The 51844-nt window shown below is 63.5% G+C and carries 64 protein-coding genes and 1 other RNA gene (1 of these 65 cut by a window edge); 39 read left to right on the forward strand and 26 right to left on the reverse strand.

The window, feature by feature from the left end; all coding sequences use genetic code 11:
• Positions 1 to 417 (forward strand): GNAT family N-acetyltransferase (locus MAXJ12_RS05515; protein ID WP_008834794.1); only part of this gene is annotated, 417 nt, incomplete at its 5' end.
• 104 nt (positions 418 to 521) lie between these two features.
• Positions 522 to 1055, forward strand: coding sequence for an inorganic diphosphatase (gene ppa / locus MAXJ12_RS05520; protein WP_008834795.1), 534 nt, complete (start codon positions 522 to 524; stop codon positions 1053 to 1055).
• On the opposite strand, the gene MAXJ12_RS05525 is transcribed toward ppa, so the two are convergent.
• A complete protein-coding gene (locus tag MAXJ12_RS05525; RefSeq protein WP_008834796.1) occupies positions 1056 to 1661 on the reverse strand; it encodes a hypothetical protein in 606 nt (201 codons plus the stop codon).
• Positions 1662 to 1761: 100 nt separating this feature from the next.
• Positions 1762 to 3567 carry an ABC transporter transmembrane domain-containing protein gene (locus MAXJ12_RS05530; RefSeq protein WP_008834797.1) on the reverse strand — a complete coding sequence of 602 codons (1806 nt, stop codon included), beginning with the start codon at positions 3565 to 3567 and terminating at the stop codon, positions 1762 to 1764.
• Positions 3568 to 3758: 191 nt separating this feature from the next.
• Here MAXJ12_RS05530 and rpmE point away from each other — a divergent pair, with 191 nt between their 5' ends.
• Positions 3759 to 3980, forward strand: a complete 222-nt coding sequence (rpmE, locus tag MAXJ12_RS05535) for a 50S ribosomal protein L31 (protein ID WP_008834798.1) — start codon at positions 3759 to 3761, stop codon at positions 3978 to 3980.
• Between the two features lie 80 nt (positions 3981 to 4060).
• Here rpmE and MAXJ12_RS05540 read toward each other — a convergent pair whose 3' ends face one another.
• The gene (locus MAXJ12_RS05540) at positions 4061 to 4690 is read right to left on the reverse strand and encodes a TetR family transcriptional regulator (protein WP_008834799.1); all 630 of its coding nucleotides are present in this window, start codon (positions 4688 to 4690) and stop codon (positions 4061 to 4063) included.
• Between the two features lie 106 nt (positions 4691 to 4796).
• Here MAXJ12_RS05540 and MAXJ12_RS05545 point away from each other — a divergent pair, with 106 nt between their 5' ends.
• The 3 genes from MAXJ12_RS05545 to MAXJ12_RS38155 all read left to right on the forward strand — a co-directional run bounded on the left by MAXJ12_RS05545 (position 4797) and on the right by MAXJ12_RS38155 (position 6205).
• Positions 4797 to 5630, forward strand: a complete 834-nt coding sequence (locus MAXJ12_RS05545; protein ID WP_008834800.1) for an NmrA family NAD(P)-binding protein — start codon at positions 4797 to 4799, stop codon at positions 5628 to 5630.
• Between the two features lie 75 nt (positions 5631 to 5705).
• Positions 5706 to 5975 carry an anthrone oxygenase family protein gene (locus MAXJ12_RS05550; protein ID WP_008834801.1) on the forward strand — a complete coding sequence of 90 codons (270 nt, stop codon included), beginning with the start codon at positions 5706 to 5708 and terminating at the stop codon, positions 5973 to 5975.
• Positions 5976 to 6046: 71 nt separating this feature from the next.
• Positions 6047 to 6205, forward strand: coding sequence for a glycine zipper domain-containing protein (locus MAXJ12_RS38155; RefSeq protein WP_008834802.1), 159 nt, complete (start codon positions 6047 to 6049; stop codon positions 6203 to 6205).
• 60 nt (positions 6206 to 6265) lie between these two features.
• On the opposite strand, the gene MAXJ12_RS05555 is transcribed toward MAXJ12_RS38155, so the two are convergent.
• Both MAXJ12_RS05555 and MAXJ12_RS05560 read right to left on the reverse strand, forming a co-directional pair.
• Positions 6266 to 6568, reverse strand: coding sequence for an Rdx family protein (locus MAXJ12_RS05555; RefSeq protein WP_008834803.1), 303 nt, complete (start codon positions 6566 to 6568; stop codon positions 6266 to 6268).
• Positions 6569 to 6698: 130 nt separating this feature from the next.
• On the reverse strand, positions 6699 to 7448 hold the full coding sequence (locus MAXJ12_RS05560; protein WP_008834804.1) for a YebC/PmpR family DNA-binding transcriptional regulator: 750 nt from the start codon (positions 7446 to 7448) through the stop codon (positions 6699 to 6701).
• Positions 7449 to 7624: 176 nt separating this feature from the next.
• Between MAXJ12_RS05560 and MAXJ12_RS05565 the strand changes: the two genes are divergently transcribed.
• Positions 7625 to 8434, forward strand: a complete 810-nt coding sequence (locus MAXJ12_RS05565) for an MBL fold metallo-hydrolase (protein WP_008834805.1) — start codon at positions 7625 to 7627, stop codon at positions 8432 to 8434.
• A 10-nt stretch (positions 8435 to 8444) separates the two neighbouring features.
• Here the strand turns inward: MAXJ12_RS05565 and MAXJ12_RS05570 are convergent, their stop codons facing one another.
• Positions 8445 to 8954, reverse strand: coding sequence for a metallophosphoesterase (locus tag MAXJ12_RS05570; protein ID WP_008834806.1), 510 nt, complete (start codon positions 8952 to 8954; stop codon positions 8445 to 8447).
• 111 nt (positions 8955 to 9065) lie between these two features.
• The gene (locus MAXJ12_RS05575; RefSeq protein WP_008834807.1) at positions 9066 to 9773 is read right to left on the reverse strand and encodes a glutathione S-transferase family protein; all 708 of its coding nucleotides are present in this window, start codon (positions 9771 to 9773) and stop codon (positions 9066 to 9068) included.
• A gap of 135 nt (positions 9774 to 9908) precedes the next feature.
• Here MAXJ12_RS05575 and MAXJ12_RS05580 point away from each other — a divergent pair, with 135 nt between their 5' ends.
• The gene (locus tag MAXJ12_RS05580; protein ID WP_008834808.1) at positions 9909 to 10250 is read left to right on the forward strand and encodes a winged helix-turn-helix transcriptional regulator; all 342 of its coding nucleotides are present in this window, start codon (positions 9909 to 9911) and stop codon (positions 10248 to 10250) included.
• Between the two features lie 14 nt (positions 10251 to 10264).
• Here MAXJ12_RS05580 and MAXJ12_RS05585 read toward each other — a convergent pair whose 3' ends face one another.
• Positions 10265 to 10588, reverse strand: coding sequence for an ArsR/SmtB family transcription factor (locus tag MAXJ12_RS05585; protein WP_008834809.1), 324 nt, complete (start codon positions 10586 to 10588; stop codon positions 10265 to 10267).
• A gap of 51 nt (positions 10589 to 10639) precedes the next feature.
• Between MAXJ12_RS05585 and MAXJ12_RS05590 the strand changes: the two genes are divergently transcribed.
• Both MAXJ12_RS05590 and MAXJ12_RS05595 read left to right on the forward strand, forming a co-directional pair.
• Positions 10640 to 11125, forward strand: coding sequence for an SRPBCC domain-containing protein (locus MAXJ12_RS05590; RefSeq protein WP_008834810.1), 486 nt, complete (start codon positions 10640 to 10642; stop codon positions 11123 to 11125).
• A gap of 14 nt (positions 11126 to 11139) precedes the next feature.
• Positions 11140 to 11502 carry a VOC family protein gene (locus MAXJ12_RS05595; RefSeq protein WP_008834811.1) on the forward strand — a complete coding sequence of 121 codons (363 nt, stop codon included), beginning with the start codon at positions 11140 to 11142 and terminating at the stop codon, positions 11500 to 11502.
• Positions 11503 to 11619: 117 nt separating this feature from the next.
• On the opposite strand, the gene MAXJ12_RS05600 is transcribed toward MAXJ12_RS05595, so the two are convergent.
• The 4 genes from MAXJ12_RS05600 to ssrS all read right to left on the reverse strand — a co-directional run bounded on the left by MAXJ12_RS05600 (position 11620) and on the right by ssrS (position 14179).
• A complete protein-coding gene (locus MAXJ12_RS05600; protein WP_008834812.1) occupies positions 11620 to 12381 on the reverse strand; it encodes a TerC family protein in 762 nt (253 codons plus the stop codon).
• A gap of 100 nt (positions 12382 to 12481) precedes the next feature.
• Positions 12482 to 13306 carry a TIGR00282 family metallophosphoesterase gene (locus MAXJ12_RS05605; RefSeq protein ID WP_008834813.1) on the reverse strand — a complete coding sequence of 275 codons (825 nt, stop codon included), beginning with the start codon at positions 13304 to 13306 and terminating at the stop codon, positions 12482 to 12484.
• Positions 13303 to 13896 (reverse strand): 5-formyltetrahydrofolate cyclo-ligase, encoded by a 594-nt coding sequence (locus tag MAXJ12_RS05610; protein ID WP_008834814.1) that lies wholly within the window; start codon positions 13894 to 13896, stop codon positions 13303 to 13305. Before MAXJ12_RS05610 ends, MAXJ12_RS05605 begins: the two co-directional genes overlap by 4 nt.
• A gap of 125 nt (positions 13897 to 14021) precedes the next feature.
• A non-coding RNA gene (gene ssrS / locus MAXJ12_RS34995) (6S RNA) lies at positions 14022 to 14179 on the reverse strand.
• A 1002-nt stretch (positions 14180 to 15181) separates the two neighbouring features.
• On the opposite strand from ssrS, the gene MAXJ12_RS05615 reads away from it, so the two are divergent.
• The 5 genes from MAXJ12_RS05615 to MAXJ12_RS05635 all read left to right on the forward strand — a co-directional run bounded on the left by MAXJ12_RS05615 (position 15182) and on the right by MAXJ12_RS05635 (position 19173).
• A complete protein-coding gene (locus MAXJ12_RS05615; RefSeq protein ID WP_008834816.1) occupies positions 15182 to 16021 on the forward strand; it encodes an AAA family ATPase in 840 nt (279 codons plus the stop codon).
• 4 nt (positions 16022 to 16025) lie between these two features.
• Positions 16026 to 16481: a GNAT family N-acetyltransferase gene (locus MAXJ12_RS05620; protein ID WP_008834817.1), complete on the forward strand. Its 456-nt coding sequence runs from the start codon at positions 16026 to 16028 to the stop codon at positions 16479 to 16481.
• Complete coding sequence (locus MAXJ12_RS05625; RefSeq protein ID WP_008834818.1) at positions 16481 to 17671, forward strand: vWA domain-containing protein; 1191 nt, start codon at positions 16481 to 16483, stop codon at positions 17669 to 17671. Before MAXJ12_RS05620 ends, MAXJ12_RS05625 begins: the two co-directional genes overlap by 1 nt.
• A 297-nt stretch (positions 17672 to 17968) precedes the next feature.
• Complete coding sequence (gene msrB / locus MAXJ12_RS05630) at positions 17969 to 18379, forward strand: peptide-methionine (R)-S-oxide reductase MsrB (protein WP_008834819.1); 411 nt, start codon at positions 17969 to 17971, stop codon at positions 18377 to 18379.
• Positions 18376 to 19173 carry an MBL fold metallo-hydrolase gene (locus tag MAXJ12_RS05635; protein WP_008834820.1) on the forward strand — a complete coding sequence of 266 codons (798 nt, stop codon included), beginning with the start codon at positions 18376 to 18378 and terminating at the stop codon, positions 19171 to 19173. Before msrB ends, MAXJ12_RS05635 begins: the two co-directional genes overlap by 4 nt.
• Positions 19174 to 19176: 3 nt before the next feature.
• On the opposite strand, the gene MAXJ12_RS05640 is transcribed toward MAXJ12_RS05635, so the two are convergent.
• Positions 19177 to 19470, reverse strand: a complete 294-nt coding sequence (locus MAXJ12_RS05640) for a hypothetical protein (protein WP_008834821.1) — start codon at positions 19468 to 19470, stop codon at positions 19177 to 19179.
• Between the two features lie 143 nt (positions 19471 to 19613).
• Here MAXJ12_RS05640 and MAXJ12_RS05645 point away from each other — a divergent pair, with 143 nt between their 5' ends.
• The 4 genes from MAXJ12_RS05645 to MAXJ12_RS05660 all read left to right on the forward strand — a co-directional run bounded on the left by MAXJ12_RS05645 (position 19614) and on the right by MAXJ12_RS05660 (position 23124).
• A complete protein-coding gene (locus MAXJ12_RS05645) occupies positions 19614 to 21059 on the forward strand; it encodes a sodium:proton antiporter (RefSeq protein WP_008834822.1) in 1446 nt (481 codons plus the stop codon).
• 79 nt (positions 21060 to 21138) lie between these two features.
• Positions 21139 to 22296 carry a CapA family protein gene (locus MAXJ12_RS05650; protein WP_008834823.1) on the forward strand — a complete coding sequence of 386 codons (1158 nt, stop codon included), beginning with the start codon at positions 21139 to 21141 and terminating at the stop codon, positions 22294 to 22296.
• Positions 22297 to 22450: 154 nt separating this feature from the next.
• Positions 22451 to 22945 carry a YciE/YciF ferroxidase family protein gene (locus MAXJ12_RS05655; protein WP_008834824.1) on the forward strand — a complete coding sequence of 165 codons (495 nt, stop codon included), beginning with the start codon at positions 22451 to 22453 and terminating at the stop codon, positions 22943 to 22945.
• A 23-nt stretch (positions 22946 to 22968) separates the two neighbouring features.
• The gene (locus tag MAXJ12_RS05660) at positions 22969 to 23124 is read left to right on the forward strand and encodes a hypothetical protein (protein ID WP_008834825.1); all 156 of its coding nucleotides are present in this window, start codon (positions 22969 to 22971) and stop codon (positions 23122 to 23124) included.
• Between the two features lie 80 nt (positions 23125 to 23204).
• Here the strand turns inward: MAXJ12_RS05660 and MAXJ12_RS05665 are convergent, their stop codons facing one another.
• Entirely contained in the window at positions 23205 to 24629 is a 1425-nt protein-coding gene (locus MAXJ12_RS05665; RefSeq protein WP_050898791.1) for an NAD-dependent succinate-semialdehyde dehydrogenase, read from the reverse strand.
• Between the two features lie 10 nt (positions 24630 to 24639).
• The gene (locus MAXJ12_RS05670; RefSeq protein ID WP_008834827.1) at positions 24640 to 25155 is read right to left on the reverse strand and encodes a superoxide dismutase family protein; all 516 of its coding nucleotides are present in this window, start codon (positions 25153 to 25155) and stop codon (positions 24640 to 24642) included.
• 273 nt (positions 25156 to 25428) lie between these two features.
• Between MAXJ12_RS05670 and MAXJ12_RS05675 the strand changes: the two genes are divergently transcribed.
• Positions 25429 to 27969: an NAD-dependent epimerase/dehydratase family protein gene (locus MAXJ12_RS05675; protein ID WP_008834828.1), complete on the forward strand. Its 2541-nt coding sequence runs from the start codon at positions 25429 to 25431 to the stop codon at positions 27967 to 27969.
• Positions 27970 to 28002: 33 nt separating this feature from the next.
• On the opposite strand, the gene MAXJ12_RS05680 is transcribed toward MAXJ12_RS05675, so the two are convergent.
• From MAXJ12_RS05680 to MAXJ12_RS05695, 5 genes are all read right to left on the reverse strand, one after another.
• A complete protein-coding gene (locus tag MAXJ12_RS05680; RefSeq protein WP_008834829.1) occupies positions 28003 to 28722 on the reverse strand; it encodes a metallophosphoesterase family protein in 720 nt (239 codons plus the stop codon).
• A 22-nt stretch (positions 28723 to 28744) separates the two neighbouring features.
• Positions 28745 to 29554, reverse strand: a complete 810-nt coding sequence (locus MAXJ12_RS05685) for a nucleotidyltransferase family protein (RefSeq protein ID WP_008834830.1) — start codon at positions 29552 to 29554, stop codon at positions 28745 to 28747.
• Between the two features lie 130 nt (positions 29555 to 29684).
• On the reverse strand, positions 29685 to 29999 hold the full coding sequence (locus tag MAXJ12_RS05690) for a hypothetical protein (RefSeq protein WP_139043800.1): 315 nt from the start codon (positions 29997 to 29999) through the stop codon (positions 29685 to 29687).
• A 17-nt stretch (positions 30000 to 30016) separates the two neighbouring features.
• Positions 30017 to 30172, reverse strand: coding sequence for a hypothetical protein (locus MAXJ12_RS38160; protein ID WP_008834832.1), 156 nt, complete (start codon positions 30170 to 30172; stop codon positions 30017 to 30019).
• A 140-nt stretch (positions 30173 to 30312) separates the two neighbouring features.
• Positions 30313 to 30750, reverse strand: a complete 438-nt coding sequence (locus MAXJ12_RS05695; RefSeq protein WP_008834833.1) for a PPC domain-containing DNA-binding protein — start codon at positions 30748 to 30750, stop codon at positions 30313 to 30315.
• A gap of 160 nt (positions 30751 to 30910) precedes the next feature.
• On the opposite strand from MAXJ12_RS05695, the gene MAXJ12_RS05700 reads away from it, so the two are divergent.
• From MAXJ12_RS05700 to MAXJ12_RS05720, 5 genes are all read left to right on the forward strand, one after another.
• The gene (locus MAXJ12_RS05700) at positions 30911 to 31570 is read left to right on the forward strand and encodes a dienelactone hydrolase family protein (RefSeq protein WP_008834834.1); all 660 of its coding nucleotides are present in this window, start codon (positions 30911 to 30913) and stop codon (positions 31568 to 31570) included.
• A gap of 3 nt (positions 31571 to 31573) precedes the next feature.
• Positions 31574 to 32245 carry a phosphoribosyltransferase gene (locus MAXJ12_RS05705; protein ID WP_008834835.1) on the forward strand — a complete coding sequence of 224 codons (672 nt, stop codon included), beginning with the start codon at positions 31574 to 31576 and terminating at the stop codon, positions 32243 to 32245.
• Positions 32246 to 32275: 30 nt separating this feature from the next.
• Positions 32276 to 32743, forward strand: a complete 468-nt coding sequence (locus tag MAXJ12_RS05710; protein WP_008834836.1) for a YbhB/YbcL family Raf kinase inhibitor-like protein — start codon at positions 32276 to 32278, stop codon at positions 32741 to 32743.
• Between the two features lie 141 nt (positions 32744 to 32884).
• A complete protein-coding gene (locus MAXJ12_RS05715) occupies positions 32885 to 34015 on the forward strand; it encodes a site-2 protease family protein (protein WP_008834837.1) in 1131 nt (376 codons plus the stop codon).
• A 203-nt stretch (positions 34016 to 34218) separates the two neighbouring features.
• Positions 34219 to 35544 carry an aminotransferase class V-fold PLP-dependent enzyme gene (locus MAXJ12_RS05720; RefSeq protein WP_040585042.1) on the forward strand — a complete coding sequence of 442 codons (1326 nt, stop codon included), beginning with the start codon at positions 34219 to 34221 and terminating at the stop codon, positions 35542 to 35544.
• Between the two features lie 29 nt (positions 35545 to 35573).
• Here the strand turns inward: MAXJ12_RS05720 and MAXJ12_RS05725 are convergent, their stop codons facing one another.
• Complete coding sequence (locus tag MAXJ12_RS05725) at positions 35574 to 36050, reverse strand: hypothetical protein (protein ID WP_008834839.1); 477 nt, start codon at positions 36048 to 36050, stop codon at positions 35574 to 35576.
• A 179-nt stretch (positions 36051 to 36229) separates the two neighbouring features.
• Here MAXJ12_RS05725 and MAXJ12_RS05730 point away from each other — a divergent pair, with 179 nt between their 5' ends.
• From MAXJ12_RS05730 to MAXJ12_RS34275, 3 genes are all read left to right on the forward strand, one after another.
• Complete coding sequence (locus tag MAXJ12_RS05730; protein WP_008834840.1) at positions 36230 to 37516, forward strand: SDR family oxidoreductase; 1287 nt, start codon at positions 36230 to 36232, stop codon at positions 37514 to 37516.
• The gene (locus MAXJ12_RS05735) at positions 37516 to 37989 is read left to right on the forward strand and encodes a DUF2269 family protein (protein ID WP_008834841.1); all 474 of its coding nucleotides are present in this window, start codon (positions 37516 to 37518) and stop codon (positions 37987 to 37989) included. Before MAXJ12_RS05730 ends, MAXJ12_RS05735 begins: the two co-directional genes overlap by 1 nt.
• Positions 37990 to 38105: 116 nt before the next feature.
• On the forward strand, positions 38106 to 38708 hold the full coding sequence (locus MAXJ12_RS34275) for a BON domain-containing protein (RefSeq protein ID WP_085983879.1): 603 nt from the start codon (positions 38106 to 38108) through the stop codon (positions 38706 to 38708).
• 45 nt (positions 38709 to 38753) lie between these two features.
• Here MAXJ12_RS34275 and MAXJ12_RS05745 read toward each other — a convergent pair whose 3' ends face one another.
• Positions 38754 to 39767 (reverse strand): aldo/keto reductase family protein, encoded by a 1014-nt coding sequence (locus tag MAXJ12_RS05745; RefSeq protein WP_244421448.1) that lies wholly within the window; start codon positions 39765 to 39767, stop codon positions 38754 to 38756.
• Positions 39768 to 39915: 148 nt separating this feature from the next.
• Here MAXJ12_RS05745 and MAXJ12_RS05750 point away from each other — a divergent pair, with 148 nt between their 5' ends.
• Positions 39916 to 40344, forward strand: coding sequence for a CBS domain-containing protein (locus MAXJ12_RS05750; protein ID WP_040585003.1), 429 nt, complete (start codon positions 39916 to 39918; stop codon positions 40342 to 40344).
• 255 nt (positions 40345 to 40599) lie between these two features.
• Here MAXJ12_RS05750 and MAXJ12_RS05755 read toward each other — a convergent pair whose 3' ends face one another.
• Both MAXJ12_RS05755 and MAXJ12_RS05765 read right to left on the reverse strand, forming a co-directional pair.
• Positions 40600 to 40860, reverse strand: a complete 261-nt coding sequence (locus tag MAXJ12_RS05755; protein WP_008834845.1) for a DUF2312 domain-containing protein — start codon at positions 40858 to 40860, stop codon at positions 40600 to 40602.
• Positions 40861 to 41221: 361 nt separating this feature from the next.
• Entirely contained in the window at positions 41222 to 41911 is a 690-nt protein-coding gene (locus tag MAXJ12_RS05765; protein ID WP_008834847.1) for a DUF1013 domain-containing protein, read from the reverse strand.
• 220 nt (positions 41912 to 42131) lie between these two features.
• Here MAXJ12_RS05765 and MAXJ12_RS05770 point away from each other — a divergent pair, with 220 nt between their 5' ends.
• Entirely contained in the window at positions 42132 to 44354 is a 2223-nt protein-coding gene (locus tag MAXJ12_RS05770) for an esterase-like activity of phytase family protein (RefSeq protein ID WP_008834848.1), read from the forward strand.
• 45 nt (positions 44355 to 44399) lie between these two features.
• Here MAXJ12_RS05770 and MAXJ12_RS05775 read toward each other — a convergent pair whose 3' ends face one another.
• Positions 44400 to 45410 carry an NAD(P)H-quinone oxidoreductase gene (locus MAXJ12_RS05775; RefSeq protein WP_008834849.1) on the reverse strand — a complete coding sequence of 337 codons (1011 nt, stop codon included), beginning with the start codon at positions 45408 to 45410 and terminating at the stop codon, positions 44400 to 44402.
• A gap of 102 nt (positions 45411 to 45512) precedes the next feature.
• Between MAXJ12_RS05775 and MAXJ12_RS05780 the strand changes: the two genes are divergently transcribed.
• From MAXJ12_RS05780 to MAXJ12_RS05790, 3 genes are all read left to right on the forward strand, one after another.
• On the forward strand, positions 45513 to 45704 hold the full coding sequence (locus MAXJ12_RS05780; protein ID WP_008834850.1) for a DUF1192 family protein: 192 nt from the start codon (positions 45513 to 45515) through the stop codon (positions 45702 to 45704).
• 81 nt (positions 45705 to 45785) lie between these two features.
• Positions 45786 to 47033 carry an MFS transporter gene (locus tag MAXJ12_RS05785; protein WP_040585049.1) on the forward strand — a complete coding sequence of 416 codons (1248 nt, stop codon included), beginning with the start codon at positions 45786 to 45788 and terminating at the stop codon, positions 47031 to 47033.
• Positions 47034 to 47063: 30 nt separating this feature from the next.
• Positions 47064 to 47327, forward strand: a complete 264-nt coding sequence (locus tag MAXJ12_RS05790; RefSeq protein WP_008834852.1) for an ArsR/SmtB family transcription factor — start codon at positions 47064 to 47066, stop codon at positions 47325 to 47327.
• Positions 47328 to 47471: 144 nt separating this feature from the next.
• Here the strand turns inward: MAXJ12_RS05790 and MAXJ12_RS05795 are convergent, their stop codons facing one another.
• Positions 47472 to 47651, reverse strand: a complete 180-nt coding sequence (locus MAXJ12_RS05795; RefSeq protein ID WP_008834853.1) for a YdcH family protein — start codon at positions 47649 to 47651, stop codon at positions 47472 to 47474.
• Between the two features lie 239 nt (positions 47652 to 47890).
• Here MAXJ12_RS05795 and MAXJ12_RS05800 point away from each other — a divergent pair, with 239 nt between their 5' ends.
• The 6 genes from MAXJ12_RS05800 to MAXJ12_RS05825 form a co-directional block, all read left to right on the forward strand.
• On the forward strand, positions 47891 to 48094 hold the full coding sequence (locus MAXJ12_RS05800) for a YdcH family protein (RefSeq protein WP_008834854.1): 204 nt from the start codon (positions 47891 to 47893) through the stop codon (positions 48092 to 48094).
• 86 nt (positions 48095 to 48180) lie between these two features.
• Positions 48181 to 48678 (forward strand): 5-(carboxyamino)imidazole ribonucleotide mutase, encoded by a 498-nt coding sequence (purE, locus tag MAXJ12_RS05805; protein ID WP_008834855.1) that lies wholly within the window; start codon positions 48181 to 48183, stop codon positions 48676 to 48678.
• A complete protein-coding gene (locus MAXJ12_RS05810) occupies positions 48624 to 49757 on the forward strand; it encodes a 5-(carboxyamino)imidazole ribonucleotide synthase (protein WP_008834856.1) in 1134 nt (377 codons plus the stop codon). The genes purE and MAXJ12_RS05810 overlap by 55 nt, the downstream gene beginning before the upstream one ends.
• 186 nt (positions 49758 to 49943) lie before the next feature.
• The gene (gene ykgO, locus MAXJ12_RS05815; protein WP_008834857.1) at positions 49944 to 50069 is read left to right on the forward strand and encodes a type B 50S ribosomal protein L36; all 126 of its coding nucleotides are present in this window, start codon (positions 49944 to 49946) and stop codon (positions 50067 to 50069) included.
• 58 nt (positions 50070 to 50127) lie between these two features.
• Positions 50128 to 50721, forward strand: a complete 594-nt coding sequence (locus MAXJ12_RS05820; protein WP_008834858.1) for a tetratricopeptide repeat protein — start codon at positions 50128 to 50130, stop codon at positions 50719 to 50721.
• A 76-nt stretch (positions 50722 to 50797) separates the two neighbouring features.
• A protein-coding gene (locus tag MAXJ12_RS05825; protein ID WP_040585053.1) for an alpha/beta fold hydrolase crosses the window boundary here: on the forward strand, positions 50798 to 51844 show its 5' portion. It continues 27 nt past the right edge of the window; only the first 1047 of its 1074 coding nucleotides appear in the window; it begins with the start codon at positions 50798 to 50800; its stop codon lies off the right edge, out of view.

Below are 51844 nucleotides of genomic sequence, written 5' to 3' on the forward strand. Positions count from 1 at the left end.
TATGCCGGCATCATCCCGCACCGGGCGCTGAATGCAATGATCAGCCGGCGCGGCGGTGAATGGTGGGCCAACGCCATTCGGCGCTCGGCCACCGTGCTTGTCGTGGAAATCGGCGGCAAGGTCGCCGGCTACACCACCGTCGGCCGCAACCGTGCCCGCGAACTGCCCCAGCAGGGCGAAATCTACGAGCTTTACCTCCGTCCGGAATATCAGGGCGTGGGGCTGGGCAGCCGGTTGTTCGCCGCGGCCAGGCAGAAGCTCGCCGACCATGGGCTGAAGGGCATGGTCGTATGGGCGCTGGAGGACAATATCAACGCGCTATCCTTCTATGCCGGGGCCGGCGGCCGCGATGTCGCCGAGGGTGTGGAAGTGTTCGACCAGAAGGCGCTGAAAAAGGTCGCCTTCGTCTGGGACTGACGCCTGAATCCTTCACCTGCGATCTTTGAACTTACCCGTCCGCTGTTGCGCTTGGCGCTTGCTGCGGCTATCGAGCCGCGCGGGGGCACAACGGGAAACCATCCATGCGCATCGAAGCCATCGCCATCGGCAAGAATCCGCCTGACGACGTCAATGTCATCGTCGAGGTTCCGGTCGGGGGCCAGCCGATCAAATACGAAATGGACAAGGAAGCCGGGACGCTGTTCGTCGACCGCTTCCTCTATACGCCGATGACCTATCCCGGCAATTACGGGTTCGTTCCGCACACGCTCTCGGGCGACGGCGATCCGATCGACGTGCTTGTTTGCAATACCCGCGAACTGATCCCGGGCTGCGTCATCAATGTCCGCCCGATCGGCGTCCTGATCATGGAAGACAATGCCGGCCAGGACGAGAAGGTGATCGCTGTCCCGTCGCCCAAGCTGACGCGCCGCTACGAGAACATCTTCGAATACAGCCAGCTGCCGGAGATCACGCTGCAGCAGGTCGAGCATTTCTTCGAGCACTACAAGGATCTGGAGCCCGGCAAATGGGTCAAGATCGGCGGCTGGCACGATTCGGCGCGCGCCAAGCAGATGATCGTCGAAGCCATCGAGCGGGCCAAGAACGCCAAATAATCACTGATCGGCGCGACTGAACTCGGGCAGCGGCACATCGCCGCTGACCAGCACGCGCTCGTCGGCGCCGCAGGCGAAATCGCGCGCCTGTTCGTCTGCGATCTTGCGCGCTGTTTCGTTGGCTTTCGGATTGCCGGTGGCCACGACCAGCCCGACGGCGCAGCCGTCGCGCTCGGCAATCTGGCCCACCTTGGCGACGACCAGGACCTCGGTTTTCTTTTCCGGACTGTCGGGGTCATTGCTGACGAACCAGCGATGGATGGTGGCGAAAGGCAAAGCCCGGTCGCCATCCATCTCAACGCGCCACTCGATTTTCGGGCCGGCGGAATTGAATGCGGCGAAGCTCTCCCAGGTCGGCGCGAGATCGCCCGCGGGCGGAAAGCCGTAAAACACCGATTCCCTCAAATCGGCCGAGTAGATGATGACGGGGTAGCCGCTGTAGCCGGTGCAGACCAGATTTGCCCAGTCGCCTTCGCCTTCCCCGGCCGCGGCGAAGGTGGTGCAGCCCCTCTCGGCATCGAGGTCGGTGTAGACGCTCGAGATTTCGCCGGCCCAAGCCGTCTGGCAAAGGCTGAAAAAGGCCAATCCGAAGATGATTGCTTTCACGGCGGTCACTCCCTCAAAGGCAAGCCGAAGCCTAACGCGGGCCTAGCCCGGAAACAACCTGAAGCAGCAACGCCGGAAGGATTTCGAAGTTGTGTCGGGGCTACTCCGCCGCGCCCCTGAACGCGTCGGCGCCGGTCTCGAACTGCAGCTTCGCAAGCCGTGCGTAGATGCCGCCCTTCTCTACTAGGCTTTTATGCGTGCCTTCCTCGACGATGCGGCCGGCATCCATGACCAGGATGCGGTCGGCCTTCAGCACAGTCGCAAGCCGATGCGCGATGACGATCGTGGTGCGGCCCTGCATCAGCCGCTCCAGCGCCGTCTGCACTAGCGTCTCGCTTTCGGCGTCGAGCGCCGAGGTCGCCTCGTCGAGCAGCAGGATCGGCGCGTCGCGCAGGATGGCGCGGGCGATCGCAACGCGCTGGCGCTGGCCACCCGACAGCATCACGCCGCGCTCGCCGACGGGCGTGTCGTAGCCCTTGTCCAGCCGCTCGATGAATTCGTCGGCCAGCGCCTCGCGCGCCGCCTGCTCGATCTCGGCGTTCGTCGCACCCGGCCTGCCGAAGGCAATGTTTTCGCGCGCGGACGCGGCAAAGATCGTCGTGTCCTGTGGCACGATCGCGATGCGGTTTCGCACCTCCTGCGGGTCGGCTTCGCGCACATCGACGCCGTCGACCAGGATTTGTCCGTATTGCGGATCGTAGAAGCGCAGGAGCAGCGAAAACACCGTGCTCTTGCCGGCGCCGGAAGGGCCGACGATGGCCACCGTCTCGCCGCTCTTCACCGAAAAGTTCAATCCGTGCAGCGTCGGCAGGTCGCGTCGCGAGGGATACGAGAACGAAATGTCGCGGAACTCGACCAGCCCCCTTGCCGGCGAGGGCAGGGGCTTCGGCGCTGCCGGCGCAATGATCGCCGGCTCCTCGGCCAGGATCTCGGTCAGCCGCTCGGCCGCGCCCGCCGCCTGGCTGAGTTCCCCCCACACTTCCGACAATGCGCCGAGAGCGCCGGCGGCGAACACCGAATAGAGCAGGAACTGGCCGAGCGTGCCCGGCGACAGCGCTCCCGAAAGCACGTCGCGCGAGCCGAACCACAGCACGGCCACCACCGAGGAAAAGATGGTGAAGATGGCGAAGAAGGTAAGGAAGGAACGCGCGAAGACCGATGAGCGCGCCGCCGTAAACGCCGACTCCACCGCCTGGCCGAAACGGCCGGTCACCAGCCGCTCATTGGTGAAAGCCTGCAATGTGCGCATCGAGCCTATCTGCTCGCTGGCATAGGCGGTGGCTTCGGCCAGCGTGTCCTGCGCGGCGCGCGATTTGCGCCGGACCGAGCGGCCGAAGGCGACCAGCGGCAGCACGATCAGCGGGATGGCGGCGATCACCAGGCTCGACAATTTCGGGCTGGTCACGATCATCATGGCGACCGCGCCGAGGCCGAGTATGACGTTACGCAGCGCGATCGAGGCAGTGGCGCCGACGGCGGATTTGATCTGCGTGGTGTCAGCGGTCAGCCGCGAGACGATCTCGCCCGACTGCGCCGTGTCGAAGAAGGCCGGCGACAGTTTCGTCACATGCGAAAACACGTCGCGGCGGAGATCCGCCACCACCCGCTCGCCGAGCGTGATGACGAAATAATAGCGGCAGGCCGAGGCCAGCGCGAGGATCGCGGCGATCACCACCAGCATCGAAAAATAATTGGCGATGAATGCCGAATCCGACCCGGAGAAGCCGTGGTCGATCATGCGGCGCACCGCCATTGGCAGGGTCAGCGTGATCAGCGCGGCGGCCGTCAGCGACAAAAGCGCACCCACGACCAGCTTGCGATAGCGCAGAATGTAGGGGAAAAGCCGCTTCAGGGGGCGGAGCGAGCGCCTGCGCGCATCGTCAGCGCTCCTGCCGGTTTCCGCCATGGCGTATTTCCTCTTCGCCCGGCGATTTGCCGCCGCCGCCCGGCCTTGTGATTCAATTTCGGCTGATGTATAGGCACGCCGACCGTTTTTGAAGCCGTGGCCCCTCATTAGCTGCGGCTTCGAGTTTTAGGAAAGAGGCGCATCGCCGCAGGCTATTAGCCGCGCGCGCCGCGACAACCAGGAACAGACCGATGAAGAGCGACATCCATCCCGACTACCACAACATCAAGGTCGTCATGATCGACGGCACCGAATACACCACACGCTCGACCTGGGGCAAGGAAGGCGACACGATGAACCTCGACATCGATCCCTCCACGCACCCGGCCTGGACCGGCGGCCAGCAGACGCTGCTCGACCGCGGCGGCCGCCTGTCGAAGTTCAAGAAGCGCTACGAAGGCCTCGGCATGTAAGCTGGGTTTTCGAACCGGCTACAGAAACCCGCCTTCGTGGCGGGTTTTTTGTTGGGAGGCTCGCCTTCGTCCGCTGCGGATCAACTCTCGAACTCCCGCAGCGCCATCCGCTTGTAGGCCTCGACCAGCGCGTCTCCCTCGGCCCGGTCGACGGAGATCGCGAGCCGCATCGTCGCCTCGCCCAGATGCATGACCAGAAAGGCCGAGTGGGCAAGCTCGCCCGGATCGGCGTCCGGCCGCAGGCGCGACAGCACCTCGGCCAGCAGCGCGCCGTTGGCGCGACTGTCGGCTAGGTCGATGTCGCGCAGTTCTTTGTCGGCCTGCGTGCCCGACCAGATGTCGCGCATCACCGGCTCAGCCAGAAACATCCCATAGTAAGTGTCGACCAACTCCGAGAACGCCTTCTTCAGCCCGGCAATGTCCCGGACGCCGGCCAGTCCTTCCTCGATGCATTCGCGCCCCTGCGCGTTGCAGCGCTCCGCCAGAGTCCGGATCACCGCGCCCTTGTCGGGAAAATACTGGTAGAGCGAGCCGATCGACACTTTTGCCCGCGCGGCCACATCGCTCATGCGCATGGCGTCGCTGCCGGCTTCCGCGATCAGCGCGGCGGCGGCGGCAAGAATGCGCTCGACGCGTTCGCGGCTGCGCGACTGGCTCGGCGAGCGGCGCGCCGCCGGCATATGAAGCTCTCCCGCGATTTCATTGCCCATTGGTTACTCCACTCGTCCGGTCGATTCCGGTTGACACTCATAATATGAGGGCTTATCACATTTGCAAATGTGAGGGCTGCTCATGTTTATAAATGGAGCTGGGACCATGATCCATCAATCGGAAAAGCCAACGTTGATCCTGGGCGGCACGGGAAAGACCGGGCGGCGGCTGGCGGAGCGCTTGACGGGGCTCGGCAAGCCGGTCCGCATCGGCTCGCGCTCGGGCCGGCCGCCTTTCGACTGGAATGACGAGGCGACTTGGGAGGCGGCGCTCGATGGTGTCGGCGCGGCCTATATCAGCTACTATCCCGACCTCGCCGTACCGGGCGCGGCCGATGCGGTCGGCGCCTTCGCCCGGCTGGCGGTGCGCAATGGCGTGAAGCGTCTGGTGCTCCTTTCCGGCCGCGGCGAGCCGGAGGCGCGACGCGCCGAGCAGGCGGTGCAGGATTCCGGGGCAGACTGGACGATCCTGCGCAGCGCCTTCTTCTGCCAGAATTTCAGCGAGAGCTTTATGCTCGAAGCGCTGAACGCAGGCGTGGTCGCGCTGCCGGTCGGTGACGTGAAGGAGCCTTTCGTCGATGCCGACGACATCGCCGATGCGGCTGTCGCGGCGCTTTCGGAGGACGGCCATGTCGGCCAGCTCCACGAAATGACCGGGCCGCGGCTCCTGACCTTCGCTGAGGCGATCGGTGAGATCGGTAAGGCGAGCGGGCGCGACATTCGCTACGTGCAGATTACCCCACAGGAGTTCGACGCGATGCTGGTCGAACAGCAACTGCCGGCAGAATTCGTCGGGCTTCTGAACGAGCTGCTCACGCAGGTCCTGGACGGCCGCAATTCCTATCTGACGGACGGCGTCGAGCGCGCACTCGGCCGCAAGCCGACGGATTTTTCCGATTATGTGCGGGACGCGGCGGCGACCGGCGTCTGGGAGGTGTAAAATGACCGGCGGTATCGTCTTTGCGCTGACTTTCCTCGCTGCGCTTGGCAGCGGGCTGATGGCGCCATCCTGTCGGTGGCGCTGGCGGCGGTCGCGGCGTTCCGGTGGAGCGATGCCGGCATGGCCTGGCTGCTCGCCGGCAGCCTCTTTTATCTCGTCGGCATCATCGCCGTGACGATCGTCTTCAACGTGCCTTTGAACGATGCGCTGGCCGCGGCCGGTGCCGATACGCCGGAAGGCGCGGCCCTGTGGACACGCTATCTCACGGAATGGACGGCTTGGAATCACGTGCGTACGGTGAGCGGGATTGCAGCGCTGGCTTGCTTCATCATGGCGCTCAGGTAGGGCGCCGGTTTGGCGCTGGGCGGGTCGCCGCCCATATGAAACTCCTGGTTGGGGCCTGAAGGAGTGCGGCCGTGAATGATCAGTTTTCGCGGATGGCGCTTGGAATGGCGGTGGGCATCGGCGTCGGCGCGGTCATCGGAGTGGCGCTCGACAACATCCCGATCGGGACCGCCATCGGCATTGCCATCGGCGCGGCGGCAGGGGCGATGTTCAAATGGGACAGCGGTTGATCGCGGTCGGCAGACGTTGCTATCAGCGGCAAGCATAGCGAAACGAGCCGAGCTGTCGCGTCACTCGCCCTGCGGCTTCTTCCGGTCGGCGTGGCCGAGGTCGCGCTCCGGGTCGATGATGTCGCGAACCAGTTGTTTGAGCTTCGCCGCATCGGGAAAGCCGCCGCCGCGCTTGCGGTCCCAGACCAGGTGCTCGTCGCAGGTTATGGTGAAGATGCCGCCGGTGCCGGGCACGAGCGCGACTTCGCCGAGCTCCGTGCCGAAGGTCGACAGCAGTTCCTGCGCCATCCACCCGGCCCTCAGGAGCCACATGCATTGCGTGCAGTAGGTGATGCGGATGGTGGGTAGAGAATTGGTCATCATTTGATTGCCCCTCACCCTTACCCTCTCCCCGTGAAAGACGGGGAGAGGGGGTCGTCAGCGTTGGAGTATCGCCCTTCTCCCCATTCTTTACGGGGAGAAGGTGCGGGCAGGCGGATGAGGGCTGTGCCGCTCACGCCGCGCTAAGCTTCGCCATCGTCTCCTCGTCGACCTCGAAATTGGCGTAGACGTTCTGCACGTCGTCGTCGTCCTCGAGGGTGGCGACAAGCTTCAGGATCGACTGTGCGCGGTCCTCGTCGACCGGAATGTTGGTCTGCGGCTTCCAGATCACCTTCACCGACGAGGCCTCGCCCAGCGACGCTTCCAGAGCCTTCGACACATCGCCGAGATTCTCGAAGGCGCAGATGATGGTATGGCCGTCCTCGTCCGACTGCACGTCGTCGGCGCCGGCCTCGATCGCTGCGTCCATCACCTCCTCGGCGTTGCCGGCCTTCGCCGGATAGACGATCTCGCCGACGCGGTCCCACATGAACGACACCGAGCCGGTTTCGCCGAGCGCGCCGCCGGCCTTGGTGAAGGCTGCGCGCACGTTGGACGCCGAGCGGTTGCGGTTGTCGGTCAGCACCTCCACGATCACCGCCACGCCGCCGGGGCCGTAGCCTTCGTAGCGTACCTCTTCGTAGGTGTCGGCATCGCCGCCCACGGCCTTGTTGATGGCGCGCTGGATGTTGTCCTTGGGCATGGATTCTGCCTTGGCGTTCTGCACCGCCAGCCTGAGGCGCGGGTTCATCGCCGGGTCGGGAAGCCCCTGCTTGGCGGCCACGGTGATCTCTCGCGCAAGCTTGGAAAACATTTTCGACCGCACGGCATCCTGACGGCCCTTGCGGTGCATGATGTTCTTGAATTGTGAATGGCCGGCCATGGAGCCCCTTTTGGTCGTTATACGGCTATCTGGAATGGCGGCGCTTATAGATAAAACGGCCGCAAAGGTCCAGCCGGAGCTTCACTTGGAGCGCTCGCGAAAATGTGACCTGCGCCCGCTCGCCATGCCGCGATCAGCCGTTAGGCTGTCACGACGCCCGTCCAGGGGAGACCGTCATGCCAGCCTTGCGCCTTCTTGCCGCCTGCCTCGCCGCGATTCTAGCACTTGCCGCTCCGGCTTACGCTCAGGATGAGCCGCCGCCGAGCCGCTGCGTGGCCATCGCCCAAGCGATCCCGAACGTCACCTACGCCAATTTCACGCCGGCCCAAGCGGTCGCGGAAGGCAAGGTGTCTATCACCTATGCCGGGCATTCGACCTACATCATCGAGACGCCGGCCGGCGTCCGCGTCGCCACCGATTTTTCCGGCGTGTACGGCTCCGACCCGCTGCCGCGCGTGGTCACCATGAACAAGGCGCACCGCACCCATTTCACCGATTTCCCCGATAACGGCATCGAATATGTGCTGCGCGGCTGGAACCCAGACGGCGGCCCGGCGAGGCACGCGGTCGTGGTCGACGACGTCTATATCCGCAACGTGCCGACCGACATTCGCGGCCCGGACGTTCTCGGCAAGGACGGCAACTCGATCTTCATCTTCGAGGTCGCCGGCCTCTGCATCGGCCATCTCGGCCATCTCCACCACCGTCTGGAGGATGCGCATTACGGCGCGATAGGCCGGCTTGACGTGGTGATGGCGCCCGTCGATGGCGGCATGACGCTGTCGCTCGACGCCATGACCGAGATCACCGAGCGCCTCTATTCCTCGGTGGTGCTGCCCATGCACCGCCACTCCACGCCCATCGAAGAGTTCCTTGGCAGGCTCGGCGAGGGCTTTGCCGTCGATTTCCGCGACAGCCGCTCGCTGACGCTGTCGCTGCGCACGCTGCCCGACCGGCCGACCATCATCATTCTCGAAGGTGTGTAAAACTCGAACGCTACGCGGATACCCGCGCACGCCGTGGCCCGAGTATCAGATCGTGCGTGACCGGCCGGTACTCCCAGGCGTCGACGCCGACATCATGCTGGCGAGGAACAGGCTTCAGCCTGCCATGCGAATGGCCGTGCAGGTTTATCGAGCCCTTGCCCATCTGGTTCCATGTGCGGAACGGATAATGGCAGAGGATGAGCAGCTTCCCGTCCACCGTCATTTCGGCATAGTGCTGCACGCTGGCCCAGCCGGCGGCCGATATGGTCGCGTCGTCGTCATTGTTGCCGATGATCAGGTGCTTGCGCCCGTTGAGGGCTGAGAGGAGCGCGTCAGCGCGGCTCTTGCCGCTGCCTCTCGTGAAATCGCCGAGGTGCCAGACCTCGTCGTCCGGCCCCACCGTCTCGTTCCAGTATCCGATCAACGCCTCGTCATGCTCCTTGACCGAGCCGAACGGCCTGCGGTCGATGCGCAGCACTCTCGTGTCGCCGAAATGGGTGTCGCCGGTGAAGAACAGCATTTTCCCCCGCCCTCGCGTTTCAGCCGTCAACGGCAATGTAGGGGAGGCCGGGCTGAGGGACAGATTGTGCGAACCCTCCCGCCGTTCGGCGGGAGGACTGTTCGCAAGTGCCTAAGCCGCGAGCCGCGGGTTCAGCTCGTCGAGCGTGACGTGGCCGCGGAAGCCGCCGCTGCTCGTGGCCGGGTTCTCGTCCTCGATGGCGTGGGCGAAGATCACGCCGGGATCGGCCTCCAGCTTCTGCATATGCCGGTGCAGCCGCGGATATTCCTTGCGGAGGTCGAACAGGCCGAGATCCTCGCCCCAGCGCGCTATGCCGATGAAATAGGCGTCGGCCATGCTTTTGAAATCGCCGCCGGCCAGCCATTCCCGGCCGGTCACCATGTCCTGCAGATGCTCGTAGCTGTGCACCGCCTTGTCGCGGGCGAGCGTCCGCAGCACCTCCCGGTTCGGGTCGCCCTCGGCCAGCTTGTAGGCCGCCCACGCAGGCGAGAAGGCCGAGTGAAAGGTGGTGTGGAGATAGGCGAGCACACTGTTCAGCCGGTCGAATTCCGGCGTTCCCTGCGCGAAGCCAAGTTTTCGTTCGAGATTGCGCGCGCCGATATTGTGCATGATGGCGAAGCTTTCGGTCAGCGCGCGGCCGTCTTCCAGAAGCAGCGCCGGAGTCTCGCCGAGCGGGCTGACTCGGGCGAAGGCCTCGCCCTCCGGCTTGGACAGCATATCGATGCGGCACAGGCGATAGGGCTCGCCCAGCCATTCGAGGGCCACGATCGATCCGAACGAGCAGCCATGCGGCACGCCGTAGAAGAGCACAGGTTCCATGGTTATTTCCTTTCGATTGCGAGCCGCGAGCGGACTGCCTGCGCGGCGTCGCTGAAACCTATGCAATACTTGATTGTGGGCAAGTACCGACTATAAAGTAAGGTACCTACCTGGACGTAAGTATTGAGGAAAACCATGGCGAAAAAACTTGCGGAAAGCTGCGGCCTCGGCCCCGCCTTCTCGGTGATCGGCGGCAAATGGAAGGCGCTGATCCTGTGGCTGATCCGCACCGAACCGCGCCGCTTTGGCGAACTGAAGCGGCTCGTGCCCGACATCAGCGAAAAGATGCTGATCCAGCAATTGCGGGAGATGGAGGCGCACGGCCTGGTCCACCGCAAGGTGTTCCACGAAGTCCCGCCGCGCGTCGAATATTCCGCCACGCCGCTCGGCGTCTCGCTCGACGACGCGCTGGTTCCGCTTGCCGAATGGGGCAAGCAGCACGCCGAGAGGATCGGCGCGCAGCAGGCCGCGGAATAGAAAGCACCTTTGCTCTAGTGTTCTAGATCGGCTTTCAGCCGATCGAGTATGCTCATCGCGTGCGCCGCATACTCGCTGATCCAGCGGTCGTGGATCGCCTTGATCGGCATCGAGTTCAGATGGTTCCAGCGCTCGCGCCCCTCGCGCCTGACGACGATCAGATCCGCCTCTTCCAGCACCTTCAGATGCTGCATCACCGTGCAGCGGTCCATCTCCGGAAACGCTTCGCACAGCATGCCCGTCGTGCGCGGTTCCTCCTTCAGTGCGTCGAGCATCGCCCGCCGCTTGTGGTTGGCCAGCGCCTTGAAAACGCTGTCCTCTTTCGTTTGGCTTGACATGTTATGTTTTTATAACATAATGCCGCGAGAAACAAGCGAGGAGTTGTGGATATGTCTATCGGATTCAGGGTTTCGGGGCGCATCGGCAAGCCGGTCGCGGAGGTGTTCGACGCCGTGGTCAATCCGGCGAAGCTCAGCGGTTATTTCACCACGCTAGGCGGCGCCAGCGCCCCGCTGGTCGCCGGCACGACCGTGACGTGGTGGGGGCAGGTGCCCGTCGAGGTCGACGAGGTGGTACCCGAAAAACGCATCGTGCTGCGCTGGGACGGCAGCGGTCCGGAGGTAAAACCGCCCTACCAGACCCGCATCGAGATGAAGTTCGAGCCGCTCGACGACGGCGGCACCTTCGTCACCATCGCCGAATCCGGCTGGCGCGAGGACGAGGCCGGCCGAAAAGCGTCCTACGGTAACTGCGAGGGCTGGTCGCAGATGCTCTCCTGCATGAAGGCCTATGTCGAATACGGCATCAACCTGCGGGAAGGTTTTTATCCGAGCGAAATGCGCGGCGAGTTGCCGACTTCAAGCGAACGCAAGTAGACTGGGAGAAAAGAATGACTGCGAAGATCAGGGGCGGCATCAACATCGCCATGAAAGTGCCGCCGCACCAATACGAAGCGACGATAGCCTTCTACCGCGACGTCATCGGCCTGAAGCCGTTCACCGCCAAAGCGCCGGCGATCGGCTTCGAGCTTGGCCCCAACCGGCTGTGGATCGACGAAGCGCCGGCTATGAGCCAGGCGGAAATCTGGCTCGAACTCTTTACCGACGATTTCCCGGCCGCCGCCGACCATCTCGCCAACGCAGGTGTCGTTCGCTGCGACGCGATTGAGGCGCTGGGCGAGGGCTTCAGGGGCGGCTGGATCGTAAACCCGGCCAACATCGTGCACCTGGTGCGCGAGCCCGACGCGTGGTGAGCCGCTGCCGGCGCACAACGGCCCCTCATCCTGAGGTGCGAGCCCGCACGGATCTGCGGACTCGGGCTGAACTCGAGCTGGGCGAGCCTCGAAGGACGCACTGGATAGTCTCTCCCCTCAGGACCCCTTGCTCTCCGGCTTCGCCCTCTTGCGCCGCGCCAGCATATTGAGCCCTTCGACCAGCGCCGAGAAGCCCATGGCGGCGTAGATATAGCCCTTCGGCACATGGTAGCCGAAACCGTCGGCGATCAGCGTCATGCCGATCATCAGGAGGAAGCCCAGCGCCAGCATGACGATGGTCGGGTTCTTGGCGATGAACTTCGACAAGGGATCGGCGGCCAGCAGCATGACAGTCACGGCCGAGATAACCGCGATGTACATGATGGCGATCTCGTCGGTCATTCCGACGGCGGTGATGATCGAATCGATCGAGAAGACTAGGTCGAGCAGCAGGATCTGCAAGATCGCCGCGCCCATGGTCATGGAGACTGCGTGGCCGACCATGTCTTCCTTGTGGTCAACCGGATCGACCGTATGGTGGATTTCGCGCGTCGCCTTCCAGACCAGGAACAGCCCGCCGGCGATGAGGATGAGGTCGCGCCACGAAAAGCCGTGGCCGAAGGCAGTGAACACCGGATAGGTCAGTCCCACGATTATCGAGATCGTGGCGAGCAGCACGAGGCGCATGACAAGCGCCGCGCCGATGCCGAGCCGCCGCGCCCTGGACTGCTGCTCGACCGGCAGCTTGTTGGTCAGGATGGCGATGAAGATGAGATTATCGATGCCAAGCACGATTTCGAGGATGACGAGCGTGGCCAGCGCCACCCATGCCGTCGGATCGTTGAGCCAGACGAAGTGCGGCGCGAGGAATTCGATCATCGGGGGTTGCTCGCCGAAATGAATAAAGGATCAGGCAGAGTTAGGTCCGGCCGCAGTAAAGGTCAACTTTACCGTGCGGTATGAAAAATGCCCGAAACTCTTACCCCCAGAAAGCCGGCGTCGTTTCCTCCAGCCGCGGACCGAGCCTCAGCGGCGCGATCCTTTCGGCTAGCCCGGTGCGGTCCGATATATCCAGACCCACGCCGCAGATCGTCGCGGGGCCGGTCGCCGCCTCGAAGCGTCCCTTCGGCACTTTGGACAGGAACCGGTTCAGCGGCTCCTCCTTGTCCATGCCGAGCGAGGAATCATAGTCGCCGCACATGCCGGCGTCGGTGATGTAGGCGGTGCCGCCATTGAGAATCTGGTGGTCGGCCGTCGGCTGGTGGGTATGCGTGCCGACAACGAAGCTTGCGCGGCCGTCGACGAAATGCGCGAAGCACATCTTTTCCGAGGTCGCCTCGGCATGGAAATCGATCACCACGGCATCGGCCTGCTCGCCGAGCGGGCAGGCGGAGAGTTCGCGTTCGACGGCCTGGAACGGGTCGTCGAGTTCGGGGTGCATGAACACTCGGCCCATAATGTTCGAGACCAGCACGCGCGCGCCGTTCTTGGCCACAAAGAGGCCGGAGCCGCGGCCAGGCGCGCCCTTGGGATAGTTGGCCGGCCGCAAAAATCTTTCCTCGCGCGCGGCAAACATCAGCGCCTCGCGCTGGTCCCAGACATGGTTGCCGGTGGTCACGACATCCGCCCCGGCACGAAGCGTCTCCTGAAAGATTTCCTCGGTTATGCCGAAGCCGCCGGCGGCGTTCTCGCCGTTGACGATGACGAAATCGAGCCGGAAGTCGGCGATCAGCCCGGGCAGCCTTTCCCACACCGCCGTACGTCCGGGTTTTCCGACCATGTCGCCGAGGAAGAGAAGTCTCATGAGTTCACCTGCGTGCCGAAGCGGCGCAATCCGCTCTCGGTCAGGATTTCGGGGATGATGATGTCGTGCGGCTCGTCCGGAACCAGCCCGACTTCCTGGCAATCGAAGGCGATGCCGATCAGCCGGGGCTTTTTGCCGAGATTGTGCAGCCGCTCGATGGCGCGGTCGTAATAGCCAGCGCCGTAGCCGATGCGGTGGCCGCGTGCGTCGAAGGCGGCCAGCGGCACCAGCATCAGTTCCGGCTCGAGGAGCGCGGCGTCGGCTGCCGGGCCGCAAGTGCCGAAGCCTGTGTCGACCAGTTCGGCGCCGCGCACCAGTTCGCGAAACACGATGGTGCTCCGGTCGATGATGGCCGGCAGGCAGAGCCGCGCGCCCTTTTCGGCCAGCGCGAACATCAGCGGGCGCACATCGACTTCCGAGCGCATCGGCCAGAAGCCGGAAACGGCGCTGCCCGGCTCAACCTCGATCCGCCCGGCGGCATGGTCGGCCATGCCCAGCGAAGCCTCGATGCGCCAGACTGGGTCGAGCGAGTCGCGGCGCGCCAGTGCTTCCACGCGCAGCGTCTTCTTCATGTGGTTGAACTGCTTCATACGGACGGGCGACGGTTTCAACTGCTTGCTTCGTCGTCCTTGGCACAAAACCGGCCGTTGCCGCAACGGTCAGCCGGGCTCGACGCGCGGCGTAGCGGTCATTCAGAGTTGCAATGTCGGAAAAGTGACGATCCACGCAACCGGTGGAGAAGTCGATCCCGGGAACCTACAAAGTAGGTGGGCGCCGTGTGAGAAAACCCACGGGTCTTCCCAGGGACAGCTCCCTTTGAGATCGATAAGGCCCCGGGGAATATGTCTCTCCTGCCGCGAGGCGCAGACCGTCGGGACGAATATAATGCGTCCGGCCCCTGCGCGCCAGAGGATCGGCGGGCGCCGGGGCGCTCTTGAAGAAATAATTATCTGCTTGTTCTCGATTGCCCCCTCCACCACGCTTCGTGTGGTCCCCCTCCCCCGCTTCGCAGGGGAGGAACCGGCGCCGCCGCTGCTGATCCTCCCCCGTTTTACGGGGAGGGGGACCGCCGAAGGCGGTGGAGGGGGCGCTGCCACCTTAAATGAGGATAGAATCCATCTCCATTTCGGCTCGTTCGTAAAAAGAACTGTTGCGGATCAATGGCATAACAGCCGGCGAGAAGAATCTTCGCACCGGATTTGTTCACATCCCCTGCCCCTCCCGCATAATCGCCGGCATCGCCCTTGCGGGAACCGGTTCCGGACCGGGGATCGGTAGGGCGGCGGTGACCTCCCGGCGTGGATTCGGTTCCCACGACCTCCGAGGGCGTCCGACGGGCCGGCATTCTGTGGATCAGGCGTAAACGCCTGATCGCATAGGAGGCGGATCATCCGCGCGTCATTGTCCATGGAAAAACATGGAGCGGGGCGCGTGACCGGTCGACCGTGGCGACAGACACCGGACGGGCGGGCATGGGAGTGCCTGTTCTTGTCTTACGAATTCGTGCGGCGCTTTCCTGCCCGCCCGTCTTCCCGACTACTCAACGGCCAGGGCGGAAACGCAGCGTGGCAATGAAGAACTGCGCGCTCTCCCTTCTCCCCTTGTGGGAGAAGGTGGATTGGCGCGAAGCGCCAAGACGGATGAGGGGTGTTGGAGGGAATGAGGCGGAGAAGATTGAGCTGTTACAATGCGACTAACAATGGACGTGGCACTCTGTCCAACACCCCTCATCCGACCTCGCTCCGCTCGGCCACCTTCTCCCACAAGGGGAGAAGGGAGATGCTCCCCCAGCACTGCTGCACCCCTCCCTTCGCCGGCACCCTTGCCCTCTCTCCCACCCGACCCTACTGTCCGGCGCAAAAGATGGAGCACGGAATGCGTTTTGAAGGCACGGCGGCCTACGTCGCCGAAAAGGATCTGATGGTTGCGGTCAATGCGGCGATCGCGCTGGAGCGGCCGCTTCTGGTCAAGGGCGAGCCAGGCACCGGCAAGACCGAGCTTGCCCGGCAGGTGGCGGCCGCGCTCGGTCTCGACCTGATCGAATGGCACGTCAAGTCGACGACCAAAGCGCAGCAGGGTCTCTATGAATATGACGCGGTGTCGCGGCTGCGCGACAGCCAACTCGGCGACGAGCGCTTCAACGACATCCGCAACTACATCAAGCGCGGCAAGCTCTGGGATGCCTTCGCCGCCGAGCGCAAGGTGGTGCTCCTGATCGACGAAATCGACAAGGCCGACATCGAATTTCCCAACGATCTGCTGCAGGAACTCGATCGCATGGAATTCTTCGTCTACGAGACCGGCGAGACGATCCGCGCCGCCAACCGGCCGATCGTCATCATCACCTCCAACAATGAGAAGGAGCTGCCCGACGCCTTCCTGCGCCGCTGCTTCTTCCACTACATCCGCTTTCCCGACGCCGAGACGCTGACAAAAATCGTCGACGTGCATTATCCCGGCATCAAGCAGGCGCTGGTGCGCGCCGCGCTGACGCAGTTCTACGAGATCCGCGACGTGCCCGGCCTGAAGAAGAAGCCGTCCACCTCCGAGGCGCTCGACTGGATACGGCTGCTCGTCGCCGATGACATCGCGCCGGAGGATCTGCGCGCCGACCCGAAGAACGCGCTGCCCAAGCTGCACGGCGCGCTGCTGAAGAACGAGCAGGACGTGCACCTGTTCGAACGGCTGGCGTTCATGGCGAGAAGGCAGGGGTAGAGAAATGACCGCAATTACCATCCGCCCGTTCGAACAATCTGACCAAGCCGACTGGCGGCGGCTGTGGACCGCCTACCTCATTTTCTATGAAACGACTGTTCCGGAGGAGGTCTACCAGACGACCTGGAAACGTCTCTTCACCGAAGGCGAGTTCGAGCCAAAGGGCTTTATGGCGTTCCTCGACGGAAAGCCTGTCGGCCTGGTGCATTTCCTCTATCACCGCTCCTGTTGGTCGGTGGAGGGCAATTGCTATCTACAGGACCTGTTCACCGATCCGGATGCACGCGGCTCCGGCGCGGGCGCGGCGCTGATCGAGGCGGTGCGCGGCCATGCCGAGGAACGCGGCGTGAAAAATGTCTACTGGATGACGCACGAGACAAACGCCACCGCGCGAAAACTCTACGATCGGGTAGCGCGCCGCACCGGCTTCATCGAATACGATTTGCTGCCGCCGCACTGATGTTCATTCCCTTCTTCCTCGAACTGAAAGCCGCGAGCGTTCCCGTATCGCTGCGGGAATATCTGACGCTACTCGAGGGGATGGATGCGGGGCTGGTCCAGTACGATGTCGAAGCCTTCTACTATCTCGCCCGGTCGGCACTGGTGAAGGACGAGCGCCACATCGATCGCTTCGACCGGGTATTCTCGCATGTGTTCAAGGGCGTCGAGGCGGTCTCCGGCGAGGCGGGGATCGACGTCGCCAACATCCCGGAAGAATGGCTGCGCCGTCTGGCCGAAAAGCACCTGACCGACGAAGAAAAGAAGCTGGTTGAGGCGCTGGGCGGCTTCGAGAAGCTGATGGAGACGCTGAAAAAGCGGCTGGAGGAGCAGAAGGGGCGGCATCAGGGCGGCTCGAAATGGATAGGCACCGGCGGCACCTCGCCGTTCGGCGCCTATGGCTACAATCCCGAAGGCGTGCGGATCGGCCAGCACGAAAGCCGCCACCGCCGCGCGGTCAAGGTGTGGGACAAGCGCGAGTTCAAAAATTTCGACGATTCCGTCGAGCTCGGCACGCGCAACATCAAGATCGCTCTGAAGCGCCTGCGCCGCTGGGTGCGCGAAGGCGCGGAGGAGGAGTTCGACCTGCCCGGCACCATCCACGCCACCGCCGAGCACGGCTATCTCGACGTCAAGACGCGTCCGGAACGGCGCAATGCGGTCAAGCTCCTGATGTTCTTCGATGTCGGCGGCTCGATGGACGACCACATCAAGGTGGTCGAGGAGCTGTTTTCGGCGGTCCGGGCGGAGTTCCGCCAACTCGAATATTTCTACTTCCACAACTGCCTCTACGAGGGCGTGTGGAAGGACAATACCCGCCGCCATTCCGAGGTGATCCCGACCTTCGACGTGCTCCACAAATACGGCCACGACTACAAGGTGATCTTCGTCGGCGACGCCTCGATGAGCCCCTACGAGATCGCCCATCCCGGCGGCTCGGTCGAGCACTGGAACCCGGAGCCCGGCGCGCTCTGGCTCGCCCGCGTGCTCCAGCAATGGCCTAATGCGGTGTGGGTCAATCCGATTACCCAGAAGCACTGGGGCTACACCCATTCGATCGCCATGATCCGCGAGATCTTTGCCAACCGCATGTATCCGCTGACGCTGGCCGGGCTGGAAAACGCCACCAGGGAATTGTCGAGGAAGCATTGAAGGTGTGCGTCCTTCGAGGCTCGCCCGTCAAACACCTGCACCTTGCCTTCGACCATCTGTGCGGGCTCGCACCTCAGGATGAGGGCGGCTGGCTCAAGGCCTCCCGAATTCTGCGACGCAGCAGAACTTGGGATGAAGCACAGCACCTTCCTCATCCTGAGGTGCGAGCCCTCGCCGAGGTGGAAGGTTGTTTAAATCCATTTACGGGCGAGTCTCGAAGGGACGCACCACAGACTAGGCGCATCCGCAACGAATGCCTATGTTGAGGCGACAGCAAGCCGCAGGGCAGGAGGTCAAATGGACGAGCATCGCTATCCCGTCACCCGTACCGACGCCGAATGGCGCGAGAAGCTGACGCCCGAGCAATATTACATCATGCGCCAGCACGGCACCGAGCGCCCGGGCAGCTGCGCCCTGCTGTATGAGAAGCGCGCCGGCACCTTCAAATGCGCAGGCTGCGACCAGCCGCTGTTCGAATCGAAGCTGAAATTCGAAAGCGGCACCGGCTGGCCGAGCTTCAACGACCCGGTTCCGGGTTCCGTGGAGACGACGACCGACCGCAGCCTCGGCATGGCCCGCACGGAAGTCCATTGCGCCCGCTGCGGCAGCCACCTCGGCCATGTCTTCCCGGATGGGCCGCCGCCGACCTACCAGCGCTACTGCATCAACGGGGTGGCGCTCAACTTCGAGCCGGCCAACGCGGCATGACCTGCTTCATCTGCCTGCAATGCGGCGTCCAGTTCGCCAAGAGCGATACGCCGCCCGCGCACTGCCCGGTCTGCGAGGACGAACGGCAATATGTACGCTGGGAAGGCCAGGCCTGGACCACCGCGCGGGAGCTGGCGGACAGCCACAATCTGGTGATGCGGGAGGATGCAGGCGTGCTCGCCTTCGGCGTCGAGCCGCGCTTCGCCATCGGCCAGCGCGCGCTGCTTGCCGAAACGCCGGACGGCAATGTGCTGTGGGACTGCGTCTCTATGGTCAGCGACGAGGCGGTGGCCGAGATCACACGGCGCGGCGGCCTGCAGGCGATCGCCATCTCGCACAGCCATTATTATTCGGTGATGGTCGACTGGAGCGAGGCTTTCGGCGGCGTGCCGATCTATCTCCATTCCGACGATCGCCAGTGGATCATGCGGCCGCATCCCTCGATCGTCAGCTGGGAAGGCGAGACGCTCGCCATCAACCCGTCGCTGACGCTGATCCGTTGCGGCGGCCATTTCGCCGGCGGCCAGGTGCTGCACTGGAAGCGCGGCAAGGGGAACGCCATCCTCGCCGGCGACATTCTGCAGGTCGTGCCGACCCGCCGCCATGTCAGCTTCATGTACAGCTATCCGAACCATATCCCGCTGAACGCGGCGGCAGTGCGCAAGATCGCCGCGGCGGTCGAGCCGTTCGATTTCGATGACATCTACGGCGCCTGGTGGAACACCAATGTGATCGGCGGCGGCAAGCAGGCGATGGCGGTGTCCGTCGACCGCTATCTGGCCGCTATCGCCTGATCATCAGATGACAGTCGCAGCCACCAGCCATAAGAGCGCCGCGCTCCTGAAGAAAGCGGCCCTGGCGTTGCCGGCAGCGTCGGCCGTGCGCCAGACGGCGGCGAACAGGAAGATATTGTAAGGTACCGGTGAAAAATGCACCGCCAGCACGACCGCCATCGGCGCCTTCAGCCCGAGCAACAGTATCGCGGCGGCGGTCGTCACCAAATTCAGTATGGTGCCGACCAGCACCATGTCGCGCCAGAACAGGCGATCGAGCGGCGCTTCGCCGCGCCAGCGTGACGCAAAGAACGACATTCCCGGAGCCCGCGTTGGACTGCAATTTTTCGCCACTGTTAATCGGCCGGGCGCGGCGCATTGTCAAAGGGCTGGAGGCGATTTGGCGCTGGCACGCCGCTATGCTAGTCGCCGGCTAATACGACGCGGGGAGAGCGAATCGAATGCGGATCTCAAGCAATGCGGCGGCCACCGCCGGCGCGGTTGTCCTTGCCTTGACGGCGACGGTAGGTCCGGCTGCGGCGGCGGAAGTGCACGGCCTTCCCGGTTCGACCATGTCATTGCTCTGGGCACTGCCCTTCGCCGGCCTCCTGCTCTCGATCGCCACGGGGCCGCTGCTCTACCCGCATTTCTGGGAGCATCACTACGGCAAGATCACCGCCGTCTGGTCGGCGCTAGCCGTCGTGCCGATGGCGCTGTCGTTCGGGACGGAGACGACGATGGGTGCCGTCCTGCACACGGTGCTCCTCGAATACATGTCGTTCATCATCCTGTTGTTCGCCCTGTTCACCATTTCGGGCGGCATCCTCGTCGCGGGCAACATCCACGGCACGCCGGCCATGAATGCCATGCTGCTGGTCATCGGGGCCTGCCTCGCGTCGATCGTCGGCACCACCGGCGCGTCGATGATCATGATCCGGCCGATGATACGGGCCAACGACAACCGGCCGTTCAACGCCCATGTCATCGTGTTCTTCATCTTCCTGGTTTCCAACATAGGCGGCGCGCTGACCCCGCTCGGCGACCCGCCGCTGTTCGTCGGCTTCCTGCGCGGCGTCGACTTTTTCTGGACGACAACCAATCTCTGGGCCGAAACGCTGATCGTCGGCGGCATCGTGCTCGTCGCCTTCGTCGTGATCGACATAGTGCTTCACATCCGTGAGGAGGGGATGCCGAAGATAAAGGATCCGACGCCGGACAAGAAGGTGCGCATCCGCGGCCTGGCCAATATACCGCTGCTTGCCGGCGTGATCGCGGCGATCCTGATGTCAGCCGTTTGGAAGCCCGGAACAGCCTTCACCATCGAGGGCGTTGAGGTGCAGTTGCAGAACCTGGTGCGCGACGGCGTCATCGTGGCGCTGGCGTTGATCTCGCTCTACATCACCAAGAAGGAATATCGCCGCGCCAACGGCTTCAATTGGGGGCCGATCCTGGAAGTGGCGAAGCTGTTTGCCGGCATCTTCATCTGCATCATCCCGGTAATCGCGATCCTGAGGGCCGGCCTTCACGGTGCATTCGCGCCGCTCGTGGGGCTGGTAACCGGGCCGGGCGGCGGGCCCAACGACTTCGCCTATTTCTGGATGACCGGCATATTGTCGTCGTTCCTCGACAATGCGCCGACTTATCTGGTCTTCTTCGAAATCGCCGGCGGCGACCCGGAGGTGCTGATGACAACGCTCGGCACCACGCTTGCGGCGATTTCTGCCGGCGCCGTATTCATGGGGGCCAACACCTATATCGGAAACGCGCCGAACTTCATGGTCTACGCCATCGCCCGCCAACAGGGCGTGCGGATGCCGAGCTTCTTCGGCTATATGCTGTGGTCGGGCGCGGTGCTGTTCCCGGTATTCATCATCGTCAGCATGATCGCCTTCAGCTCGGCCGGTTAGCTGCAATCCGGCGGATGGTTGAATTGTCCGCCGAACGGGAAATATCCTCCCTTTCGGAGGATGCCAGCGCACAAGACCGATGCCGCAGGTCGCGATCCATGCCGGGTCAGCCCCGGAACCTGACCAGCCCGCCAGAGGAAGCATCAAGCTGTTTCTGTGCGGCGATGTCATGCTCGGGCGCGGCATCGACCAGATCCTCGCCAATCCGGGCGATCCGCGGCTTTACGAGCGCTACGTCAGATCCGCGGCGACTTATGTGGAGCTTGCCGAACGCATCAACGGCCCGGTCCCGAGAATGGTCGAGGACGCCTATGTATGGGGCGATGCGCTCGCCGAATTGGATCGTGAAGCTCCCGACGCGCGGATCGTCAATCTGGAGACGAGCATTACCACCAGTCTCCAGCCGGTGCCCAAGGGCATCAATTACAAGATGCACCCTCTAAACATCGGCTGCCTGGCGGCGGGGCGGATAGACTGCTGCGTACTCGCCAACAATCACGTGCTCGACTGGGACGAGCCCGGCCTCGTTGAAACCCTCGACACGCTACGGCATGCCGGGATCGCCTATGCCGGCGCGGGGCTTGACGCGGACGAGGCGGCGGCGCCTTGCGTGATCGAAGCAGCAAGCGGAAGCCGTGCGCTCGTCTTCGGCTTCGGGCTGGAGACCAGCGGCATCCCGCTTTCATGGGCAGCCGGCGCCTACAAGCCGGGGGTCAACCTGCTCGTGGATGTCTCGGTCCGGTCACTCGATCAAATCGCCCGCTCGGTCGAGGCCATAAAGCAGCCCGGAGATATCGCGATGGCCTCGATACATTGGGGTGGCAATTGGGGCTACGAAGTCGCCGGGCAGGAACGAGCGCTTGCCCATGCGCTGATCGACACCGCAGGTTTCGATATCGTGCACGGGCACTCCTCCCATCACCCGAAGCCGATCGAAATCCATGACGGGCGGCTGATCCTCTACGGCTGCGGCGACTTCCTTACCGACTATGAAGGGATCACGGGATACGAGGACTTCCGGGGCGACCGGGCGCTGATGTACCTGCCGCGATTAGCGATGCCGGAAGGTACGCTTATTTCGCTCGATATCGTGCCTTTCCGGCTCCGCAAGTTCCGGCTGAACCGTGCCCCGCCCGAAGATGCCGACTGGCTCGCGGCCATGCTTGAGCGCGAGTGTTCGCCCTTCGGCACTCATGTCGCGCTAGGGAGCGATGGCCGTCTCGCTGTCTTGTGGTGAAGCTGTTGAACATGGCCGTTGACGAGGTCCGGCAACCCGGATTCTGATTGGAACCAGCGGCCTGCGATCCAGTTAGGGGATCAGAACTTCCCTTATCGAAGTACCGCCGTATCTTGCGGGAATTTCGGCGGCTCGAGCCGAAAGGATCACCATCATGCAGATCACCACTTTCAAGGACATGTATCTTGCCGAACTTCAGGAGCTTGTGAGCGCTGAAGGTCAACTTGGGGAATCGTTGCTGCAGATGGCGGAAGTGGCGTCGCATCCGGCTTTGAAGGACGCGCTGCTACACCATCGCGAGCAAACCGAGGTCCAGAAGGAACGTCTCGTCTCGCTGCTGCAGAAGCACGGCGCCGAACCCAGGGCGCATACCGATCAGGCGATGCAGGCGCTCATTCACGAAACCGAGAAAATGCTCGGCATGCTGAAGGGAAATGATCTCCGCGATGCGGGCCTCATCGCTTCCGCCCAGAGGCTGGAACATTATGAGATCGCGGCATACGGCACCGCCGCGGCTCTCGCGGGGCAGCTGGATCTGCGCGACGACCAGCGGATCCTGCACAGGAGCCTCGAAGAGGAGAAGCAGACGGATATCCTGCTGACCCAATTGGCCAAAAGCGAAGTAAATCCGGATGCGGTGGCGGCTTGAGGACCGCTCCGCATTTGCAAGTCATGGCCAAGGACGACGATACCGAGCAATTCACCTATCCGGGCGAGAAGGCGCGCCAAGGTGAAATCATCCTCAGAACGCGAGCGCGGCGCCTCATCTTCATTGCAGGGCTGGTGGGTTTTGTGGTGCTCGCAATCGTGCTGCAGATAGCGCTCTGAGGGCGAGGGCGGCATCCACATCGGCGCGCCGATCGGCATAACCAGCGGGCGATCAGCTTCGGGCTGCGGTTGCCTACCTGTCATTCGGTCTTGGCGGAAGCGGCCTGACGGCCGCCGACCGTGGGCGAGCCGCCGCTTTCCGACACAACGACGGTTTTGATGTTGACGAACTCCTTGATCCCATAGTGCGAGAGCTCGCGGCCGTAGCCGCTCTCCTTGACGCCGCCGAAGGGGAGTTTGGGATGCGATTGGACGGTTCGGTTGACGAAGACGGAACCAGCTTCGACGGCCTCGACGGCGAGGCGCTCACCACGGTCGATGTCCCGGGTGAAGATTCCGCCGCCAAGCCCGAACGCGGAATCGTTCGCCACGTCGATAGCGGTCTTCTCGTCTCCGACCGGAATAATGGCGGCCACCGGTCCAAACATCTCCTCGTCATAAGCGGGCATACCCGGCCGCACGTCGGTCAGGACGGTCGGCGGGTAAAAGGCTCCGGGTCCGTCGGGAATCTTGCCGCCCAGCAGGCAGCGGGCGCCCTTCGCCAGGCTTGTCTCGACCTGGCGGTGCAGCGCCTCGCGCAGGTCATGACGCGCCAGCGGGCCGACGGTCGTGTCCTCCGACAAGGGATCGCCCATCTTTGCCGCCCGCATTTCCTCTACGAATGCATCCTCGAAACTGGAATGCAGACTGTCGACAACGATAAAACGCTTGGCCGCGATGCAGCTTTGACCGGAATTGACGAGGCGGCCTTCGGCGCTCGCCTTGGCGGCAAATGAAACGTCGGCGTCGTCAAGCACGAGATAGGCATCGCTGCCGCCGAGCTCGAGGACCGTCTTCTTCAGCATCTCGCCAGCCTTGCGCGCTACGGCCCGGCCGGCGGGACCGCTGCCGGTAAGTGTGACGGCGCGAACAAGCGGATTGGCGATCAGGTCGTCGACGGAGCCGGACCCGATCAGCAGCGTGCGGAAAAGATGCTCCGGAAATCCCGCCTCGCGAAATACCTCCTCGATGGCGAGCGCACAGCCCGGCACATTTGAAGAATGCTTCATGACCCCGGCATTTCCCGCCATCAGCGCCGGCGCGGCAAAACGGAAGACCTGCCAGAACGGAAAGTTCCAGGGCATGATTGCAAGGATGACCCCAAGCGGCTGGAACGTGACGAAGCTCTTGGCGGCTCCGGTGTCGATGATTTCCGGCGCAAGAAAGCTGGCGGCGTTTTCGGCAAAGAAATCGCACCCGTCGGCGCATTTCTGCGCTTCCGCGACGCCCTGCTTTATCGGCTTGCCCATCTCTTCGGCCATCAGCCGGCCGTATCGATTTGACCTCTCACGAAGCAGGCGGCCCGCGGTGCGCATCGATTTCGCCCGCTCGGCGATATCGCGGCGACGCCACTGCAGCGAGGCTTCGTGGGCTTGCTCGACGGCCTGCCGAACCGCCGCCGGAGAGGTTTCCTCGTAACTCGCGACAGCTTTGCCCGTCGCCGGATTGACCGCGGTGAACGTCATCGGCGCAGCGCTATTCGATGACCGCGCAAGCCTGACGGTCGCCTGCATCCCCGGAGGGCTGGCTTTCATAGTCGTCCTGTCCGCCGTGGATCATCAAGGCCTTGCCGCGGATGTTCGTATCGCCTTCGTCCAATCGCACTGATCCGTTGAAAACCTGCGCGCGAAGCGTGCCGTCGGCGCCGACATATTGATTGGGCATATCGCCCGCATGCGGGCCGCCGTCGACGTTATATCCGTGCTTTGCGTCGGTCGGATTGAAGTGACCGCCTGCAGACTCATGTCCCGTTGCAGGATCGCAGGTTCCGGTTTCATGGACATGGAACCCCACCCACTGGCTCGCAGGCAATCCGGTGACTTCGATTTCGATCAGCACGCCGCCTTCGGTTCCCGTCAGCTTGGCGGTGCCGTTCTCTTCACCCGCCGCGTTGACGAAATTGGCGGTGGCGGAAGGCGGTTCCTGAGCGCCTGAGACGGCGGTCAGTGCGAGGATCGCTGTGGCGGTGATGATAGCGCGCTTCATGTCCATGGTTCTCCCAGTCGAGCATCATGACGGTCAAACTGCACAGGCGCGTTTTTGTTCAGCGGAAATCGCACGCAGGACTGGCAATCCGGCTGTGCGCCATCAGCGCCACCGGGGAACAAACCGATGTGAGATGGCGTTTCGCCCTGTCGGCCGAGGAACCTAGCGAATGCGTGCTCTGCCGATCTCGCTGGTGTAGCCAATGCCGACAGCCGCCGGCGACCAATCGGAATAGTTCATCGCCCGAAGATTCATCTCCCGCAGGAGCGGAAAATCGGAATGACTGACGCGAGCCGTCCGATCGTCCTCATCACAGGCTCCAGCGGCTTCCTCGGCCAGGCGATCGCGCTTGGCCTGAAGGATCGCTACCGCGTGATCGGCCTCGACGTTGCCCAGCCGAGAAAGCCGATCGAGGGGATGACCACAATCGAGATCGACCTGACGTCCGACGAGAGTGTCGATGAATCGATGGCGCAGGTGCGCGCCCAGGCCGGCGACCGCATCGCGTCGGTCATCCATCTCGCCGCCTACTACGACACGACAGGGGAGGACAATCCGAAATACGACGCGGTTACGGTGCGGGGCACGCGTCGCCTGCTGAAGGCGCTGAAGGAATTCGAGACGGAGCAGTTCGTGTTTTCGAGCACGCTTCTCGTTCACGCCCCGAGCCCGGAGAAGGGCGTACGGATCGACGAGAATTCCCCACTCGATCCCGCATGGGCATATCCGCGGTCGAAGACCGAGACGGAGGCGCTGATCGCAAGGGAGCGCGGAGGCATCCGCACGGTGACGCTGCGGCTCGCAGGTGTCTATGACGAGGACTGCCGCGCCGCCTTCATCGCTCAGCAGATCGCCCGGATTTTCGAGCGGCTGCCGACCGCCTACCTGTTCGCCGGGGACATCAAGAGCGGCCAGCCTTACCTGCACAAGGACGACCTCGTCGACGCAGTCGTGCGGACGGTCGACCGTCGGCATGAGCTTCCCGAGGAGACCGTGCTTTTGATCGGCGAGGAAGAGACGCCATCCTACGAAGAGATGCAGAAGCGGATCGGCCGACTCGTGCATGGCGAGGACTGGCAGACAGTCGTCCTGCCCAAAAATCTCACGAAGCTCGGGGCTTGGCTGCAGACCGAGGTTCTGGAGGAGGACACCGACATCAAGCCATGGATGATCGAAAACTCCGACGACCATTACGAGATCGACGTCTCGCGCGCCAAAGCCCTGCTGGGCTGGCAGCCGCGGCACAGCCTGACCGGCACGCTTCCCGAAATGATCCGCCGGCTCAAGGCCGATCCCACCGACTGGTATGACAAGAACAAGCTCGAATCTTCGGTTGTTGCGGCTTCGGAGCCCGAGATCGACCAGGCTGAAAGGCGACTGCAGGCACCGCTCGAACGCAGCGAGCAGGAGGTCGAGGCGGCGATGGAACGGCACAGGGCGTGGACGCTCTGGGCGCCGCTCGCCAATGTCGCGCTCGGACTCTGGCTGGTCACGTCGCCGTTGATGCTCGGCCTGTTCGATCCGGTAACGGCGCCAGTTCCCCCAGCTCTCGGACATGAGATCGCCGAACCCGGACTCCGCAACATGCGGCTCGGCATCAGCGAGATCGTGTCCGGGCTGTTGGTGATGCTCTTTGCCTTTGTCGGCATGAGCCGCCGCTGGCGCTGGGTGCAGTGGATTGCAGCATCGATCGGCATCTGGGTGATGTTCGCGCCGCTGGTGTTCTGGACCACGAGCGCCGCCGCCTACGGAATCGACACGCTGGCCGGCATGCTGATCGTTGCTTTCGCGGTAATGGTCCCGCCGACGCCTGGCGTCAGCCGGCGCGCTTTGGCGGCCGACGACGACCGGCCGCTCGGCTGGAGCTACTCGCCGTCGTCCTTCACCCAGCGCATCCCGATCATCGCGCTCGCCTTTATCGGGCTGTTTGTCTCCCGCTACCTTGCCGCCTTCCAGATGGGGCATATAGACGGTTTATGGGATCCATTCTTCGGGCCGGGCGGTGCGCCGGTCTCGAACGGCAGCGAGGCCGTCGTGACGTCCTGGGTCTCGAAAGGGTTTCCGATCGCGGATGCCGGGCTCGGAGCCTTTGCCTACGCGCTCGATATCCTTGCCGGAGCCATCGGCGACCGCCGCCGCTGGCGCACCATGCCGTGGATGGTTTTCCTGTTCGGTCTCCTGATCATCCCGCTCGGCGTAGTCAGCGTCAGCTTCATCATCATACAGCCGCCGCTGATTGGCGCGCTCTGCACGCTATGCATCATCCAGGCCGCCGTCACCGCTATCCTCATCCCGTATTCGATCGACGAGGTGCTGGCCACTTTGCAGTATCTCTGGCGCGCCAAGAAAGCCGGCGAGCCGTTCTGGCGAACCTTCTGGATGGGCGGGCCGGCCTTGTCGGAGAACCAGACACCCGAACCCGACCTTGACCGCCCGGTGGGAATCGTGTTGCGCGATTTCGTCATCGGCGGCGTGACGTTCCCGTGGAATCTGGTGGCGAGCATCATCCTCGGAGCGCTTTTGATGGCAACGCCATTGGTGTTCGGCACCCAGCCGCCGCTCTATTTCAGCGATCATGTGGTTGGCTGCCTCGTCATTCTTGTCGCCGTCACCGCTCTGGGGGAGATCGTCCGGGCCGTGCGGTTCCTCAACGTGGCGCTCGGCGCCTGGATCGCGGCCTCGCCGTTCATGCTCGACGGGGCTTCTACCGCCGGAACGATCGCCGCTGTCGTGATAGGGCTTGCACTCATCGGGCTCAGCCTGCCGCGCGGCGTCCGCAGCAAGGAACATTACGGCGGATGGGACCGGGGGATCGTCTGAACTGGCTGCCGATATCTCGCCTGTTCACGCCGCTCAGATATCGAGGAGCGCGTAGGGGCGGCCGGTCGGCTTCTCCACATCCGCGGCCACATTGTAGACCGGAGCGCCGCCCGGCGTGCGCCCTTCATAGGCGCCGCGGTGCGCATGACCATGCACTACGGCGCTCACCTGGAAACGATCAATGGTTTCGGCAAGCCGGGACGAACCGAGAAACGGGAAGATTTCCGGCGGTTCTCCGGCGACGGTTTCCAGGATCGGCGCGTAATGCAGCACAACCACGACACGTTCGGAGCGGACCTGTCGCATCGCATTCTCCAGACGTATCGCCTCGCCGACGCTTTCCGCCACCATTGCCTTGATTGCCGGCTCTCCGAAGGAACCGAGCATGCGCCGGCCGAAGCCGCCGATGAATCCTTTGACACCGACAAAACCCACGCCGTCGATTTCGGTGGCCTGTCCGTCGAGCAAGTGGACGCCTGCGTGCCGCAGGATTTGGGTGATCTCCTCCGCGGCGGCGCTTTCGTAGTCATGGTTGCCGAGGACGGCGACGACGGGCACCGAGCAGGCGCGCAAATCCTCTGCCAGGATTTCGGCCTCGCGCGGCTTGCCGAGATCGGTCAGGTCGCCCGTGATCACCAACGCGTCGGCCACGTGCGATATCTCTCCAAAGAGGTCGCGGAAGGACGTGTTCTGGTCCTCTTTCACGTGGAGGTCGCCCATGGCGGCGATTTTGAGCGTTTCCCGGTCAGCCATGCAGAAACAACTCCCGACACGATCAGTCGTTGCGCCGCTCGCCGTCGCCGCCCACATCGGCGAAGCCCCATTCGCCGACGTCGAAGTCGTAATCGGCCAGCGAGTACATTCGGCCGCGGCAGATCTTCATATGGGACGGGGGCAGTTCGCGCTGCTTGGCCAGACGATCGAGCAACTCGTCCAGCAGCCATTCAGGGACATGGGCGCGCTCGCTGGGATAGATCCAGCGGAAATTCAGCAGATGGACGAGCAGCACTTCCCAGTGCGCTTCCATGTAGACGAGCAGACGCTGCCAATCGATCTGGTCGTGCGCCCTTAGAAGCAGATGGGCTACGTCGGCCCCGTCATAGCGATGTCTCGTCTGGATGAAAGATTTGGACCAGACGAGTTCCGTTGGCCCGATGATACGCACGGGAATGCCGAACAGCTCGATCGCGCACGCGTGCTCGAACCAGGAATCGCCGACCGGCACGGCGCCGTTCGACGAGGAGAAGATGACATCGAAAAAATTCCTGCCCTGAAAGACCTTGCCGAGCCAGCGATCGTCCTCGACCTCGACGGCGTATCCCTTGTCCTTGAAGAGGGCGAGAATGCGCGTGGAGTCCCCGGCTTTGCAGAAGATGTCGAGATCCTTCGTCTCGCGGGAGATTCCCGTATAAGCGCTTACGGCGTAGGCGCCGGCGATCAGGAAAGGAAGCCCGCTGGCGGCGAGTTCGCCGATGGCCGTGGCGTAGAATGCCTCCGCCTCCGGGTGCTCATGCGTCGGCGCGGCCTTCGCGTCGATGGAGGCATTCGTTTCCGGGATCGAGCCCGATCCTTGGCGAGCGGCCATGCGTCAGTGCCTTCCGGGAATGCGCCCAGGTTCCTTCCTTGAACATTGAACGATGTCCGCAGGTTCCGTGGCGTGTTTTCGTTTGGCGGCAGTTTGCGATCATCCGGACGGAAATCTTGCATGCCTAAGCCTACTGCTTCGGCTTCCCGGTGCCCGGCGGTTCGTCCTTGCGGTCCGTCTGCCCGGCGACCGCGTCAGCCTGCGTCTCCGTGGAATATGGGGAAGGCTGGGCCTTATCGAGATCGCCGCCGTCGGCCACCCTGCCGCTCCCTCCCGTCGCAAGGTCGGCACGCCTGTCGGCCGAAGGGCTTGTTTCGCTGTCCTTCCAGACTTCCTTGGGATCGGTCAGGTCTTCGGTATCCGGATTGGCCTTCCGTCGCGCGTGCACGGTATCTGCCCCTGTGGTCCGGGACAGCTCGGCATCCTTGCCACGATTTCCTGTCATGTCAGCCTCCGGCTTGCTCATTTCCTCGCTTCGCCCCGGTCCGGATCCTTGCCCGCCGCCTGGCTGCTCTTCCTCGGCTGTTCATCCTTCTTCTTCTGGTCGCCGCCACGGTTTCCGCCGCGCGTTCCCTTGGGCTTCTTCGCCGTGCTTGCATCCTTCAGGTTCATTGCCATCAAAGCCTCCATCGCTGGCAGCCGATCCGAACGATCCTCACAGCCAACGGAACAGGGGCATGGTGGTTCCGAAGGTATGCGACGGCGATGAAGCTACGGCCGCGACTGCCCAAGGCAGTCCGCCCCGGATCGGTCTATTCCTAAGGTTGGAGCAGTGCGAGGCCGGTTTGAGGATCATGCAGGCGCCGCAGATGCGCCGGCGATTCATTGACCAGGATTTCCAGCGTCGGCCTGACGCGCGCCTCCTTGAGATGCCCGGCAATTGCAGTCCCGTCGCGTTTGCCGAGGACAGCATGGACATGCAAGGCTGGCTCGCCCTCGCGGTCAAGCGCAATGTCGCCGATCAGAGCGGCGACCTCCGTCTGCTCCGTCACCGGAATCGGCTGGTATTCCCTGGTCTCCCAGTCGAAGAAGAGCAGTGTTGCCTCGCTGAACGCTCCGATCGCGGTTATCTGGGCTGCCGACAGTTGCTCCGAGCGAGCCACCTTGCCGAGGCAGGACATGATCTCGTCGCCGATCTCCAGCACGACAACGTAGGTGCGCAAACTACCTTCCTGGTGCAAAAGCCTGGTTTTCATCCGCTTCTCTCCTGCTTTGCATCGACCGCAAGGGCCTATTTCGCGCGCATCTTTCCGTTGCGGAACGATCAGCCTCTTTCTCGGTTATCAACATGGCGTCCAATGACGCCGTTGCCAGCACTGAACCCGCGAAAACGCCGAACCTGTTCGGAGCGCAGCCATGTCAGAGGTGCTTTCAAACGATGTCAGAGAAGTTCGGGTCGAGCCGGAGGGCCTCGGCGGGCTTCTCGGAGTCCCAGATGGCGCACGCGGGATCGTGGCCTTCGCGCATGGGAGCGGCAGCGGCCGCCTGAGCCCCCGCAACAACCACGTCGCTGCGGCGCTCAGGCAGGCGGGCCTCGCTACATTCCTTCTCGACCTGCTCACCCCGGAAGAGGAACACGACAGGCGGAACGTGTTCGACATCGATCTTCTCGCGGGACGCCTTGTGCTGGCGACACGCTGGCTTCGGCAGAGACGGGAAACATCACAATTGGCCGTTGGATATTTCGGCGCGAGCACTGGCGCGGCCGCGGCCTTGCGGGCTGCGGCCGCCGAACCGGATATCGCTGCTGTCGTTTCGCGCGGCGGCCGGCCCGATCTTGCGCTGGAAGTTCTGCCGGCGGTGCGCGCGCCGACGCTGCTCCTTGTAGGCAGCCGCGACGGCCCTGTGATCGGCATGAACGAGCAGGCCTACCATGCCCTGCGTGCAGAGAAGCGGCTCGTGATAGTCGAGGGCGCAGGACATCTGTTCGAGGAGCCGGGCACGCTCGACGAGGTGGTTCGCCACGCCACGCAGTGGTTCCTGGACCACTTGAATCCTTCCGTTGAAAGGACCTGAACGGTGTTTGATAAACCGCAAGCTTTCCTTGATCGCCGGGAGGCGGGTCGCCAGCTCGGTAAAGAGCTGGCGAAGACCGACTGGCGTGACCCGGTCGTGCTGGCGCTGCCGCGCGGCGGCGTTCCAGTGGGATTCGAGGTGGCCAAGGAGCTCCACGCGCCTCTGGACGTGCTCCTCGTCCGCAAGATCGGCGCTCCGGGGCATCCGGAATTCGCAATAGGCGCGGTGGTCGACGGCAAGGACCCGCAATTGGTCGTGAACGAGGAGGCCGCGCTGATACTCGGCCCTTCCTCGGACTATCTGGAGGCCGAAAAGAAACGCCAGCTCGTTGAAATCGAGCGGCGGCGCGAACGCTATCTCGGAGCCCGGGCGTCCGTGCCGATCGGGGGGCGGACCGCTATCGTCGTCGACGACAGCATTGCCACCGGAAGCACGGTGAAGGTTGCGTTGAAGGCGCTGCGGCGCAGCGATGCGGATCGCGTGGTTCTCGCGGTTCCAGTCGCGCCTCGAAGCACTATCGAGGCTCTTCGGGATGCGGCCGACGAGGTCGTCTGTCTCAGCACGCCGGAGCCTTTCCATGCGGTCGGCCTGCATTATGTCGACTTCGAGCAGACCTCGGATGAGGACGTCATCCAATTGCTGAAGGCGGCTGCGGCGATGCCCGCGGAACGCTGACCGGCGGTACTCACCTGAAAGGATCACGCAATGCCGCTCACCCTCAGTAGCCCCGCCTTTTCCGACGGCGGCCCGATTCCAGAAAGGTACACGCGCGACGGCGAGAACGTCTCGCCGCCCCTGAAATGGTCAGGAGTTCCGGACGGCGCCAAGAGCCTGGTTCTGGTCGTGGATGATCCGGACGCCCCGCACGGAACCTTCGGCCACTGGGCCGTTTTCAACATCGCCCCGAACCTCGATGGTCTGCCCGAGGCCGAGGGCGGCAGGCCCGGCCCGGAAGCCCTGAGGCAGGGCAAGAACGATTTCGGCAACGCGTACTATGACGGCCCCGAGCCGCCCAGGGGGCACGGCGTCCACCACTATCATTTCCGTCTTGCCGCGCTCGATGTGCCGAGCCTCGATATACCCGGACAGGTCGGCGTCACGAAGATTTGGGAAGAGGCGCGCAAGCATGCCGTAGAGGAAGCCGAGCTTGTCGGAACCTACCAGCGAAACTGATCAGACAAGCCGAGCTGATCCCATTCAGCCTGCCTGGAACGGCTATTTTGTCCGGGAAGTTCACCAGATGGAATCCCGACGAGGATACCGGGTCATCGACGCCGGGCAGGTGAATACGAGCATCGCGGGAGCGAATGGCGAATGACGTGGTCCTTCAATCTTGGAACGATTGCCGGCACGGCGGTGCGCGTGCATGTGACTTTTGCGCTCCTGCTCGTGTGGATATGGCTCATGCATTATCGCATCGGCGGTGCGCCGGCGGCCTGGGAAGGGGTCGCGTTCATCCTCGCCATCTTTGCCTGCGTCGTGCTGCATGAGTTCGGCCACATCGCCGCGGCTCGCTACTTCGGCATCAAGACGCCGGACATCACGCTTCTGCCGATCGGCGGCGTCGCCCGGCTCGAGCGCATGCCCGAAGAGCCCGGCCAGGAATTCGTAATCGCTATCGCCGGTCCGCTGGTGAATGTGGTCATCGCCGCGCTCATCTTCGTCGCACTTGGCGGATCGGCCGGGGTCGAGCAGATGGCGCAGGTGGAGGACCCGCGTAGCGGATTTCTGGTCAGGCTCGCCGGGGTCAACGTCTTCCTCGTGCTGTTCAACATGATCCCGGCGTTCCCTATGGACGGCGGCCGGGTCTTGCGCGCTGCCCTGGCGTCCCGCATGTCGTGGGCGCGAGCGACCCAGATCGCCGCTTCGATCGGCCAGGGGCTCGCCTTCGTCTTCGGCTTCATCGGGCTCTTCTACAATCCGTTCCTGATCTTCATCGGCATCTTCGTCTATCTCGCCGCGGCGGCGGAAGCGCAGGATGCCCAAATCCGCGACGTCGCCGCCAGCGTGCTGGTCGGAGACGTGATGGTCACCGACTTCGTCAGGCTGGAGGGCACTGCGAATATGGACCAGGCGATCGAGGCGCTGCTGGCGACGACCCAGCGCGAATTTCCGGTGGTCGATTCCGCCGGCCGTCTCGAAGGGCTGCTGACCCGCGACGACATGATCCGCGCGCTGAAGGAGACCGGACCCGGAGCGCCAGTTTCCAGCGCGATGCGGACCGACATACCCAGCATCCATTCACGCCGATCCCTCAGCGAAGGCTTGAGGATGATGCAGCAGAAGAGTGTGCCGGCCATCGCAGTCACCGATCGTGCGGGTCACCTTGTCGGTCTCATGACCTACGAAACCATCGGAGAGATGATGATGGTGCGGGCTGCTGTGCCGGAAGGCTTTCGTTTCGGCCGGCTGCGCCGGGCCAACCGGCACTCCACTCAGGTCTAGTCATTCCGGCAAGGCACTGCCCGGTCCAAAGGGGGCAATGCCTGTACCCGTTGCCAGCCGAACACGCGACTTTGAACATGGTTAGGAACCGCCTGAAGACTCGGCTGTTAGGAAAGCCAAGGACAAGGAGGCTAGCATGCCCATTGGCTTTTTAGACGAAAGCGCGTCCGTTTCGGCGAATGGCGGTCGCACGAGGCGATCTGATGCGCCATGACAGGCGTAAGTTCCTGATGTTGACGGGGACCGGCCTGGCGGCGGTCTCGGCAGGATCCCTGGTCCAGCCCAACCAAGCCACCGGGCAGGCGTCGGCAACTGATACGGGCAATAGCGGGAGCTGGGACACGGTTCGTGCGGCGTTCGATCTCTCCGAGGACCGCATTCACATGAGCGCGATGTTGATCGCCTCGCATCCCAAGCCCGTTCGTGACGCGATCGAGGAGCACAGGCGCGGTCTCGATGCGGATCCTGTTGGCTACCTTGAAAGGAATGACAGCCGATTGACCAGGGCCGTCCGTTCGGCGGCAGCCGGGTACTTGGACACGCACGCGTCCCTCGTCGCACTTACCGATAGCACCACGATGGGCCTTGGACTTGTTTACAACGGGCTCAGACTGCGGCCAGGACAGGAAATAATCACCACGGACGAAGACTACTACGTCACGCATGAATCGGTGCGCCTTGCTACGGCGCGGAGCGGCGCCGACATGCGAAAAATAGCGCTTTTTCAGAACCTTGACGGCGTCACGGCGGAGGAGATCGTCGATCGGATCGCGCGGGAGATTGGGCCGTCAACACGTGCCCTTGCCGTCACGTGGGTGCATTCGAGCACCGGGTTGAAGATTCCGGTCGCCCGAATCGCCGAACGGCTCCAGGAAATCAATGCCGGGCGTGACGAAGACGACCGGGTGCTGCTTTGCGTCGACGGGGTTCATGGTTTTGGAACCGAGGATTCCGACATGCCCGGTCTCGGTTGCGATTTCCTGATGGCTGGCTGCCACAAATGGCTTTTCGGCCCGCGCGGCACCGGCATAATCGCAGCCAGCGAACGCGGCTTTTCAGCCACCCGGCCAACCATCCCCAGCTTCATCGATGATTCTACCTTCTCTGCATGGATCAACAACGAAGCGCCTGCTGGTGCGAACGACGGCGCCCGGATGACGCCCGGCGGCTTCAAAGCCTTCGAACACCGGTGGGCGCTGACGCAGGCATTCGAGTTCCACGACGGAATGGGCAAGGAGAACGTTGCGGCGCGCACGCACGAACTCGCTGGAGCCTTGAAGGAAGGTCTTGCCGGATTCACCAATGTTTCACTGGTCACGCCGCAATCGCCGGAGCTTTCCTCGGGAATCGTGTCTTTCGACGTCGACGGCATTTCACCGCAGCAGGCGGTTTCAGCCTTGAGGGAGCGTGGAATCGTGGCCTCGGTGGCGCCTTACACACGCCCGCATGTGCGGCTGACGCCAAGCGTCCGGAACACGGAAGCCGAAATCGAAACTGTGCTTTCCGCGGTCCATTCGCTTGTCGACTAACGGTCGGCGGGCGGCCGAATGATTCGGGCCTAGCTTCTCCGGCGCAATTCATCATTGATCATCCCGCCTGCGGCCAAACCGGCGGCCATCGCCAGAAAAGTCGCCGCGATGGACCGCTTCGACAGCACGGTCTCCCAACCCGGCGTCAACCGCTTGGGCACGAGGCCGTAGTCCACCGCCGCAGCGATCGCGGCAGCCCCCAATGCGTCGCGAAGCATGACAAGCGGCGGACGAGGCGGCCTGGAGGCGAGCCACGTTTCGAACAAGAACGCCCAGAAGATGGAGGAGGCGTGATGCGTGCCGTAGCCGACAAGCGTATGCGCAACATCGGCATGGCGGACGGATCCGGCTTTCTCGCCGTAGAGCCAGTGGCTGGTCGAATTCGTGGGCTGCAGGGCGCCCTTGCCTTCGGTTCGTGCAAGCAGGCCCAGCACGGCCGTGGTGGCGACGCTGACAACTGTGCCCGAAATGGCCGCGGACAATCCTGTTTGCAGCGGACGGTTCATTTCAGCCTCCGTAGCCTGGAGCGCGCTGCGGCAGCGCCATCCCGGTCGCGCACTCGGTCCTGTTCTCGAACGAATCGGGAGCAAGACTGTTCCTGGGATCGCAGGTTCAATATCAACTGGGCTCCAGAATTTGCGGAGCGCGTGATAGACATTCACGGCGCAGGACACCGAGGTGCGGCATGCAGATCATCGTGACCGGGGCGACGGGATTGATCGGCTCGGCCGTCTGCGCAAGGCTTTCCAGCGAGGGTCACGCCGTCATCGCTGTCGTGCGCGGCAAGGGTTCTCCCGCCATTGCGGCCAGCCACACCATTGTCGTCGACTTGGCGGCCGCAACGCGGGCCGAGGATTGGCTGCCTCATCTTGTTGGCGTCGATGCTGTGGTGAACTGCGCTGGCGTGCTTCAGGACAGCCCGCGGGAATCGACGAAAGGGGTCCATGCCGAAGGAGCAGGCGCATTGTTCGCCGCGTGCGAAGCGGCGGGCATCCGCCGCGTCATCCATTTTTCCGCGATCGGCGTCGACCGCGGGACCGTCTCGGAATTTTCAAGGACCAAGCTCGCCGGTGACGAAGCGCTGATGGCGCGAGACCTGGATTGGGTCATTCTGCGGCCCTCCGTGGTGCTCGGCCGCAACGCCTTTGGCGCCAGCGCGCTCTTTCGCGGCTTGGCGGCATTGCCATGGCTGCCGGTGATGCCGAATGCCGGACCTCTCCAGGTGGTGCAGCTCGACGATGTCCTGGACACAGTCTCGTTCTTCGTGGATCCCTCAGCTCCGGCGCGTTGTGCGCTTGAGCTGGCGGGGCCGGAACAACTCGCGATGCAGGACGTGGTGGGCCGCTACCGCGCGTGGATGGGCTGGCCGCCCCCGCGCACGATCACGCTTCCCGAATGGGCTGCAGCGGCCCTCTACCGCCTTGGCGATTTCGCCGGCTCGCTCGGCTGGCGGCCGGCGATGAGAACGACTGCCCGCAAGGAGATCGCACGAGGTGCGGTAGGCGATCCGCGCCCGTGGACGGCGATGACCGGAATCGAGCCCCGGCCTCTCGCGGCCGCCCTGCGGGCGGAACCGGCGTCCGTTCAGGAAAAATGGTATGCGAAACTGTTCTTCCTCAAGCCGGTCATCTTCACGGTATTTCCTGTCTTCTGGCTGGTTACGGGGATCGTGTCGCTCACGACGGGATATGACGCGGGCGTCGACCTTATGCGGCGCGCAGGCGCGGGAGCGCTGGCAGCGCCCGGGGTCGTCTCCGGCGCGCTTGCGGATATTGCCGTCGGCCTTGCCATCGCCTACCGCCCCACGGCCAGATACGGCCTCAGCGGTGCGCTGGCGCTCTCCCTGTTCTATCTGGCCGCCGCCACCATCCTGCTTCCGGGGTTGTGGAGCGACCCGCTGGGCGCGCTGGTCAAGATTTGGCCGATCCTCGCCCTGAACCTTGTCGCACTGGCCATACTGAAAGAGCGCTGATGCTGTACTTCATGCTCAAATATCTGCACGTCATCGGCGCGTCGGTGCTGCTCGGCACCGGAGCCGGCATCGCCTTCTTCATGCTGCTCGCCCACCGGACGGGCGAGGCACGCATAGTGGCTGCCGTTGCGAGGATCGTCGTCGTCGCCGACTTCCTTTTCACCGCCACCGCGGTCGTCCTGCAACCCATCACTGGCATCGCGCTGGCCTGGCATGTCGGCTATTCGCTCTGGGACGGATGGATCGTCCTGTCGATCCTACTCTATCTGGTCACCGGCGCCTTCTGGCTTCCGGTCGTCGGGATGCAGATGGAAATGCGAAAGCTGGCGGAACAGGCGGCTGCCATCGGAGCGCCGCTGCCGCCCCGCTACCACAGCCTGTTCCGGTTGTGGTTCCTTTTCGGGTTTCCGGCTTTCGGCGCCGTCATGGCGATCTTCTGGCTCATGATCGCCCGGCCGAACCTGGAGTGGTGATTGCATCGAAGTGGCAGCAGTCGGCCAAGATCGGCTTTTGCGGAACAAGCGCATCGGGCGACCGTTCCTGGAACAAGCGAGGCGCTGCCTCGCAATCGCCGACGAGGAGACTGGCCATGGCAAATCCAGCGAACGAGCGGCCCGGCAGGTATGGCGCCGATATGCAGAGGGCCCGTCCGGATGGCGACCATATGCCGGACCGGACCTTCGGCGACGATGAAAACTGGAACGATTTGGGCGGTACGGGCGTGCGCTACGGCGGCAGCTCAAGCGGCGGCTACGGCACCGGCGGCGCCGCGCTGGACTACCGGGACGTCGTCGGAAGCCGCTACGACTGGGAGCATCGCTACTCGGATGCCCGGCAGGTATTTCCGGAGGAGGGCCGTCATCGCGGACGCGGACCTCGCAGTTACACCCGTCCGGATCAGCGCATCCGCGAGGATGTGAGCGATTGGCTGACCGAGGATCCGCATATCGATGCGTCCGACATCGAAGTGACCGTCGAGAGCGGGGAGGTCACGCTTTCCGGCACGGTCATGAGCCGGCCGGTCAAGCGGCGCGTCGAAGATCTCGCCGAATCCATTCCCGGAGTGAAACACGTGCAGAACAATCTGCGGATCCAGAACAGGGCCGGTGTTCTCATGGGCGCCGGACGCAGCACCGGCGGCACGCCAGGGGGCTCGACTGGCGGTCAAGGCAATACCCCGACGATATTTTAAATGCTGAAATTGCGAATGGGGAGCGCAGTCGGGGTGACCCTGCGCCTAAATGTAGGGAAGCGTCCCGAGTGACGAGTAGCGCTCATTCAGGCGGTTCAGGGTCTCCAAATCCTCTTCGCCGATATCGAAATCAAACACGGCTATATTCTCTTCCAGATGCTGCCGCTGGTTGGCTTTGGGCAAGGGGGCGGAGCCGCGCTGCAGGTTCCATCGAATCAGCACCTGCGCCGGGGATTTGCGGTACTTGGCGGCAATCCCGGCAAGCGTCTCGTCCCGCAGTCGCCTGGTGCGCGTGAGGGGGCTGTATGCCTGAATGACGATCTTCTTCTCCTGGGCATAGCGCATCATGCCATCGCTGTAGCCGAACGGGCTCCACTCGATCTGGTTGACCGTCGGGACTTCGTCCGTCGCTTCGATCAGCGCGTCGATGAGGTCGATGGAGTAGTTGCTGACGCCGATGTCTTTCGCCAGGCCGTCCTCCTTCGCACGGATCAGGCCTTGCCACAGATCTTCTCCCGCTCCTGCGCGCGGTGGGCGGTGTATGAGCATGAGATCGGCATAGTCCAATCGCAGTTCGTCGAGATTTTTGCGCGTCGCTAGATATGCGTCGTCCGTTTCCTCCACTTTCGTGACCAGGAAGAAGTCCGCGCGCTCGATGCCGCTCCGATTGATTCCGTCAGCAATACCGGGCTGGGTGCCATAATCTCCGGACGTGTCGATCATGGCATACCCCAGTTCCAGGGCAGCGGCGACAGTTCCAGCCGTGTCGTTTGTCAACTGCCACGTGCCGAGGCCCAGAACGGGCATCTTCTTGCCAGTATGCAGCGTTATCTCACTCTTCGGGTCCATATCCGTGCCTTTGTTTGGCGGCGACATCCCGGTTTGTCCGTGGAACCCGGCCGTGCTCTCGCACCCAAACATCCGCTCGGTAAAAGTGTTCCGGTCGGCAACCCGGCAGACATAAGTCTGCCTGTTCTCTTTTCCGGCGCGGTTCCAACCGGTTCGCTGCCGGTGCGAGCGAGCGGTAGGCAGCGGTAGTTTGGCGGGAACCATCTTCATGCCGGCTGGTTCGGTGAATGAGGAATGGATAGGCCGGACGAACGCCACAAGCGCGGCAGGTCTGCAGTCTGCAAGAGGTTCATCGACGAACCAAAAGACCGCTCAGGCGCCGATGCTGTTCCCGGCCTCCGAAACAGGGAGATGCACAATGAAAGTAGCTGAGCTAATGACCCCGAAGGTCCATCTCGCCAGCCCTGGGGAGTCGCTGCGCAAGGTCGCCAAAAGAATGGCCGCCGATGGTGTCGGGTTCCTGCCTGTCGGGGAAAACGACAGATTGGTCGGAACGATCACAGACCGCGATATCGTCGTGCGCGCCGTCGCCGAGGGCAAGGACGGCAATGCGACCGTGGCCGATGCGATGACCCGCGACGTCAGATATTGCTTCGACGACGAAGAAATCGAAGACGTCGTTCAAAATATGGGAAACATCCAGGTAAGGCGGCTGCCCGTAGTCGATAGAGACAAGCGCCTTGTTGGGGTGATCTCGTTGGCCGATGCGGTGCTGAAGGACGATCCGGCGACGGTCGGCGTTGCCCTTACCGGGGTGGTTGAGCCCGGCGGCACTCACGCGACGTGAATCGTCTGACCGAAGTGCATCCGCCGACCGCAACGGAGCTCCGATCGACATATCCGACAGCGATCGGAGTTCCGAGTCCGACCGCAGGGTCGTTGCTTCCAAACGTCATCTGACCGCCACCCATCTCTGGGTTGTGTCTCCGGAGACGAAGCACATAGCCCCCGGCTCGTCCCTGACGATGGCGAAGCCCATTGGCGGCAACTGACGGCTGCGGCGTCCGCGATCCAAATGAAGCTTACGCCGCCAGCCGTAGCCTTACTCCATACCGAGCGCGGCCTTGTAGAGGTCGAGGATCGCTTCCTCTTCCTGGCGCTCGGCCTGATCCTTCTTGCGCAGCCGGATGATCGTGCGGACCGCCTTGGTGTCGAAGCCGGTTCCCTTCATCTCGGCGAACACTTCCTTGATGTCGTCGGCGATGGTCTGCTTTTCCTCTTCGAGCCGCTCGACGCGCTCGATGAAGGCGCGGAGCTGGCCTGCGGCAACAGTCTGGCTGGTTTCGGTGATCTCGTCGGCCATGCATTTCTCCAGGGGAAGGTGTCCGCGACTCGCGGCTCAAGGTGGAGCGTTCGATGCCCGAAGGCGCGGGAGGGGTCAAGGGCAGAATCCCTGTCCCAGCCGCCATCTTCCCCGAGCAGTCGCATGTGATCTTACTCCTCACACGGCTCGCCATCCTCTTTCCTCTGGGGGAGCGGAGATTGCGGCGGGAAAGTCGCGCTTCCTCTTCTCCCCAGCGCGGGCATGTTGCGGAATTCCGGCGTCCGCAAACGTTCCTGGAAGGTCCTGGAATCTTTTGGGAAATATCCCAGAATCCGATCGGGAGCGCGTTCGTCCGGTTTGGGATTATGCAACAGGTCCGCTAGGGGAGAAGGGAGAATGCCTACTCGTCTTCTTCGCTATCCTTCGACTTCAGCGCCGTCAGCTTGGCGAACACGGCGTTGGCGTCGAGTTCCTTGTCCTCGTCCTTGGGCATCTCCGTCTCCGGCGTCAGCCGCTCGGTCATCGAGGCCGGCAGCAGCGTGTCGCCGGCCGGAGCCGCCGGCTGCCTGCCATGCGAGGCGCGCTGCACCTCGATGTCGAGGTCTATCTGCGAGCAAAGGCCGAGCGTCACCGGGTCCATAGGCACCAGACTGGAGGAATTCCAGTGCTTGCGCTCGCGGATCTGGTCGATGGTCGATTTGGTGGTGCCGACCAGCCGCGAGATCTGTGCGTCCTTCAGCTCCGGGTGGTTCTTAACCAGCCAGAGGATGGCGTTGGGGCGATCCTGGCGCTTGGACAGCGGCGTGTAGCGCGGGCCCTTGCGCTTTGATTCAGGCACACGGACCTTCGGGTCGAGCAGCTTGAGCTTGTGATTCGGATCGGCTTCCGCCTTGGCGATTTCCTCGCGGCTGAGCTGGCCGGTCATGATCGGGTCCATGCCCTTGATGCCCTGCGCCGATTCGCCGTCGGCGATAGCCTTCACCTCAAGCGGATGCAGGCTACAGAACTGCGCGATCTGCTCGAAAGACAGCGCCGTGTTGTCGACCAGCCAGACTGCGGTCGCCTTCGGCATCAGAAGCGTATTGGCCATCAGATAATATCCTCTCGTTCGCCCGCGTCCCGTGCGCGGGCGGTGGTCAGACCACCGAAAATGGGAAATTCGAGGCGTATATAACGCCGTTTCCGGCCGGGGGCAAGAAATCTTCGCCGGGGCGACAGCCTGTCATGGAACCGTCGTGGAAGCGTCATCCCGTTGAAATATCGGGCGCTCAAATCAGGACCGCACCCTATCGAACAGGAGAGGTTCTTCGATGCCCCGCTATTCCCGCCTTTTCGCCCTGACCGCCGCGCTCGCGGCTTCGGTCGCGATGCCTGCCCATGCCGAGATGATGTTCAACCGGATCGCCACCTTCGCCGTCGCCGACAATTTGCCGGCCGATGCCGACCGGACAAAGCCGACCTCCTCCGAAATCATCGCCGCCAGCGAGGACGGCATGACGCTGGTCTATTCCGATAGCCCGCTCGGAGCCGTCGGTTTCATCGACATCACCGATCCCAAGGCGCCCAAACCGGCAGGCATGCTCAAGATCGAAGGCGAGCCGACCTCGGTCGTCGTGGCAGGCACGAAAGTGCTGGCCGGCGTCAACACGTCGGAAAGCAAGACTGCCCCTTCCGGCAACCTTGCCGTCATCGACCTCGCCTCGAAAGCCATCGAGAGCACTTGCGATCTCGGCGGCCAGCCGGATTCCCTCGCCTTGAGCAAGGACGGAAAATTCCTGGCCGTCGCTATCGAAAATGAGCGCGACGAGGAGTTGAACGACGGCGAAATCCCGCAAATGCCCGCGGGCGATTTGAAGATATTCACGCTCTCGGCTGGCGTGCCCGACTGCGCGACTATGAAGACCGTGACGCTCACCGGCATCGCGGAAGTGGCGGGCGACGATCCGGAGCCGGAATTCGTCGCCTTCAACGAAGCTGGCGAAATCGCTGTGACGCTGCAGGAAAACAACCACATCGCCATCGTGGACGCTGCCACAGGCCAGGTAACCACGCATTTTTCGGCGGGTTCCACCTCGCTCGAACACATCGACACGAAGAAGGACGGGGCGCTGACCTTCACCGGCAAGGCCGAAAATGTCGCCCGCGAGCCCGACGCCGTGAAATGGCTCGACAATGACCGCCTCGTCGTCGCCAATGAGGGCGATTACAAGGGCGGCTCGCGCGGCTTCACCATCTTCGACAAGGCCGGCAAGGTGCTGTTCGAGGCTGGCAAGGTGCTGTTCGAGGCTGGCAACGCTCTCGACCACGCCGCGGCCAATGTCGGACACTATCCGGAGCATCGGAACAAGAAGGGCGTCGAGCCGGAGGGCCTGGAGACCGGCAAGTTCGGCGACGAGCAGCTGTTCTTTGTGGCGCTGGAGCGCGCTTCGCTGATCGCCGTCTACAAGGACGCAGGTGCCGCTCCGGAACTTCTCCAGCTTCTGCCTTCTGGCGTCGGCCCGGAAGGCCTGGTTGCCATCCCCTCGCGCAACCTCTTGGTCACTGCCAACGAGGCAGACCTCGTCGAGGACGGCCTCGCCCGCTCGCATGTCATGGTCTACGAGCGCGCCGATGGCCCGGCCGCCTATCCGCAGATCACGGCGGCGCTGACCGACGAGGGAACGCCCCTCGGCTGGGGCGCGCTATCGGGCCTCGCCGCCGACCCGAAGGGTGCCGGCCAGCTCTATGCCGTCTCGGATTCGGTCTATCGCTCCGCGCCTTCGATTTTCACCGTCGACACGACGCAGACCCCGGCGCTGATCACGGCAAAGACGATCGTCACCCGCGACGGCATGCCGGCCCAGAAGCTCGACCTTGAAGGCATCGCACCTGACGGTGACGGCGGCTTCTGGCTGGCTTCAGAAGGCAATTCCGGCAAGCTGACGCCGCACGGCATTATCCGCGTCAACGACAAGGGCGAGATCAAGCAGGAGATTGCCTTTCCGGCGGAACTTCTGGCTCATGAAATCCGCTTCGGCCTCGAAGGCATCACCACAGTCGGCGAAGGCGACGACCTCACGCTCGTCATGGCGATGCAGCGCGAGTGGAAGGACGATCCCAAGGGCCAGGTCAAGCTTGTCGCCTACAAGCCGAAGGCCAAGGAATGGTCGGCCGTGCGCTATCCGCTCGAAGCTGCCGGCGCGGGCTGGATTGGCCTGTCGGAAATCACCGCCCATAACGGCAAACTCTACATCGTCGAGCGTGACAATCTGATCGGCGCGAACGCCAAGGTGAAGCGCGTTTACAGCGTGGGGCTCGACGCGTTCAAACCGGCGGCGCTCGGCGGTGAACTGCCGCTGGTCGAAAAGACGCTCGTGCGCGACCTGATCGAAGATCTGAAGGCGGCCGCCAACGGCTATGTCGTCGACAAAGTCGAAGGTTTCGCCATCGACGCTGGCGGCGAGGCATTCATCGTCACCGACAATGACGGCGTCGACGATTCGTCCGGCGAAACGCTGTTCATCCGCCTCGGCAACATCGAAGCTGTCAACTGAGGTCTGGACTGCAAAAGAAGGCCGTGGCTATTGCCCGCGGCCTTCTCATGCAACGTCCAGAACGATCTTGCCGATATGCTCGCCCTCTTCCATCCGCTCATGCGCGCGCCACGCTTCCCGGAGCGGGAAGATCATGTCCATGACCGGAACCACCCGCCGCGCCGCCAGCAACGGCCAGACCTGGGCCTCGAGCGCCGCCGCGAGCTGCCCCTTGAATTCGACGGTGCGCGGCCGGAGCGTCGATCCGGTATGAACGAGCCGCTTGACCATCAGCTTGGCAAAGTCGGCGCTCGCCACTGCCCCGCCCTGCGTGGCGATCTGGACGATTCGGCCCTCGACCGCCGCCGCATTGTAGTTGCGGCCGACATAGTCGCCGCCGACCATGTCGAGGATGACATTGGCGCCGCGCCCGTCCGTCGCCTCCTTCACGGCCGCGACGAAATCCTGCTCGCGGTAATTGACCACGCGGTCGGCTCCGAGCTTCAGACAGGCTTCGCACTTTTCCGCCGAACCGGCGGTGGTGATCACATAGGCGCCGAGGGCCGAGGCGAGCTGGATCGCCGTCGTGCCGATGCCCGACGAGCCGCCATGGACGAGCAGCGTTTCGCCTGCCTTCAGCCCGCCGCGCTCGAACACATTATGCCAGACCGTGAAGAAAGTTTCCGGCAGGGCTGCCGCCTCGGTCAGCGTGAAGCCCTGCGGCACGGGCAGTGCATTGCTCTCATGCACCTTGGCGTATTCGGCGTAGCCACCGCCCGGCGTCAGCGCGCAGACGGCGTCGCCCAAACGCCAGCGCCTGGCGCCTTCTCCGACGGCCACCACTTCGCCGGATACTTCGAGCCCCGGCAGGTCGGACGCGCCAGGCGGTGGTGGATATGCCCCCTTGCGCTGCTGTACGTCGGGACGATTGACGCCGGCGGCGCGCACGCGGATGAGTATCTCGCCTTCGCCGGGCTCCGGCACGTCGCGTTTTTCCGGCTTCAGCACCAGCGGTCCGCCGGGCTGCGAAATCGCCACCGCCGTCATCTTCGCCGGTATCTTGTCTCCATTGGCCATTCTCGGCATCCTTCAAGGCTCGGCCCGCCGCCCGCGGCGATTGCATCGCCGCCCCTCTCTTATGTAGTCTGTCGGCCGATCAGGCAAACTGGAGATGCGGCGATGGCGATCTTCGACGACGAACCGAAAAAACCGGCGAGGCACGAGATCGGTCAGGATCTCTCCCTCCTTTCCGCTTCCGAACTTTCCGAGCGGATCGGCCTGTTGCGAGACGAGATCGTCCGGCTGGAGGCCGAGCTTAAGGCCAAGGGCGCGACCAAGAGCGCCGCGGAAGCGCTTTTCAGCCGCAGATAGTCGCATCACTGCCGCCGGAGCGCCGCAAAGGGCGTTATGTTCGGGCCGCGATTCTCCTTCCACCCGGACCAGCGCATGTTCATGCTCGCCGACTACCGACCGATCCTTTCGCTGTTGCGCGGCACCGCCTTTCTTCTGGCAGCCTCCGGCCTGCATGGCCTGCTTCTGCCGCTTCGAGGCCAGGAGGAAGGGTTTTCGACTGCCGTCCTCGGACTTCTGGGGACGGCCTGGGCCGGCGGCTTTGTCGCTGGCTGCTTCTTTGCGCCCCGTCTCGTCCGCCGCGCCGGCCACGTCCGGGCCTTCGGCGCTTTCGCCGCTTCGGGGGCGATTATCGCCCTAATGACGGGGCTGGTCATCGACGAGTTCGCCTGGATCATCCTGCGTGCCTTTACAGGCTTCACGATGGCCGGCGCTTTCATGGTCATCGAAAGCTGGCTCAACGAGACGTCGACCAACGAGAACCGCGGCACGGTCTTTGGCCTCTACATGATGGTCACATTTGCTTCGATCATGGCCGGACAGATGATCGTTGCGGTGGGGGATGTCAGATCGGCATCGCTGTTCATGGTCACAGGCATATTCTTTTGCCTGTCGCTCATTCCGACCGCCGTCTCGACCGCGGCCAGTCCCAAGCCGCTGCAAGATGTTTCGCTCGATCTGAAAGGACTTTACGCCAATTCGCCGGTCGCCTCGGTCGCTTGCGTGCTGATCGGCGTCGCCAACGGCGCATGGGGCACGCTCGGCGCGGTCTACGGCGCACGCATCGGCATTTCGACGGCCGAGATCGCGCTGATGATGAGCTTGGTGGTCGTCGCCGGCGCCGCCATGCAATTGCCGGTCGGGCGCGCTTCCGACAGGACCGACCGCCGCTTCGTTCTCGCCGCCGCTTCGCTGGGATCGGCCGTGTTCGGGCTATTGGTCTTCGTGGCGACGCCGCGCTCCGGCGTCTTGGTGATCGCGATGACCGCGTGTTACGGCGCGCTCGCCTATACGCTCTATTCGCTGGCCGTCGCCCACGCCAACGACCACGCCAAGCCGGAGGAGTTCGTCAAGGTTTCGGGCGGACTGCTGCTGCTCTACGGCTTCGGGACGATGATCGGTCCGGTGATCGGCGCGTTGCTGATGGGCGCGATGCGGCCGGAAAGCATATTCCTGGCAACCGCGCTCGCCCATTCCGCGCTTGCCGGCTACACCGTGCTTCGCATCGGCCGCCGCGCACCGGTGCCGCTCGAGGAGCGTGAAGCCTTCAAGACGCTGCCTTCCGAGCGCGGCGTCACACCGGAGGCGGTGCGGCTCGACCCGCGCACGCCGGCCGAAGAAGACAGTTGAGATTCGGCGATTATTGCCTCACAAGAAGCAATGATCCCGACCGATGCGTTCATTGCCATTGCGGATCCCAACCGGCGCCATCTCCTGGAGGAGTTGCGCCGCGGACCCAAGACCGTCGGCCAACTGGCCTCCGGCTTGCCGGTTTCGCGGCCCGCCGTCTCACAACATCTGAAGGTCCTGCTCGATGCCGGGCTGGTCAGCGCACGCCCCGAGGGTGCGCGCCGCGTCTATGCCGTCAGCGAACACGGTTTCCTCAAGCTCAATATCTGGCTGGATCAGTTCTGGCAGGCGTGAACGTCCGAGAGAATGGCTTCCCGCCGCAAAAATCAACGCCCTGTCACCCGCACAGGCAGCGCCTGAAATGACAAGGAAATAACCCCGGCGACACGGCGTGCCGCCGGCAAGCTGTCCGCGCTTTATGGGCGCGCTGTCTTCAGACTAATGTTTCGTGGGATTTGCCTTCAGTTTCTCAATCTCGTCCTTGAGCGCCAGCTTGCGCCGCTTCAGAGTCACGATCTCCAGGTCGTCGACGGAAGGATGGGTCATCGCCTGGTCGAGTTCGCGTTCGATATCGCCGTGTTTCCGCTGCAGCTCTTCAAGATGGTTGGCAAGCGACATGATTGGTTCTCCCTTTCATGATTTCCTCGGACGGTACGCGTCACGGGCGCGTCCACCGCTGGGCGCTCCATGACGGTACGATGACAGTGTGCCACCGGACGGTCTGGATGTCGAATGCGCGTTGGTAGGATTTCCTGAATGACCGAAATGTGCTATGGGCTGCGCGCCGGGCGGCATCCGCTTCCGGACCCGCCCTGATTGGCGCAATTCGGGCGCCGGAATTCTACAGACGGTACATGATGTCGGACCAGGAACAGACCGAGATTCGTCTTGAGTTTGCGAAGCTTAAGCAGGAACACGCGGATTTCGACGCTGCGATCAACGCCATGATCGCGACCTCCTGCGATCCGCTGCAGATCCAGCGCATGAAGAAGAAAAAGCTGATCCTGAAGGACAGGCTGTCCAAGCTCGAAGACAAGATAATCCCCGATATCATCGCCTGACCGGCGGCGCGGGGGCTGGCGGCGATCCTTGCGGCATGCCCGGATTTCCGTTATTCGCGGGCTTCATCAGGCCAAGGGATTGAAGTTTGAGCAGCAAGCGCGCCGACGTAGCGATCATCATGGGCAGCCAGTCGGACTGGGCGACCATGTCGCACGCCGCCGACACGCTGGCGGCCCTCGGCGTCTCCCATGAGAAACGCATCGTCTCGGCGCACCGCACGCCGGAGCGCCTCTATGAATTCGCCAGGGGCGCCAAGGCGGCGGGCTTCAAGATCATCATCGCCGGCGCCGGCGGCGCGGCCCACCTGCCCGGCATGACGGCGGCGCTGACGCCGCTGCCGGTGTTCGGCGTGCCCGTCGAATCTAAGGCGCTGTCCGGCCAGGATTCGTTGCTTTCCATCGTCCAGATGCCGGCCGGCATTCCCGTCGGCACGCTCGCCATCGGCAAGGCAGGTGCAATCAATGCGGCGCTGCTGGCCGCTGCCGTATTGGCGCTTGGCGATGACGAACTGGCGGCCCGGCTCGATGCATGGCGCGCCGCGCAGACAGCGAAGGTGGCCGACGCCCCGGCGGACGCGCCGTGATGCAGGCGCTGGCTGCGGGCTCGACCATCGGCATCGTCGGCGGCGGACAACTCGGCCGCATGCTGGCCATGGCCGCCGCCCGTCTCGGCTACCGAGCGGTCATTCTCGAGCCGCAGGCGGACTGCCCGGCGGCGCAGGTAGCCAACAGGCAGATCGTCGGCGCTTATGATGATCGCGCCGCACTCGCCGAACTGGCTGCCGCAAGCGACGTGCTCACATACGAATTCGAGAACGTGCCGGTCGATGCGGCGAAGTTCCTCGCAGAAAGCGTGCCCGTGCACCCGCCGGCGCGCGCTCTCGAGGTCGCCCAGGACCGCCTCGCCGAAAAAACCTTCCTGAACGGCATCGGGATATCCACAGCTGATTTCCGACCTGTGGATAATGACGGCGAGTTGGCGGCCGCGCTGGCGGCATTCGGCGGCAGCGGAATCTTGAAGACCCGCCGCATGGGCTATGACGGCAAGGGCCAGCGCGTCTTCCGCGATTTTTCCGGCAGCATCGCCGGGGCATTCGACGCGATGGGCGGCGTTCCGCTCATCCTGGAATCCTTTGTTGCTTTCGAGCGCGAAATCTCGGTGATCGCCGCGCGCGGGCCAGACGGCGCGCTTGCCGCCTACGATCCGGCCGAGAATGTTCATCGCGGCGGCATTCTCCACAGCTCGACAGTCCCGGCAGCGATCGGCCCGGCGACCGCTAAAGCGGCGACCGATGCGGCTTTCGCTATCCTGGAGGCGCTGGACTATGTCGGCGCAATCGGCGTCGAATTCTTCGTGCTTCCCGGCGGCTCGCTGCTCGTCAACGAGATCGCGCCGCGGGTCCACAATTCCGGCCACTGGACGGAGGCCGCCTGCACAGTCTCGCAGTTCGAGCAGCATATCCGTGCGGTTGCCGCGCTGCCGCTGGGCGATACGCGACGCCATTTTGACTGTGCGATGGAAAATCTGATTGGCGACGATGTGCGGCGCACGGAAGCGCTTCTGGCGGAGCCGGATCTTGTTCTACACCTTTACGGCAAGGCCGAGGCCCGCACCGGCCGCAAGATGGGCCACTTCACACGGCTAAAGCCGAGGGGCATTTAGTTGGCTGCGTCGATTGCTCCGCAGGTGGCAGCGGACAGCTCATGTCGCCCTCTTCGCATCCAAGATTGCCGCGCCGGCGGTTGACATTCCTTGGCCACCTCGTCTATGAGCCTGTCACGAATTCGGGCGCGCCCTTGGGCGCGTCTTTTAGTTAGGCCGACAAGGCCCCATTCGACAGGCAAGACCATGAAGATCAAGAACTCGCTCAAGGCTCTCAAGGGCCGCCATCGCGACAACCAGCTGGTTCGCCGCAAGGGCCGCATCTACATCATCAACAAGACCGCTCCGCGCTACAAGGCCCGCCAGGGCTGATCGCGCCATCACGCGAAATTCAGTTTGACCTTCTGCTGCGCGGGGTTAGATTCCGCGCATGCGGAAGTTTTTTGCATTCCTGCCGGCCATTGCCCTGACATTGACGTTCGCGCCGGCTATCGGCGCTGAAGCGTCGCCCTCTCCTCCCGCCAAGCCTGCCGCCGCAACGACCGAAGGCCGTCTCGAAACGCTGTTCGGCGAGCTGAAGCGCGAGCGCAACGAACGGAAGGCCGAGCGCATCGCTGCCCGGATCCAGCAGGAATGGAGCCGCTCAGGCAGCGCCTCCGTCGATCTGATGATGCAATGGTCGCAAAAGGCCATGGAGGCGCAAAAATTCGATATTGCCCTCGACTTCCTCGACCAGGTGGTGACGCTGTCGCCCACCTATGCGGAAGGCTGGAATCGCCGCGCCACCGTACATTTCATGATGCGCAGCTTCGGCAAGTCGATGGCAGATATCCACCGAACGCTGCAGCTCGAACCGCGCCATTTCGGGGCGCTGGCCGGCCTGGCGCAGATCATGAAGGAGCGCGGCAGCAAGGAGCTGGCGCTCAACGCGTATCAGCGGGTTCTCGACATCTACCCGATGATGCGCAACGCCCAGAACGAGGTCGCGACCCTCTCGGAAGAGCTTGCCGGCGACGGCATTTGATGCGCATCTGCGGGGACGCGCGAAATTTCAAGTTCTCGTTTCTGCTTCCGCTTCCCTCCGGCCGTACATTTCCTGCGTGAACCTGATCTACGCCCTCATCGCATTCCTGCTCGCACTGCTATTGGTGCTTGTCGGCATCACCCGCGTTGGGTCGTGGTTGATCGAGCGTCGCAATCCGGCCATCGGCAGCTTCGCCGAGATCGACGGCGCCCGTCTGCATTATGTCCATGTGCCAGCGCCGGAAAATCCCGACCTCCCCCCGATCGTCTTCATCCATGGCGCTAGCGCCAATCTGAGGGATCAGATGATTCCGCTCCGGCCGCTTCTGGAAGGCCGGGCCGAATTGCTGTTTCTCGACCGGCCCGGCCATGGCTGGTCGGGCCGCGGCCCAGGCAACAACGGGACGCCGGCCGGCCAAGCCGCATCCATAGCCGCATTGATGGACCATCTCGGCATCAGGGACGCGATCATCGTCGGCCACTCCTTCGGTGGGGCGATAACCGCAGCCTTCGGGCTCGAACAGGCGGACAGGACGCGCGGGCTGGTGTTCGTTGCCGCAGCCACCCACCCTTGGCCGGGAGGCAAGACGTCCTGGTACTACAAACTGACGACCGTTCCGGTCCTCGGCTGGCTGTTTTCCGAAACGTTCGCCAATCCGGCGGGCTCGCTGCGCATCGTAGCGGCCGCGACCTGCGTCTTTGCGCCCAATCCTGTGCCGGAAGCCTATCTCGACGAAGCCTCGATCCCGCTGGTGCTGAGGCCGCGCGCCTTCCGTGCCAATGCGATAGATGTCGAAGGGCTCTACCGCCACGCGCTCGCCGCCGCGCCGCGCTACGGCGAGATCACGGCGCCGGCCATCGTGATTTCAGGCGACTACGACACAGTGGTCTATGAGGAACTGCATTCGACCGGCCTTGCCCGTGACATTCCCGGGGCGGAACTGGTCTGGGTGAAGAACCTCGGCCACAAGCCGGACTGGATTGCGCGGGAGCTGGTGGTGGCGGCGATCGAAAAGGCCGCGGGGATGGATCGCGATCTTCCCGTCATTGCCCGGACTGTCGAGGCGCGGATTGCCGGCGACCGCTCCGGCGAAGGCGTCTGCGTCAACGAGAAGGCGCCGACG

It is taken from the genome of Mesorhizobium alhagi CCNWXJ12-2 (assembly GCF_000236565.1).
Taxonomy (GTDB): domain Bacteria; phylum Pseudomonadota; class Alphaproteobacteria; order Rhizobiales; family Rhizobiaceae; genus Allomesorhizobium; species Allomesorhizobium alhagi.

Bases quoted from the DNA above. Each gene is read 5' to 3' on its own strand.
- ykgO (WP_008834857.1), top strand. From the start codon at position 49,944: ATGAAGATCAAGAACTCGCTCAAGGCTCTCAAGGGCCGCCATCGCGAC.
- MAXJ12_RS05600 (WP_008834812.1), bottom strand. From the start codon at position 12,381: ATGATCGAATTCCTCGCGCCGCACTTCGTCTGGCTCAACGATCCGACG.
- MAXJ12_RS05540 (WP_008834799.1), bottom strand. From the start codon at position 4,690: ATGGGCAATGAAATCGCGGGAGAGCTTCATATGCCGGCGGCGCGCCGC.
- MAXJ12_RS05770 (WP_008834848.1), top strand. From the start codon at position 42,132: ATGCCCCGCTATTCCCGCCTTTTCGCCCTGACCGCCGCGCTCGCGGCT.
- MAXJ12_RS05765 (WP_008834847.1), bottom strand. From the start codon at position 41,911: ATGGCCAATACGCTTCTGATGCCGAAGGCGACCGCAGTCTGGCTGGTC.
- MAXJ12_RS05675 (WP_008834828.1), top strand. From the start codon at position 25,429: ATGACTGACGCGAGCCGTCCGATCGTCCTCATCACAGGCTCCAGCGGC.
- MAXJ12_RS05610 (WP_008834814.1), bottom strand. From the start codon at position 13,896: ATGAAGCAGTTCAACCACATGAAGAAGACGCTGCGCGTGGAAGCACTG.
- MAXJ12_RS05645 (WP_008834822.1), top strand. From the start codon at position 19,614: ATGCGGATCTCAAGCAATGCGGCGGCCACCGCCGGCGCGGTTGTCCTT.
- MAXJ12_RS05580 (WP_008834808.1), top strand. From the start codon at position 9,909: ATGGCGAAAAAACTTGCGGAAAGCTGCGGCCTCGGCCCCGCCTTCTCG.
- MAXJ12_RS05660 (WP_008834825.1), top strand. From the start codon at position 22,969: ATGGCCAAGGACGACGATACCGAGCAATTCACCTATCCGGGCGAGAAG.
- MAXJ12_RS05795 (WP_008834853.1), bottom strand. From the start codon at position 47,651: ATGTCGCTTGCCAACCATCTTGAAGAGCTGCAGCGGAAACACGGCGAT.
- msrB (WP_008834819.1), top strand. From the start codon at position 17,969: ATGGACGAGCATCGCTATCCCGTCACCCGTACCGACGCCGAATGGCGC.
- MAXJ12_RS05665 (WP_050898791.1), bottom strand. From the start codon at position 24,629: ATGACGTTCACCGCGGTCAATCCGGCGACGGGCAAAGCTGTCGCGAGT.
- MAXJ12_RS05720 (WP_040585042.1), top strand. From the start codon at position 34,219: ATGCGCCATGACAGGCGTAAGTTCCTGATGTTGACGGGGACCGGCCTG.
- MAXJ12_RS05800 (WP_008834854.1), top strand. From the start codon at position 47,891: ATGTCGGACCAGGAACAGACCGAGATTCGTCTTGAGTTTGCGAAGCTT.
- MAXJ12_RS05680 (WP_008834829.1), bottom strand. From the start codon at position 28,722: ATGGCTGACCGGGAAACGCTCAAAATCGCCGCCATGGGCGACCTCCAC.
- MAXJ12_RS05745 (WP_244421448.1), bottom strand. From the start codon at position 39,767: ATGAAGATGGTTCCCGCCAAACTACCGCTGCCTACCGCTCGCTCGCAC.
- rpmE (WP_008834798.1), top strand. From the start codon at position 3,759: ATGAAGAGCGACATCCATCCCGACTACCACAACATCAAGGTCGTCATG.
- MAXJ12_RS05750 (WP_040585003.1), top strand. From the start codon at position 39,916: ATGAAAGTAGCTGAGCTAATGACCCCGAAGGTCCATCTCGCCAGCCCT.
- MAXJ12_RS05820 (WP_008834858.1), top strand. From the start codon at position 50,128: ATGCGGAAGTTTTTTGCATTCCTGCCGGCCATTGCCCTGACATTGACG.
- MAXJ12_RS05605 (WP_008834813.1), bottom strand. From the start codon at position 13,306: ATGAGACTTCTCTTCCTCGGCGACATGGTCGGAAAACCCGGACGTACG.
- MAXJ12_RS05530 (WP_008834797.1), bottom strand. From the start codon at position 3,567: ATGGCGGAAACCGGCAGGAGCGCTGACGATGCGCGCAGGCGCTCGCTC.
- MAXJ12_RS38160 (WP_008834832.1), bottom strand. From the start codon at position 30,172: ATGGCAATGAACCTGAAGGATGCAAGCACGGCGAAGAAGCCCAAGGGA.
- MAXJ12_RS05685 (WP_008834830.1), bottom strand. From the start codon at position 29,554: ATGGCCGCTCGCCAAGGATCGGGCTCGATCCCGGAAACGAATGCCTCC.
- MAXJ12_RS05710 (WP_008834836.1), top strand. From the start codon at position 32,276: ATGCCGCTCACCCTCAGTAGCCCCGCCTTTTCCGACGGCGGCCCGATT.
- MAXJ12_RS05635 (WP_008834820.1), top strand. From the start codon at position 18,376: ATGACCTGCTTCATCTGCCTGCAATGCGGCGTCCAGTTCGCCAAGAGC.
- MAXJ12_RS05725 (WP_008834839.1), bottom strand. From the start codon at position 36,050: ATGAACCGTCCGCTGCAAACAGGATTGTCCGCGGCCATTTCGGGCACA.
- MAXJ12_RS05575 (WP_008834807.1), bottom strand. From the start codon at position 9,773: ATGGAACCTGTGCTCTTCTACGGCGTGCCGCATGGCTGCTCGTTCGGA.
- MAXJ12_RS05780 (WP_008834850.1), top strand. From the start codon at position 45,513: ATGGCGATCTTCGACGACGAACCGAAAAAACCGGCGAGGCACGAGATC.
- MAXJ12_RS05650 (WP_008834823.1), top strand. From the start codon at position 21,139: ATGCCGCAGGTCGCGATCCATGCCGGGTCAGCCCCGGAACCTGACCAG.
- MAXJ12_RS05555 (WP_008834803.1), bottom strand. From the start codon at position 6,568: ATGATGACCAATTCTCTACCCACCATCCGCATCACCTACTGCACGCAA.
- MAXJ12_RS05730 (WP_008834840.1), top strand. From the start codon at position 36,230: ATGCAGATCATCGTGACCGGGGCGACGGGATTGATCGGCTCGGCCGTC.
- MAXJ12_RS05560 (WP_008834804.1), bottom strand. From the start codon at position 7,448: ATGGCCGGCCATTCACAATTCAAGAACATCATGCACCGCAAGGGCCGT.
- MAXJ12_RS05625 (WP_008834818.1), top strand. From the start codon at position 16,481: ATGTTCATTCCCTTCTTCCTCGAACTGAAAGCCGCGAGCGTTCCCGTA.
- MAXJ12_RS05810 (WP_008834856.1), top strand. From the start codon at position 48,624: ATGGCGCGCCGCGCAGACAGCGAAGGTGGCCGACGCCCCGGCGGACGC.
- MAXJ12_RS05735 (WP_008834841.1), top strand. From the start codon at position 37,516: ATGCTGTACTTCATGCTCAAATATCTGCACGTCATCGGCGCGTCGGTG.
- MAXJ12_RS05565 (WP_008834805.1), top strand. From the start codon at position 7,625: ATGCCAGCCTTGCGCCTTCTTGCCGCCTGCCTCGCCGCGATTCTAGCA.
- MAXJ12_RS05545 (WP_008834800.1), top strand. From the start codon at position 4,797: ATGATCCATCAATCGGAAAAGCCAACGTTGATCCTGGGCGGCACGGGA.
- MAXJ12_RS34275 (WP_085983879.1), top strand. From the start codon at position 38,106: ATGGCAAATCCAGCGAACGAGCGGCCCGGCAGGTATGGCGCCGATATG.
- MAXJ12_RS05640 (WP_008834821.1), bottom strand. From the start codon at position 19,470: ATGTCGTTCTTTGCGTCACGCTGGCGCGGCGAAGCGCCGCTCGATCGC.
- MAXJ12_RS05700 (WP_008834834.1), top strand. From the start codon at position 30,911: ATGTCAGAGGTGCTTTCAAACGATGTCAGAGAAGTTCGGGTCGAGCCG.
- MAXJ12_RS05655 (WP_008834824.1), top strand. From the start codon at position 22,451: ATGCAGATCACCACTTTCAAGGACATGTATCTTGCCGAACTTCAGGAG.
- MAXJ12_RS05775 (WP_008834849.1), bottom strand. From the start codon at position 45,410: ATGGCCAATGGAGACAAGATACCGGCGAAGATGACGGCGGTGGCGATT.
- MAXJ12_RS05690 (WP_139043800.1), bottom strand. From the start codon at position 29,999: ATGACAGGAAATCGTGGCAAGGATGCCGAGCTGTCCCGGACCACAGGG.
- MAXJ12_RS05615 (WP_008834816.1), top strand. From the start codon at position 15,182: ATGCGTTTTGAAGGCACGGCGGCCTACGTCGCCGAAAAGGATCTGATG.
- MAXJ12_RS05695 (WP_008834833.1), bottom strand. From the start codon at position 30,750: ATGAAAACCAGGCTTTTGCACCAGGAAGGTAGTTTGCGCACCTACGTT.
- MAXJ12_RS05620 (WP_008834817.1), top strand. From the start codon at position 16,026: ATGACCGCAATTACCATCCGCCCGTTCGAACAATCTGACCAAGCCGAC.
- MAXJ12_RS05570 (WP_008834806.1), bottom strand. From the start codon at position 8,954: ATGCTGTTCTTCACCGGCGACACCCATTTCGGCGACACGAGAGTGCTG.
- MAXJ12_RS05715 (WP_008834837.1), top strand. From the start codon at position 32,885: ATGACGTGGTCCTTCAATCTTGGAACGATTGCCGGCACGGCGGTGCGC.
- MAXJ12_RS05790 (WP_008834852.1), top strand. From the start codon at position 47,064: ATGATCCCGACCGATGCGTTCATTGCCATTGCGGATCCCAACCGGCGC.
- MAXJ12_RS05670 (WP_008834827.1), bottom strand. From the start codon at position 25,155: ATGGACATGAAGCGCGCTATCATCACCGCCACAGCGATCCTCGCACTG.
- MAXJ12_RS05595 (WP_008834811.1), top strand. From the start codon at position 11,140: ATGACTGCGAAGATCAGGGGCGGCATCAACATCGCCATGAAAGTGCCG.
- MAXJ12_RS05785 (WP_040585049.1), top strand. From the start codon at position 45,786: ATGCTCGCCGACTACCGACCGATCCTTTCGCTGTTGCGCGGCACCGCC.
- MAXJ12_RS05585 (WP_008834809.1), bottom strand. From the start codon at position 10,588: ATGTCAAGCCAAACGAAAGAGGACAGCGTTTTCAAGGCGCTGGCCAAC.
- ppa (WP_008834795.1), top strand. From the start codon at position 522: ATGCGCATCGAAGCCATCGCCATCGGCAAGAATCCGCCTGACGACGTC.
- MAXJ12_RS05590 (WP_008834810.1), top strand. From the start codon at position 10,640: ATGTCTATCGGATTCAGGGTTTCGGGGCGCATCGGCAAGCCGGTCGCG.
- MAXJ12_RS05755 (WP_008834845.1), bottom strand. From the start codon at position 40,860: ATGGCCGACGAGATCACCGAAACCAGCCAGACTGTTGCCGCAGGCCAG.